Source organism: Idiomarina solivarensis, assembly GCF_033052755.1.
Taxonomy (GTDB): Bacteria; Pseudomonadota; Gammaproteobacteria; order Enterobacterales; family Alteromonadaceae; genus Idiomarina.
Genome location: NZ_JAVFHZ010000004.1, coordinates 1 through 57671, shown reverse-complemented (window position 1 = coordinate 57671; position 57671 = coordinate 1). Strand labels below are relative to the sequence as shown.

56 protein-coding genes and 2 pseudogenes (1 of these 58 running past the window's edge) are annotated in these 57671 nt (G+C 42.7%); 40 read left to right on the top strand and 18 right to left on the bottom strand.

The features are described from left to right. A protein-coding gene (locus RBK99_RS07860) for a VOC family protein (protein WP_317504049.1) crosses the window boundary here: on the top strand, positions 1 to 304 show its 3' portion. It extends 128 nt beyond the left edge of the window; the window shows 304 of its 432 coding nt (coding positions 129-432); its start codon lies beyond the left edge, outside the window; its stop codon occupies positions 302 to 304. Here the strand turns inward: RBK99_RS07860 and RBK99_RS07855 are convergent. Next, positions 301 to 1269 carry a threonine/serine dehydratase family protein gene (locus tag RBK99_RS07855; protein WP_317504048.1) on the bottom strand — a complete coding sequence of 323 codons (969 nt, stop codon included), beginning with the start codon at positions 1267 to 1269 and terminating at the stop codon, positions 301 to 303. The genes RBK99_RS07860 and RBK99_RS07855 overlap by 4 nt on opposite strands. Positions 1270 to 1330: 61 nt before the next feature. Between RBK99_RS07855 and RBK99_RS07850 the strand changes: the two genes are divergently transcribed. After that, positions 1331 to 1939, top strand: coding sequence for a YjaG family protein (locus tag RBK99_RS07850; protein ID WP_317504047.1), 609 nt, complete (start codon positions 1331 to 1333; stop codon positions 1937 to 1939). Here the strand turns inward: RBK99_RS07850 and RBK99_RS07845 are convergent. Further along, positions 1887 to 2189 (bottom strand): DUF1145 domain-containing protein, encoded by a 303-nt coding sequence (locus tag RBK99_RS07845; protein WP_317504046.1) that lies wholly within the window; start codon positions 2187 to 2189, stop codon positions 1887 to 1889. The two genes, RBK99_RS07850 and RBK99_RS07845, sit on opposite strands and share 53 nt — an antisense overlap. Further along, a complete protein-coding gene (rsmD, locus tag RBK99_RS07840) occupies positions 2186 to 2767 on the bottom strand; it encodes a 16S rRNA (guanine(966)-N(2))-methyltransferase RsmD (protein ID WP_317504045.1) in 582 nt (193 codons plus the stop codon). Before rsmD ends, RBK99_RS07845 begins: the two co-directional genes overlap by 4 nt. 103 nt (positions 2768 to 2870) lie before the next feature. Here rsmD and ftsY point away from each other — a divergent pair, with 103 nt between their 5' ends. From ftsY to RBK99_RS07815, 5 genes are all read left to right on the top strand, one after another. Next, positions 2871 to 4118: a signal recognition particle-docking protein FtsY gene (ftsY, locus tag RBK99_RS07835; RefSeq protein WP_317504044.1), complete on the top strand. Its 1248-nt coding sequence runs from the start codon at positions 2871 to 2873 to the stop codon at positions 4116 to 4118. Between the two features lie 2 nt (positions 4119 to 4120). After that, positions 4121 to 4798, top strand: coding sequence for a cell division ATP-binding protein FtsE (gene ftsE / locus RBK99_RS07830; RefSeq protein ID WP_317504043.1), 678 nt, complete (start codon positions 4121 to 4123; stop codon positions 4796 to 4798). Next, positions 4795 to 5784: a permease-like cell division protein FtsX gene (gene ftsX, locus RBK99_RS07825; RefSeq protein ID WP_317504042.1), complete on the top strand. Its 990-nt coding sequence runs from the start codon at positions 4795 to 4797 to the stop codon at positions 5782 to 5784. Before ftsE ends, ftsX begins: the two co-directional genes overlap by 4 nt. A 144-nt stretch (positions 5785 to 5928) precedes the next feature. Beyond that, a complete protein-coding gene (gene rpoH / locus RBK99_RS07820) occupies positions 5929 to 6789 on the top strand; it encodes an RNA polymerase sigma factor RpoH (protein WP_317504041.1) in 861 nt (286 codons plus the stop codon). Beyond that, positions 6790 to 7041, top strand: a complete 252-nt coding sequence (locus tag RBK99_RS07815; RefSeq protein ID WP_317504040.1) for a YkgJ family cysteine cluster protein — start codon at positions 6790 to 6792, stop codon at positions 7039 to 7041. Here RBK99_RS07815 and RBK99_RS07810 read toward each other — a convergent pair. The 3 genes from RBK99_RS07810 to gpmI are packed head-to-tail and all read right to left on the bottom strand — an operon-like array spanning position 7004 to position 10449. Next, complete coding sequence (locus tag RBK99_RS07810; protein ID WP_317504039.1) at positions 7004 to 7759, bottom strand: divergent polysaccharide deacetylase family protein; 756 nt, start codon at positions 7757 to 7759, stop codon at positions 7004 to 7006. The genes RBK99_RS07815 and RBK99_RS07810 overlap by 38 nt on opposite strands. Continuing rightward, positions 7759 to 8904: a murein hydrolase activator EnvC family protein gene (locus RBK99_RS07805; RefSeq protein ID WP_317504038.1), complete on the bottom strand. Its 1146-nt coding sequence runs from the start codon at positions 8902 to 8904 to the stop codon at positions 7759 to 7761. Before RBK99_RS07805 ends, RBK99_RS07810 begins: the two co-directional genes overlap by 1 nt. A 3-nt stretch (positions 8905 to 8907) precedes the next feature. Continuing rightward, the gene (gene gpmI / locus RBK99_RS07800; RefSeq protein ID WP_317504037.1) at positions 8908 to 10449 is read right to left on the bottom strand and encodes a 2,3-bisphosphoglycerate-independent phosphoglycerate mutase; all 1542 of its coding nucleotides are present in this window, start codon (positions 10447 to 10449) and stop codon (positions 8908 to 8910) included. A gap of 164 nt (positions 10450 to 10613) precedes the next feature. Here gpmI and RBK99_RS07795 point away from each other — a divergent pair, with 164 nt between their 5' ends. From RBK99_RS07795 to gpsA, 3 genes are read left to right on the top strand one after another with little or no spacing between them, the layout of a single operon-like run. Next, entirely contained in the window at positions 10614 to 11045 is a 432-nt protein-coding gene (locus RBK99_RS07795; protein ID WP_317504036.1) for a rhodanese-like domain-containing protein, read from the top strand. Positions 11046 to 11086: 41 nt separating this feature from the next. After that, on the top strand, positions 11087 to 11590 hold the full coding sequence (secB, locus tag RBK99_RS07790; protein WP_317504035.1) for a protein-export chaperone SecB: 504 nt from the start codon (positions 11087 to 11089) through the stop codon (positions 11588 to 11590). 12 nt (positions 11591 to 11602) lie between these two features. Continuing rightward, the gene (gene gpsA, locus RBK99_RS07785; protein WP_317504034.1) at positions 11603 to 12604 is read left to right on the top strand and encodes an NAD(P)H-dependent glycerol-3-phosphate dehydrogenase; all 1002 of its coding nucleotides are present in this window, start codon (positions 11603 to 11605) and stop codon (positions 12602 to 12604) included. Positions 12605 to 12642: 38 nt separating this feature from the next. Here the strand turns inward: gpsA and slmA are convergent, their stop codons facing one another. The 3 genes from slmA to coaBC are packed head-to-tail and all read right to left on the bottom strand — an operon-like array spanning position 12643 to position 14973. After that, a complete protein-coding gene (slmA, locus tag RBK99_RS07780; RefSeq protein WP_317504033.1) occupies positions 12643 to 13233 on the bottom strand; it encodes a nucleoid occlusion factor SlmA in 591 nt (196 codons plus the stop codon). 48 nt (positions 13234 to 13281) lie between these two features. Further along, entirely contained in the window at positions 13282 to 13737 is a 456-nt protein-coding gene (dut, locus tag RBK99_RS07775) for a dUTP diphosphatase (protein ID WP_317504032.1), read from the bottom strand. 18 nt (positions 13738 to 13755) lie between these two features. After that, complete coding sequence (coaBC, locus tag RBK99_RS07770) at positions 13756 to 14973, bottom strand: bifunctional phosphopantothenoylcysteine decarboxylase/phosphopantothenate--cysteine ligase CoaBC (RefSeq protein ID WP_317504031.1); 1218 nt, start codon at positions 14971 to 14973, stop codon at positions 13756 to 13758. A 97-nt stretch (positions 14974 to 15070) separates the two neighbouring features. On the opposite strand from coaBC, the pseudogene RBK99_RS07765 reads away from it, so the two are divergent. From RBK99_RS07765 to RBK99_RS07695, 15 genes and pseudogenes are all read left to right on the top strand, one after another. Further along, positions 15071 to 15361: pseudogene (locus RBK99_RS07765) on the top strand (UPF0758 domain-containing protein); the annotation flags it as partial. 169 nt (positions 15362 to 15530) lie between these two features. Continuing rightward, entirely contained in the window at positions 15531 to 16076 is a 546-nt protein-coding gene (locus tag RBK99_RS07760) for a TnsA endonuclease N-terminal domain-containing protein (protein ID WP_317504030.1), read from the top strand. Continuing rightward, the gene (locus RBK99_RS07755; protein ID WP_317504029.1) at positions 16073 to 17980 is read left to right on the top strand and encodes a TnsB C-terminal domain-containing protein; all 1908 of its coding nucleotides are present in this window, start codon (positions 16073 to 16075) and stop codon (positions 17978 to 17980) included. The genes RBK99_RS07760 and RBK99_RS07755 overlap by 4 nt, the downstream gene beginning before the upstream one ends. 9 nt (positions 17981 to 17989) lie before the next feature. Next, positions 17990 to 18883: a TniB family NTP-binding protein gene (locus RBK99_RS07750; protein WP_317504028.1), complete on the top strand. Its 894-nt coding sequence runs from the start codon at positions 17990 to 17992 to the stop codon at positions 18881 to 18883. Then, the gene (locus RBK99_RS07745) at positions 18883 to 20028 is read left to right on the top strand and encodes a TniQ family protein (RefSeq protein ID WP_317504027.1); all 1146 of its coding nucleotides are present in this window, start codon (positions 18883 to 18885) and stop codon (positions 20026 to 20028) included. The genes RBK99_RS07750 and RBK99_RS07745 overlap by 1 nt, the downstream gene beginning before the upstream one ends. Before the next feature lie 121 nt (positions 20029 to 20149). Beyond that, positions 20150 to 21994 (top strand): hypothetical protein, encoded by a 1845-nt coding sequence (locus tag RBK99_RS07740; RefSeq protein ID WP_317504026.1) that lies wholly within the window; start codon positions 20150 to 20152, stop codon positions 21992 to 21994. A gap of 200 nt (positions 21995 to 22194) precedes the next feature. Continuing rightward, positions 22195 to 26757 carry an NACHT domain-containing protein gene (locus RBK99_RS07735; protein ID WP_317504025.1) on the top strand — a complete coding sequence of 1521 codons (4563 nt, stop codon included), beginning with the start codon at positions 22195 to 22197 and terminating at the stop codon, positions 26755 to 26757. An 827-nt stretch (positions 26758 to 27584) separates the two neighbouring features. After that, entirely contained in the window at positions 27585 to 27707 is a 123-nt protein-coding gene (locus RBK99_RS07730; protein WP_317504024.1) for a hypothetical protein, read from the top strand. A gap of 44 nt (positions 27708 to 27751) precedes the next feature. Beyond that, positions 27752 to 27877, top strand: a complete 126-nt coding sequence (locus RBK99_RS07725) for a hypothetical protein (protein WP_317504023.1) — start codon at positions 27752 to 27754, stop codon at positions 27875 to 27877. Between the two features lie 72 nt (positions 27878 to 27949). Next, the gene (locus RBK99_RS07720; RefSeq protein ID WP_317504022.1) at positions 27950 to 28897 is read left to right on the top strand and encodes a DUF6895 family protein; all 948 of its coding nucleotides are present in this window, start codon (positions 27950 to 27952) and stop codon (positions 28895 to 28897) included. Continuing rightward, the gene (locus RBK99_RS07715; protein ID WP_317504021.1) at positions 28894 to 29718 is read left to right on the top strand and encodes a hypothetical protein; all 825 of its coding nucleotides are present in this window, start codon (positions 28894 to 28896) and stop codon (positions 29716 to 29718) included. Before RBK99_RS07720 ends, RBK99_RS07715 begins: the two co-directional genes overlap by 4 nt. 11 nt (positions 29719 to 29729) lie before the next feature. Next, on the top strand, positions 29730 to 30584 hold the full coding sequence (locus RBK99_RS07710; RefSeq protein WP_317504020.1) for a hypothetical protein: 855 nt from the start codon (positions 29730 to 29732) through the stop codon (positions 30582 to 30584). Next, positions 30568 to 32322, top strand: coding sequence for an ABC transporter ATP-binding protein (locus RBK99_RS07705; RefSeq protein WP_317504019.1), 1755 nt, complete (start codon positions 30568 to 30570; stop codon positions 32320 to 32322). Before RBK99_RS07710 ends, RBK99_RS07705 begins: the two co-directional genes overlap by 17 nt. Next, a complete protein-coding gene (locus RBK99_RS07700; protein WP_317504018.1) occupies positions 32319 to 32975 on the top strand; it encodes an ATP-binding cassette domain-containing protein in 657 nt (218 codons plus the stop codon). Before RBK99_RS07705 ends, RBK99_RS07700 begins: the two co-directional genes overlap by 4 nt. Next, positions 32959 to 34503: a hypothetical protein gene (locus RBK99_RS07695; protein WP_317504017.1), complete on the top strand. Its 1545-nt coding sequence runs from the start codon at positions 32959 to 32961 to the stop codon at positions 34501 to 34503. Before RBK99_RS07700 ends, RBK99_RS07695 begins: the two co-directional genes overlap by 17 nt. A 501-nt stretch (positions 34504 to 35004) precedes the next feature. Here RBK99_RS07695 and RBK99_RS07690 read toward each other — a convergent pair. From RBK99_RS07690 to RBK99_RS07680, 4 genes are all read right to left on the bottom strand, one after another. Then, positions 35005 to 35571, bottom strand: coding sequence for a hypothetical protein (locus tag RBK99_RS07690; protein WP_317504016.1), 567 nt, complete (start codon positions 35569 to 35571; stop codon positions 35005 to 35007). A 28-nt stretch (positions 35572 to 35599) separates the two neighbouring features. Next, positions 35600 to 35983 carry a hypothetical protein gene (locus RBK99_RS07685; protein WP_317504015.1) on the bottom strand — a complete coding sequence of 128 codons (384 nt, stop codon included), beginning with the start codon at positions 35981 to 35983 and terminating at the stop codon, positions 35600 to 35602. A 675-nt stretch (positions 35984 to 36658) separates the two neighbouring features. Next, positions 36659 to 36778, bottom strand: a complete 120-nt coding sequence (locus tag RBK99_RS13545; RefSeq protein ID WP_491015852.1) for a carbon storage regulator — start codon at positions 36776 to 36778, stop codon at positions 36659 to 36661. Between the two features lie 29 nt (positions 36779 to 36807). Further along, the gene (locus RBK99_RS07680; protein ID WP_317504014.1) at positions 36808 to 37023 is read right to left on the bottom strand and encodes a hypothetical protein; all 216 of its coding nucleotides are present in this window, start codon (positions 37021 to 37023) and stop codon (positions 36808 to 36810) included. A gap of 337 nt (positions 37024 to 37360) precedes the next feature. Between RBK99_RS07680 and RBK99_RS07675 the strand changes: the two genes are divergently transcribed. After that, positions 37361 to 38215: a hypothetical protein gene (locus RBK99_RS07675; RefSeq protein WP_317504013.1), complete on the top strand. Its 855-nt coding sequence runs from the start codon at positions 37361 to 37363 to the stop codon at positions 38213 to 38215. Between the two features lie 97 nt (positions 38216 to 38312). Here the strand turns inward: RBK99_RS07675 and csrA are convergent, their stop codons facing one another. From csrA to RBK99_RS07660, 3 genes are all read right to left on the bottom strand, one after another. Next, positions 38313 to 38510 carry a carbon storage regulator CsrA gene (gene csrA / locus RBK99_RS07670; protein WP_317504012.1) on the bottom strand — a complete coding sequence of 66 codons (198 nt, stop codon included), beginning with the start codon at positions 38508 to 38510 and terminating at the stop codon, positions 38313 to 38315. A gap of 193 nt (positions 38511 to 38703) precedes the next feature. Next, positions 38704 to 39042: a YegP family protein gene (locus tag RBK99_RS07665; RefSeq protein ID WP_317504011.1), complete on the bottom strand. Its 339-nt coding sequence runs from the start codon at positions 39040 to 39042 to the stop codon at positions 38704 to 38706. A 1-nt stretch (position 39043) separates the two neighbouring features. Further along, complete coding sequence (locus RBK99_RS07660; RefSeq protein WP_317504010.1) at positions 39044 to 39214, bottom strand: hypothetical protein; 171 nt, start codon at positions 39212 to 39214, stop codon at positions 39044 to 39046. Between the two features lie 243 nt (positions 39215 to 39457). On the opposite strand from RBK99_RS07660, the gene RBK99_RS07655 reads away from it, so the two are divergent. From RBK99_RS07655 to RBK99_RS07645, 3 genes are all read left to right on the top strand, one after another. Beyond that, a complete protein-coding gene (locus RBK99_RS07655) occupies positions 39458 to 40321 on the top strand; it encodes a WYL domain-containing protein (protein ID WP_317504009.1) in 864 nt (287 codons plus the stop codon). A gap of 269 nt (positions 40322 to 40590) precedes the next feature. Further along, positions 40591 to 42126: an anti-phage dCTP deaminase gene (locus tag RBK99_RS07650; protein ID WP_317504008.1), complete on the top strand. Its 1536-nt coding sequence runs from the start codon at positions 40591 to 40593 to the stop codon at positions 42124 to 42126. 3 nt (positions 42127 to 42129) lie between these two features. Continuing rightward, the gene (locus RBK99_RS07645; protein WP_317504007.1) at positions 42130 to 42342 is read left to right on the top strand and encodes a hypothetical protein; all 213 of its coding nucleotides are present in this window, start codon (positions 42130 to 42132) and stop codon (positions 42340 to 42342) included. 7 nt (positions 42343 to 42349) lie between these two features. Here the strand turns inward: RBK99_RS07645 and RBK99_RS07640 are convergent, their stop codons facing one another. Next, the gene (locus tag RBK99_RS07640) at positions 42350 to 43291 is read right to left on the bottom strand and encodes a BrxR family helix-turn-helix transcriptional regulator (protein ID WP_317504006.1); all 942 of its coding nucleotides are present in this window, start codon (positions 43289 to 43291) and stop codon (positions 42350 to 42352) included. Between the two features lie 118 nt (positions 43292 to 43409). On the opposite strand from RBK99_RS07640, the gene RBK99_RS07635 reads away from it, so the two are divergent. The 3 genes and pseudogenes from RBK99_RS07635 (at position 43410) to RBK99_RS07625 (ending at position 47987) form a co-directional block, all read left to right on the top strand. Next, positions 43410 to 46472, top strand: a complete 3063-nt coding sequence (locus RBK99_RS07635; RefSeq protein ID WP_317504005.1) for an N-6 DNA methylase — start codon at positions 43410 to 43412, stop codon at positions 46470 to 46472. After that, a complete protein-coding gene (locus RBK99_RS07630; RefSeq protein WP_317504004.1) occupies positions 46469 to 47143 on the top strand; it encodes a hypothetical protein in 675 nt (224 codons plus the stop codon). Before RBK99_RS07635 ends, RBK99_RS07630 begins: the two co-directional genes overlap by 4 nt. Positions 47144 to 47204: 61 nt before the next feature. Continuing rightward, positions 47205 to 47987: pseudogene (locus tag RBK99_RS07625) on the top strand (DUF6710 family protein). A 109-nt stretch (positions 47988 to 48096) separates the two neighbouring features. Here the strand turns inward: RBK99_RS07625 and RBK99_RS07620 are convergent. After that, positions 48097 to 48786 (bottom strand): hypothetical protein, encoded by a 690-nt coding sequence (locus tag RBK99_RS07620; RefSeq protein ID WP_317504003.1) that lies wholly within the window; start codon positions 48784 to 48786, stop codon positions 48097 to 48099. Positions 48787 to 49325: 539 nt separating this feature from the next. Between RBK99_RS07620 and RBK99_RS07615 the strand changes: the two genes are divergently transcribed. The 8 genes from RBK99_RS07615 (at position 49326) to RBK99_RS13530 (ending at position 57146) form a co-directional block, all read left to right on the top strand. Further along, complete coding sequence (locus RBK99_RS07615; protein WP_317504002.1) at positions 49326 to 50321, top strand: Abi family protein; 996 nt, start codon at positions 49326 to 49328, stop codon at positions 50319 to 50321. A gap of 437 nt (positions 50322 to 50758) precedes the next feature. Next, a complete protein-coding gene (locus RBK99_RS07610; RefSeq protein WP_317504001.1) occupies positions 50759 to 51022 on the top strand; it encodes a hypothetical protein in 264 nt (87 codons plus the stop codon). A 193-nt stretch (positions 51023 to 51215) separates the two neighbouring features. After that, the gene (locus RBK99_RS07605) at positions 51216 to 51503 is read left to right on the top strand and encodes a hypothetical protein (RefSeq protein ID WP_317504000.1); all 288 of its coding nucleotides are present in this window, start codon (positions 51216 to 51218) and stop codon (positions 51501 to 51503) included. Positions 51504 to 52059: 556 nt separating this feature from the next. Next, complete coding sequence (panB, locus tag RBK99_RS07600; RefSeq protein ID WP_317503999.1) at positions 52060 to 52854, top strand: 3-methyl-2-oxobutanoate hydroxymethyltransferase; 795 nt, start codon at positions 52060 to 52062, stop codon at positions 52852 to 52854. Beyond that, positions 52851 to 54206 carry an aminotransferase class III-fold pyridoxal phosphate-dependent enzyme gene (locus RBK99_RS07595; RefSeq protein WP_317503998.1) on the top strand — a complete coding sequence of 452 codons (1356 nt, stop codon included), beginning with the start codon at positions 52851 to 52853 and terminating at the stop codon, positions 54204 to 54206. The genes panB and RBK99_RS07595 overlap by 4 nt, the downstream gene beginning before the upstream one ends. After that, complete coding sequence (locus tag RBK99_RS07590; RefSeq protein ID WP_317503997.1) at positions 54193 to 54942, top strand: glucose 1-dehydrogenase; 750 nt, start codon at positions 54193 to 54195, stop codon at positions 54940 to 54942. Before RBK99_RS07595 ends, RBK99_RS07590 begins: the two co-directional genes overlap by 14 nt. A gap of 31 nt (positions 54943 to 54973) precedes the next feature. Further along, positions 54974 to 55891 carry an ATP-grasp domain-containing protein gene (locus RBK99_RS07585; RefSeq protein ID WP_317503996.1) on the top strand — a complete coding sequence of 306 codons (918 nt, stop codon included), beginning with the start codon at positions 54974 to 54976 and terminating at the stop codon, positions 55889 to 55891. A 331-nt stretch (positions 55892 to 56222) separates the two neighbouring features. Further along, complete coding sequence (locus tag RBK99_RS13530) at positions 56223 to 57146, top strand: DMT family transporter (RefSeq protein ID WP_411161973.1); 924 nt, start codon at positions 56223 to 56225, stop codon at positions 57144 to 57146. Positions 57147 to 57671: the final 525 nt, after the last annotated feature.

The following is a 57671-nucleotide window of genomic DNA, read 5'->3' as shown; positions in this document are numbered from 1 at the left end:
CTGGAACTTTTTTGGTCATCAGTTCGTTACCCATGTAGCCCCCGATGTCGCCGGTTTAAAAAACCATAGTGGTGTTGATGGCCACTCGGTTCCGGTTCCTCACTTTGGTGTCGTTCTTTTGCGTGACGACTGGGAAGCACTGGCGGAGCGTGTAAAGTCAGCCGGTGTCGAATTTGTAATAGAGCCCTACATTCGTTTTAAAGGCAAACCGGGTGAGCAGGGCACCATGTTTTTCTACGATTACTGTGGCAACGCACTAGAATTTAAAACCTTTAACGACGACAGTCATATTTTTGCGACCTAAACGCATGACCAGCGTAGCGTTTCGCTTTCTGGTTGTGCTGCAACGTTACCTCCGCTCAGAACCAAGCCCACGCGTTTTCCGTGAAATACGTCTAGATTTTGCATAACAGCTGCTAAAGCAATAGCCGAAGACGGTTCAACAACTATCTTCAGGTGACGCCAAATCAGTTCCATAGCTTTTAAAGTATCTTCATCTTTTAGTACCAAAATATCGCTGATGCGCTGTTGGATAATGGCAAACGGCAGTTCGCCAACTTGAGTCAGTAAGCCGTCGCAAAGACTTTTAGCGGGTAACGCTGGCTGCCGTTCTCCGGCCTTTAAGGATAACCAGGCGTCGTTAGCCAGCTCGGGTTCCGCTCCGAATATCTGTACCTCGGTATCATCACAGGCAAGACAAGCGCCCGACAATAAACCACCGCCGCCCAGAGGTGTTATCACTGCATCCAGACCATCGGTTTGCTCCAGTAATTCAAGCGTTGCTGTTCCCTGTCCGGCAATAATATCGGCGTGATCATACGGGGGGATAAAATGGCTTTCGCCTTCTTTCAGCCACTGGGCAATAATGGCTTCGCGTGCTTCCATTCCGGGTTCGATATCAGTAATGTCTGCGTCACCGGCTTCCATGTTCTGTCGTTTTATGGCCGGTGCGTTGGTGGGTACGCCAACCTTAACGTTAATACCCAGCGCTTTGCCTGCATGGGCTAGTGCTGCCCCGTGGTTGCCGGACGACACCGTAATAACACCTTGCTGACGCTGCTTCTGCGTGAGCTTAAGTAAAGCGTTCGTCGCACCGCGAAATTTAAAGGCACCGGTGCGTTGCAAATTTTCACATTTGAAAAATAATTCACAGCCGAGCTGCTGATTTAGCGCAAGGTTGGTGAGCACGGGCGTTTTAACGATATAGCTATTGATTCTCTGTTGTGCCTGCACAACATCGGCATGGCAGGGAAGCGATAACTTCGGCATAATACGGCCCTCAATGAATAAAACGACACAGTGATAAGCATACACTGTCTGGAGCCCGAACGTGAGTCAACTCGATACCTTTCAGCGCATTCGCGAGCTGCCGCAGCAACAGCAAATTGTCATGGCGTTATACCTGTGCGAACGCATGGTGCCTAACTACGACTTCTTCCATCAGTTGACGGGGTTCGGCGACAGCAAGCCGTTGCACGGCACGTTAAATGCCTGTTGGGATTGGATCGCGAATCCGAAAAAAACCAAGGTTAACTTTGCCCGTTGGCAGGAAAAAGTCGATGAGCAAACGCCCAGCGAATATGGGCACGATATGTTGGGTGTTTACCCGGCGATGGATGCCTGCACCGCTCTGAGTACCTTGTTACAAGGGCTGATGGATGATAACGGAACCAATTTTCTGGATGTTGCGAAGATATCACAGGCCAGTGTGGCGAAATTTATTGAACTGAATGACGCGGAAGAAGTGGGCACTGACCAGCTAAAAGAGCATGTTCATAATCACGAATTAATGGAATACGAAATCGCGATTCAGCAGGCCATGATCAACTTCCTTGAACAACAGCCCGCAGTAAACAGTGCGCTAGTCAATCAGCTTAAGTTGATGCTCAGCGACGAGGGGGTGTCGAATCTTGGTCTGGCTTTGGACGCTGAAGAATAGACAGCCAGGCAAAAATGCCAAACGCCAGAATTTGCCAGCTGTCGCCTTTGCGCCAAGGGTATACCGCTTTCATGGTGGCAACAAAAACACCCAGCAATAATAAATGAGTGATAACCATAATGGCCAATAAGAGGCTCAGTAAACCAACGGATTGAGAGCTGAGCTCGCCGTTTGCGCCGGCAAGAAGCGCGAAAAGGCCTAACCAAATAACGGCAAAAACGACTTTGCCCGCAATAATGATAACTTTCATGTGATGTCCTTAGTCAGTAAACGGAAGCAAACCTGCCCATGCACCTTTTCTTTGGTGACACGCCAGTTAGGCGGAAGCTTTAATAGCCATTCTTTCTCTGTTTCCAGATAAACAGTATTGTCTGTTGCCAGCCAGTTTCCCTCATCCAGTAGTTGCAATGCTTTATCGGCCAGCCCCTCACGAAACGGTGGATCGATAAAGATAACATCGTAGGCTTTGCCGGACTCTGTTTGTAGCCAATCGAGCGCATTTTGAGTAACAACATTAATGGCTGGACTGTTTAACAACTCAATATTTTTTTGCAGTTGTTGGCTGACCGCTTTTACCGCTTCTATCAGGGTAACCTGAGTCGCCCCGCGCGAAGCCGCTTCAAAGCCTAAACTGCCGCTGCCAGCGAATAAATCTAACACACAGGCACCGTTGATATCCCATTGTAGCCAGTTGAATACAGTTTCCCGAACCCGGTCTGTGGTGGGTCGTAAACCCGGGCTGTCGGCAACGGGTAAACGTCGGCCGCGCCACCGTCCGCCAATAATCCGATAGTCGCCGCTGGCGCTTGTCTGGCGTTTTTTTCTCACTCGCAGGCTTCCTTTGTTCAGACCGTCGTCAGTTTGTTAACAGCATGGTAAACTAAAGCCTATAGTTTAACGATTCCTGCGTGTCAGTTCCAAGGAAACCAATATGTCGATGTTTTCGCTGTTTAAGAAAAAGCGTAATGAAGAGAAGGCGCCTGAGGCCGAAGAAAAGAAAGAAGATGCAGTAGTAGAAGAGGAAGAACAGCTAACGCCTGAACCCGAACAAGACCTTGAATCGGAGCCTGAGCAAGAACCTGAAGCAGAGCAAGAGCCGCCTGCGTCATACGAAGAACTGCCCAGTGCAGCAGATGACTGTGCACAAGTTACAGCAGAATCACAGGGACTAAAAGACACGGCTGAGGCCGAATCAACAGTAGCTGAGCCAAATGAAAAAGGTGAGAAGAAGGGCTTCTGGGCACGCCTGACACAAGGCCTACGCAGAACCTCGGGTTCTATTGGTTCGGGGCTTATTAGTGTTTTTCGTGGTAAAAAAATTGATGATGATCTATTCGAGGAGCTCGAAACTCAGTTGTTAATGGCGGATTTGGGCGTCGCCACCACCACTAAAATCATCGATAACCTGACAAAGCAGGCTGACCGCAAACAGTTAAAAGATGCCGAAGCATTGTATGAATTGTTACAAGAGCAGTTAGCCGAGATTCTGCAGCCGGTTGATAAACGTCTGGAAATACCAGAATCCGAGTCACCTTTCGTTATTCTAATGACCGGGGTCAATGGTGTGGGCAAAACCACGACAATTGGCAAACTGGCTAAGCAATTCAAAGCGGAAGGGAAGTCGGTGATGTTGGCGGCGGGTGACACGTTCCGCGCTGCAGCGGTTGAGCAGTTGCAAGTCTGGGGCGAGCGAAATGATATTCCGGTTGTTGCGCAGCATACCGGCGCCGACAGTGCTTCTGTTTTGTATGATGCGTTGCAGGCTGCAAAAGCCCGGAATGTGGATGTGTTAATTGCAGACACTGCTGGCCGCTTGCAAAATAAAGCCAATTTAATGGAAGAGTTGAAAAAACTGGTGCGGGTAATGAAAAAGCTGGACCCGGAAGCGCCGCACGAGGTTATGCTGACTTTGGATGCCGGTACTGGACAAAATGCCATTAGTCAGGCCAAGCTCTTTACCGAAGCCGTTGGGGTTTCGGGTATTGTTATGACGAAACTCGATGGTACCGCTAAAGGTGGCGTTATTTTCGCCGTTGCAGACCAATTCGCTATTCCTATTCGCTATATTGGTGTGGGCGAGAGTTTGGACGATTTGCGACCTTTTGTGGCAAAAGACTTTATTGCAGCGCTATTTGACCGTAACGTAGACGACGAATCAGAACCGACAACAGCGAGTTAACCATGATCCGCTTTGAGCAAGTCAGTAAAACGTACCGTGGGGGCCATCAGGCATTAAGCCATGTGGACTTCCATGTACAGCCCGGCGAAATGGCCTTCTTAACCGGTCACTCGGGTGCGGGTAAAAGTACGTTGCTCAAATTGATCAGCTTAATGGAAAGACCAACCGCAGGGCGCGTGCTGATTAACGGACACGACTTGCGCAAAATTAAGCCGTCGCAAGTGCCGTATGTGCGCCGTGATATTGGCATGATTTTTCAGGACCACCGTTTATTAATGGATAAAACGGTATTTGATAACGTCGCGCTACCATTGATTATTGAGGGGTACAGTGTTCAGGAAGCGCGCAAGCGTGTTGTTGCTGCACTGGAAAAAGTCGGTATAGCCGATAAAGTGAAACATTATCCACAAATGCTATCCGGTGGTGAGCAGCAACGTGTTGGCATTGCCCGCGCTATCGTGACTAAGCCGCCTCTGCTATTGGCGGATGAGCCAACGGGTAACTTGGATCCGAAGCTGTCGATGGAAATTATTCGTTTGTTCGAAGAGTTTAATAAGGTGGGCGTTGCCGTACTCATTGCGACCCACGATTTAGGTCTTATTGCGCGTTTGCGGTACAGGACTCTGACGTTAAAAGACGGGCGTATGATTAACGATGGCCTGGAGGACAGTGAACTATGAGTTTATTGTTCCGTAACCGTTCTGTTGAAAAAGGCGCAAGCAACCGCGGGCGTTTACCCTGGTGGCGCCGTTTGCTTATGGTGCCGGTGCATCACGTTCAGCAGGCCATAGCCAGCTTGGGCGAACTGTGGCGAAATCCTTTTGCTTCTTTTATGACGATGGCGGTACTGGGCTTAAGTCTGACATTGCCGTCATCACTTTACGTTCTAGTAAAAAATACGAGTAATATTGCTGACAATTGGCAGCAAGCGTCTGAAGTTACTTTGTTTTTGAAGAAGAACCTGCAGCAGTCTGAAGTTGATACTCTAAAAACGCAAACAGAACTGTCGGAAGGCGTAGCGTCGGTGCGGCTTATCCCAAAAGAGCAAGGCCTCGAACAATTTAAAAAGCAGTCAGGTTTCGGTGAAACACTCGATTACCTCTCGTCAAATCCGTTACCCGATGTGCTGGTCGTGATTCCTGCTGAGTCTTATCGTTCGCCACAGCGTGCAAAAGAGCTGCTTAACCGGCTGGAAAAGCAACGTGAAGTGGCCTACGCAAAAATGGACTTAGAGTGGCTTAATCGGTTGCAGGGTATTCTTAATCTCATTGAAGACATTCTGGGTGCGTTAGCCGTGGTGCTGTGCTTGTCGGTAGTGCTTATTGTCGGGAACACAATTCGATTGAATATTTTGTCTAAGCGCGATGAAATCATGGTGATGAAGCTAGTGGGGGCGACCAATGCTTTTATTCAGCGACCTTTTTTATACACCGGCGTCTGGTATGGCATCATCGGAGGGCTTGTAGCCTGGTTAGCAACAGCGTTATTGATCTGGTGGGTTGAGAGTGCCGTAGTGGATTTAACCGAACTTTACGAAACCCCATTTAAATTAAATGGTCTGACGTTTGGCGAGCTACTCATCATTTGGTTGGTCGCCGTTGGGTTAGGTTTAGCGGGTTCTTACCTGGCTGTAAGGCGTCATATACAAAGTATTGAACCTGAATAAAATGGGGTTGCGAAAGCCATAGGCTTAGTTATACTAAATTACCTGATCGACAACGATCATAATGGAACTTTTAGACTCAAAAGGGGTCTTAGAAGCTGACTGAAACGCAGTAATTAAGTCGGTATTTTAAGTAGAGGTTGTTAAATGAGCACTGAATTAAACACCATGGCATTATCGGTTCCCCAAGGGGGAGGACTGGACGGGTATATTCAGTCAGTCAACCGTATTCCAATGCTCACCGCCGAAAAAGAAAAGGCGTTGGCGACAAGACTATACGAAAACAGCGACTTGGATGCAGCGAAAGAACTGATCATGTCGCACCTCCGCTTCGTTGTGCATGTAGCTCGCAGTTATTCGGGTTATGGCCTGCCGCAAGCGGATTTAATTCAAGAAGGCAATATTGGCCTGATGAAAGCAGTCAAACGTTTTGACCCATCCGTTGGAGTGCGTCTGGTTTCGTTTGCTGTTCACTGGATTAAAGCCGAAATTCACGAATACGTGCTGCGTAACTGGCGCGTTGTTAAAGTGGCAACCACAAAAGCACAGCGTAAGTTGTTCTTTAACCTGCGTAAAATGAAAAAACGTTTAGGTTGGTTTAGCCAGAAAGAAGTTGAAACCGTTGCGAATGAGCTGGGTGTCAGTACCAAAGAGGTACTGGAAATGGAAACCCGCATGAGTGCTCATGATCAGGCGTTTGAACTTAGCTCCGACGACGATGACTCGAAAGAAGGCAGTGCCTATTCGCCCGCCATGTATTTGGAAGATAAGCGCTCAGACCTTGCATCCGAAATTGAAGCCGAAGATTACGAAAACCATACGCAGCAGAAATTGTTCAGTGCTATGGGTCATTTGGATGAACGTAGCCAGGATATCGTTCAGGCGCGTTGGTTATCTGAAGATAAAACGACGCTGCATGATTTAGCAGCAAAATACGAAGTATCAGCAGAGCGTGTTCGTCAATTAGAACAAAACGCAATGAAGAAACTTCGTCTCGCAATGAGCTAAATGAAGTGCCGCGTTGGTTGCGGCGCTTGCTGCATAGCACCCTCTATTAGTTCCCCCATCCCCGGAATGCCTAATGGCAAGCCGGCGGGTGTGCGTTGTGTTCAACTCAATGAAGATAATTTGTGCCGTTTATTCGGTCGACCGGAACGGCCAAAAGTCTGCGGTGAGTTTTCGGCTGATGAAGAGGTTTGCGGCGAGAACCGTGAAGAAGCGATTATTTTGCTGACGTCGCTTGAAGAAGCGACCCATTAAGCTCTGTCATCGCAGCTAATTCAGACACAAACACTAATTCAATACCTTGCTGCTTTAGTTGTGGCAATTTTTTCTTAAGGAAACTCAATGTTTCTGGATAAGGATGCCCAATTCCAATGGCCTGACCATTGCGCTTTGCTAAACGCAACAACTGATCAAATTGCTGTTGAAGGTAAACTTCATTTACCTCATTATCCAAAAACACATGACGGCGCGATACTTTCACCCCAAACTGACCCGCAATGTGTTCCGCTACGCTAAACTCTGAAGTGCGGCTATCAATAAAGAAAAGTTCGCGTGCGGCGAGTGTTTCCATAACCGCCTGCATGGGCAAAGGTAACTGAGTCAGTTTGCTGCCCATGTGATTATTGACTCCCGCTACGTATGGGATAGAGTCCAGTGCATTGACCAGTTGCAACTTTATTTGTGCACTGCTCATATCCGCAGTCACAACGCCCGGACCCGGGTGGTTATTTTCCACAGCTTCCATTGGCATATGCAGCAATATCTGCTTTTTCTGATGATGTGCACGCAATGCAAAGGCCCGAGCGTAAGGAGTATAAGGAAGTACCGCGAAACTGATATTGCCGGGTAAGAGGGCGGCTTGTAAGTCGCTTCTATGATTACCAATGTCATCGATGACAATGGCAATTTTGGCGGCAACGGCTGTATTAATTAAAAGTGCAGATAAGAATAAAGTGGCGAAAAAACGGCGCATTAGCGTATCCAGTTGCTTGGGTTTTGAGGTCGCCCTTGATGACGAATTTCAAAGTACAGTGCTGGGTTATTACGAGAACCAGACTGCCCCATCAGTGCAATTTCTTCATTCTGACGAACTTTATCACCAACGGCTTTGATGAGTGTCTGATTGTGCCCATAAAGACTCATGTAGCTTTCACCGTGGTCAACCACGATGACCAGCCCAAAGCCTCTTAGCCAATCTGCGTAGACAACGCGACCATCGGCAATAGAGCGTACAGATTGTCCGTTTTGGCCTTTTATAAGCACCCCTTTCCAGTCAACTGGCCCCTCGCGACGTTGACCAAATAGACGTTCAACTTCACCATCACTCGGCCATTGCAGTTGACCTTTTATCGGTTTCAGCCCAACCAGACGAACATCTTTCTGACGAGCTAACGCTGTCTCTATGGCTGCCAATACCTGTTCCAGTTGCTCCCGGCTTTGTTCCAGTTGATTCACCCGAGAGCGGTCCTTGCGTTGTTGCTGTTGCAGCTCTGCTAATTTTTCTTCCTGCCGGTGCTGTTGCTGTTCGAGTTGATCGCGCTGCTGCTGTTGCCGCTGCTGCAATTGAGCCAATGTGTTCTTTTGTTGTAGTAACTCTTCCGTGAGCTCAGTGATTTTTTGCTGGGTGGCGCGAATAGCCTCTATCTCTTCTACCCGGGCTGCATTGAGATATTGGTAATAACTCAACATTCTTTCGAACTGCCCGGGGCTTTGCTGGTTTAAGAGCATTTTAAGGAAGTCGTGCTGGCCGTTCATGTAGGCTGATACCAGTTGGTCTTCCAGCAATGTCATCTGCTGTTTTTGTTTTTTCTGCAATTGGTCGCGCTGTTGTTCTGACTCAGCAATATTACTGTTAACTTGCTCCAAGTCGGTTTCCGTTTTACGCAACGCGCCGGCTATCTCTGCTGTTTTTATCTCCAGGTTGCGAAGCTCACGCTCGGTTGAGTTAAGGGCGCTGCTGCGCTCCCTAATTGCTTGCAGACGTTTTTCCAGCTCTGCATTTACCGCCGCAATTTCGGCCTCAGTTGAGGCTTTGTCGTCTTCGCTATAGTCCTGTGCTACCAACGGGCTGGTAAAAATCAGCCCGGCAATTACCAGCAAGATGGCCACTAATGGCATGGTTTAGTCTTGCTCCTGCTCTAAAACCATTAATGGAGTTCCCGTCATTTCTTCAGGTTGCTCCATGCCCATTAAGTGCAGTATCGTCGGGGATACATCGGATAAGCGCCCGTTTTGAGCTTTAGCCGGACGGCCGACATAGATGAAAGGCACCAGCTCGTTGGTATGAGCGGTATGTGCCTGCCCCGTTGCGGCGTCACTCATTTGCTCGGCGTTACCGTGATCAGCCGTTATCAGGCATTCTCCGCCAACGGCCTCCAATGCTGACACGACTCGACCAACACTATGGTCCACGGCTTCACAGGCTTTAACAGCGGCATCAAAGTTTCCGGTATGGCCCACCATGTCGCCGTTAGGGTAGTTGCAAATCACCACGTCAAACGCTTGGGATTCAATCGCTTCAACTAATTCATCAGTAAGCTGCTCTGAACTCATTTCTGGTTGTAAATCGTATGTCTTCACTTTAGGAGACGGAATTAATACCCGTTTTTCTCCTTCAAATTCCTGCTCGCGACCACCACTAAAAAAGAAAGTCACGTGTGCATACTTCTCAGTCTCAGAGATGCGTAACTGAGTTTTATTGTGCTTTGCCAACCACTCACCCAGTACATTGTTTAAAGGCTCCGGCGGGAAGGCACTCGGTGCTTTTAACGTGTCAGCGTATTGGGTAAGCATGACAAAATCGCTGATATCGGCGCGCGTTCCACGGTCAAAACCGTCAAAATCCTTCTCGGTGAACGCTTGTGTCATTTCGCGGGCGCGATCCGCCCGGAAGTTCATAAAGAAAACGGCATCGCCATCGGCGACAGGCGCAGATTTACCGATAATAACGGGTGTCACAAATTCATCAGTCTCACCGCGTTCATAAGCGTCTTCCAATGCATCGGTAGCGTTCGGCGAGGTTACGCCGGAAAGCCCGTGATAAATGGCTTTGTAGGATTGTTCAATGCGGTCCCAGCGTTTATCGCGGTCCATGGCATAGAAACGGCCACTCAATGTGGCGAAGCGGCCTTTACCCAATCGGGCAAATAAGGCTTCAAAACGTTCGATAGAGGCAAGCGCTGATTTCGGTGGGGTATCGCGGCCATCTAAAAAGGCGTGCAGATAAACGTCTTCAGCGCCTTGTTCAACCGCCATTTCGATCATCGCAACCAAGTGGTCTTCGTGACTGTGTACACCACCCGCTGAGAGTAGGCCCATAATGTGGATAGCACCTTTGGCGGCCCGCGCCTTTTTTAACGCATCGCACAATACGGTATTACTATAAAAACTGCGATCAGAAACGGCTTTGCTAATACGAGTAAAGTCCTGATAGACGATTCGGCCAGCGCCCAAATTAACATGCCCGACCTCGGAATTGCCCATCTGACCATCGGGTAAACCGACTGCGCCTCCAGAGCCATCAACCAGGCAATGTGGGTAGTTTTTCCATAAGCGATCCATAACCGGTGTATTGGCTTTTGAGATTGCGTTATCCGGCGCATCTTCACGGTAACCCCAGCCGTCCAGAATCAACAGTACCAAAGGTTTTATCGTACGAGTCATAGTGGGCCTCATTGCTCGGTTTTTCGATGATGAAATTGAATAACATTCTACTCGATTTCCTGAGCTTACGCATCCATCCAAGATTTTTCTGGAAACTGCGATTTGTACAGGTATACTCTTGACCCGCGACTCTTTTCTGTTACCCACGACTACTGGTAGGTCTTATGCAAGAAATTTTGGAATTTGTCAAAAGCAACCCCATGATGAGTGGTGTATGGGTGGTCCTGTTACTGGCGCTTATTGTGACTTCTGTTCGTGCAGCAATGTCACCGGTGAAAAGCCTGGAACCACAAGAATCAACCGTGTGGGTCAATCGCGGTAATGGGGTTTTTGTGGACATTCGGAGTAAGGATGAATTCAATAAAGGACACATCCATGGTTCGATGTCGTTACCCGCTGAAAAAATAAAACAAAAAGAGCTTTCAACTATTGAAAAGTTCAAAGAAGCCCCCATTGTGTTAGTCTGTGCAACAGGAATGACGGCAAGATCGGCTGCCAGCCAGTTGAACGCTGAAGGCTTTAATCAAGTTGCTGTGTTGCAAGGTGGAATTAATGCTTGGCGCAGTGCAAAATTGCCGGTTTCGCAGAAAAAATAATAAAATTCGTCTAAAACTTAAAATGAATAGGAAGTAAAACCATGGCTGAAGAACAGCAAGCAAACGGCGCGGCCGCTGAGAACGAACAGCAGCAAGTACAATTCGCTATTCAGCGTATTTACGCTAAAGACATTTCTTTTGAAACTCCAAGCTCTCCGGCTATTTTCCGTGAAGAATGGAAACCCGATCTTAAGTTAGACCTGAACGTTAAACACGAAAAGATTGAAGACGGTGTTTATGAAGTAGTACTGACGCTTACGGCAACCAATAAAGTTGGAGACGATGTGGCTTTCCTTTGTGAAGTACATCAGGCCGGTATCTTTACTATTGGTGCAGAAGTTCAGGAAGGCCAGTTGGCGCATATGCTGGGTTCTTTCTGCCCTAATATTTTGTTCCCTTACGCTCGTGAGTGTGTTTCAAATCTTGTTAACCGTGCGACATTCCCACAGTTAAACCTGGCTCCTGTTAACTTTGATGCGATTTTCCAGCGTCATATGCAGCAGCAAGCTGAGCAGGCGCAGGGTCAGCAAACAGCAGACGCGTAAGCGACGACAATAATGCAGACACCTCAGGTGACAGTATTAGGGGCGGGCTCTTATGGGACCGCCCTTGCTATATGCTTTGCGCGTAAAGGTATTCCGACCACTTTGTGGGGACGGGACGCTGATAAAGTTGCGATCATGCAAACCGCTCATGAAAATGAAGAGTATTTGCCAGCCTGCCCCTTTCCTCAGTCGTTAACGGTGACGGCCGATTTAAGTGAAGCGCTGCGCGAGGTTAAAAATGTTGTGGTCGTTGTGCCCAGCCATTCATTTTCGTCCATGCTAAAGCAAGCCAAGCCTTTGTTGGCTGAACACGCTCGCGTGGCCTGGGCCACAAAAGGGCTTGAACCCGACAGCGGACGCCTTTTGTATGAAGTGGCAGAAGAAATTCTGGGGGAAGAGCATCCGTTAGCGGTATTATCGGGCCCTACCTTTGCTATTGAAATGGCAAAAGGACTGCCCACCGCAATTTCTATGTCGTCGACTGACCAGGCGTTTGTCGATGAGCTTTCTGAACTCTTGCATTGTGACCGTTCTTTCCGGGTCTACACCAATAACGATTTCATCGGTGTGCAGCTGGGCGGGGTCGTAAAAAATGTCATTGCGATTGGTGCCGGTATGGCCGATGGTATTGGTTTCGGCGCGAATGCACGTACCGCGTTAATTACCCGGGGATTGGCTGAACTGACCCGGCTGGGTCTGACTTTGGGCGCTAAAAGCGATACTTTCACGGGTATGGCAGGCTTGGGCGATTTAATCCTCACTTGTACTGACAATCAGTCGCGCAACCGGCGTTTTGGCCTGGCGTTAGGTCAGGGTAAAGGCGTTGAGCAGGCGCTGAAGTCAATAGGGCAATCAGTTGAAGGCTACCGTAACACTCGCGAAGTGGTTGCGCTGGCTAAACGCTACAAGGTTGAAATGCCAATTTGTGAACAAATCTATGCGGTCCTTTACGAAGGCAAAGAACCACAACAGGCCGCTATTGATTTATTGAGCCGTGAACGTAAAACAGAGTGATTTGCTCTATACACTGACCCGTTTCACGTTCCACCCACTTAGGCACTGATTAACTGCTGTTCCATTACTTGCCATTGAGCCGATAGATGCTCGGTTGGCAAACGCTTAAAGTTAGATCGTACAAACTGACTGATTTTGCCATCGGCATAGCTCAATAGCAGATTCGCTAACACCGCTTCATCGACGATAAAACGTTGCTGCTCGCGCATGGCTTTTTCGCGCAGTACCTGCTTAATTGAGCTTTCTATACGGTTGAATAGATCTTCCATACGGCCGCGCAATCGGTCGTTTTCTCCCATTAACGCATCACCAGTCATGACTCGTGTAATACCGGGATTACGCTCTGCAAAGGTCAACAATAGCTGCAAAATAGCATAGCAACGGGAGAGCGTATTTTTCTCTTCGTTCATAATCATATTAATACGGGTGAGCAAGGTATCTTCCACAAACTCAATAAGCCCCTCAAACATCCGGGCTTTGGATGGGAAGTGGCGGTATAAAGCCGCTTCTGATACACCTAAATTAGCCGCCAGTTTTGCGGTCGTAATGCGCTGTCCGGGGCTGGTTTCCAACATTGCTGCCAGCGCCTGTAGAATTTCCTCGCGACGGTTACGTTTTTGTTCTGCCATGAAAGTCACTTTCCTTCTGTGATCGACCAGAATTATTGGTGCTCAGAGTTATGAGCGACCAGAATGCCCAAAGCCACCTTCGCCACGCTCACTCTCGTGGAACTCATCAACAATTGACATTTTCGCCTGTACAACGGGTAACACAACCAACTGCGCTATGCGATCGCCTGGTTCAATGGTGTAAGCTTTGTCGCTACGGTTCCAGCAGGACACTTTAAGCTCACCTTGATAATCGGAGTCGATTAGTCCAACCAAATTACCCAGCACCAAACCGTGTTTATGACCTAAACCGGAGCGTGGCAAAATGGTCGCCGCGTAATTTGGGTCGCCAATGTACATCGCAATACCGGTGCCAATTAACTGGGTTTGTCCTGGCTCAATAGTCAATGGCTGCTCCAGGCACGCGCGCAAATCCATTCCAGCTGAGCCTTGAGTGGCGTATTCAGGCAGGGGAATAGACTGACCAATACGGTCATCTAAAATCTTTACTTCGACTTGCGTCATGGCGTTCTCACTTTCTTATTAATTAGCTGTATTATCAAAATAGCGTTTAGCAATAGCATCAATAATGGCCACCGCCATATCATGCTTGCTCATGGTCGGAAGTGATTGCTCACTGTCCTTACTTAAAATTAGCGCGTTATTATTGTCGCTGTTAAAGCCAACTCCTTGTTGACTGACATCGTTGGCAACAATCATTTGCAGTTGTTTTCGCTCCAGTTTACTTAGCGCATTGGCTTTCAAATTTTCGGTTTCGGCTGCAAACCCGACCGTAAATGGGGGTGTTTTTGAGCTGGCTACGTGCTGCAGAATATCCGGATTTTGCACCAGTTTCAGTTGTGGTGTCTGGTCGTTCTGTTCTTTTTTGATTTTCTGCGAGGAGACCTCGGCAACGCGGTAATCTGACACGGCGGCGCAGCCAATAAACACATCGCAATGCCCCAACTGCTGCTGCACGGCATTGAGCATTTGCTCAGTGGTTGCTACGTCAATTCGTTTTACACCGTTGGGTGTCGGCAGTTGGGTTGGGCCGGAAACCAAAATCACATCGGCACCAGCACGGGCGGCGGCTTCAGCCAGCGCATAACCCATTTTACCGGAACTGTGGTTACTGATATAACGAACCGGGTCGATGGCCTCGCGGGTTGGGCCTGCGGTAATCACAAAGGTTTTACCTTGCCACTGTCGTTTGGTCGCTGGTGCGTCAATTAACGCCTGTACAATCTCCGTAGGGTCGCTCATGCGGCCATAGCCGACATCGCCACAGGCCTGCTCTCCGCTTCCTGGACCAATCATTTGCACACCGCGGCTTAGCAGAGTTTCTATGTTGGTCTGAACCGCTGTCGCGGCCCACATTTGCTGATTCATGGCCGGTGCAATGGCAACAGGTGCTTTGCTGGCTAAAACCAGTGTGCTCAACAAGTCATCGGCAAAACCGTGGGCGATACGTGCGATGGTATTAGCGGTTGCTGGTGCAATAATAATTTGGTCAGCCCAGCGAGCCAGTTCAATATGGCCCATAGCGGCTTCTGCTGTCGGATCCAACAAGTCATCACTGACCGTAAAGCCTGACACAGCTTGTAAGCTAAGTGGGGTTACAAAGGCCTTGGCACTGTCGGTCATCACCACACGAACTTCCGCGCCTTGCTCACGCAAACGACGCACCAGATCAGGTGCCTTATAGGCGGCAATACCACCAGTAATACCTAAAAGTATGTGTTTGTTCTGCAATTGTGCCATGCGAACCCCTTTTGTTAATTCGTGTAAAGATAACATGAGACCCTTTAACAGGGTAGATGGTCGTTATACTTCTCTCTTTAGAATTGAGGAGAGAGCAATGAGCATCAAGGAATGGCCCGTTTCCGAGCGACCCAGAGAAAAACTGCAAAACCAGGGAGCCGAATACCTGAGTGATGCTGAACTATTAGCCATTTTACTCGGTAGTGGCAGTCAGGGACAGGACGTTGTCAGCTTCTCTCGGCACTTATTAAGTCAGTTTGGCGGTATTGGTGCCTTATTAACGGCCACTCAGGAGAAGCTACTCGCTTGCAGTGGTATTGGGCCTGCGCGGGTGAATCAGCTGCAAGTGGTGATGGAGTTGTCGCGACGCTACCTGAAATGGCAGCTGGTGTAAGTTCTATCGCTAACTGATAGTATCCAATCAGTTTCCATTAATAAATAGAAGCGCAATGAATTTCTACTCCTCAAAAGTGAGAAAGATTGGTGTTACTACACGAAGTGTATCTGGTGTTGTTCCGGACATAGGTTCTTTTGAGTCTTCACTTGAAAGAGACTTTATGGAATTGACTCGCTTTGATTCAAATATCGAAGAAATAATTCCACAGCCAATGACCATCGGTTATTTCGATACACAAGGCGGTTCTCGACACTACACTCCTGATGGCCTTTTAACGTATAAGCTGGAGTTAAACACTCCTCCTATTCTCTATGAGATAAAGTACCGATCTGACTTCAAAGACCAATGGAGAAACTTGATTCCTAAGCTTCGCGCAGCAAAACAGTTTGCTAAAAGTCGGGGCTGGATGTTTAAGGTGTTTACAGAAAAGGAAATAAGAACAACTTATTTAGATAATGTGAAGTTTCTTTGGTCATTCAAGCAACGAGAAGCTGATGAAGAAATGACGTCTTATATCCTTTCAGTTATGAGTGACCTTCAAGAAGCAGATCCGGCATTACTGATCGCTGCTCTATTCAACTCTAAAAAGAACCAGGCAGCTGTCATTCCACTACTATGGAATTTAATCGCGAACTTACGTATTGGCTGCGATTTAAATGAACCGTTAACAATGCACAGTAAAATTTGGACAAGAGAAGACTTATGAACTCAGTAACCCCAGGCAAAGTCGCCTACTGGAATGATCAATCTGTTCTTATATTGGAGCTAAAAGGGTTCTCTAAAGCAATTGTCCGAGTCATTGAAACTGACTCTACGGATATTGTTCCGGTTCGTGATCTAGCATTAAATCCAGCTGAAGCAGCTAAAAACCATCAAAGCAAACACCTAGTCGCCGAAGATAAGGAGTGGGAATTGGCATTAGAGCGCTTCGAGGTAATAAAATCTTTACTGGATAACCCTGGCAGAACCGAGAATGACGTTAAGGAAGTTGCTCGAAAAGAAGGAAAAGGAACAACTACAATTTATCGGTGGTTAAAACGCTTTGAAGAAACCGGCTTGGTCTCTTCTCTGTTGAGACAAGCTCGAACTGACAAGGGCGATCATAAATTAGTTGATGAGGTTGAAGAACTAATACAGGCTCAGATAGAGAAAGAATATCTGAGAAAAGAACGACCTTCAGTATTGAAGCTCTATAGAATAATAAAAGCTGAATGTATAAAAGCTGACCTCCCAGTCCCACACAAAAATACGGTATACGCTCGGGTGCGTAAAATCGACGATAAAGAATCTATTAGAAGGCGCATAAGCCCAAAGGCTGCAAAACAACAGTTTCAGCCTATAACTGGCCGATTCCCGGGTGGGAATTACCCAAATTCCGTCGTCCAAATTGATCATACAAAAGTCGACTTAATCATCGTGGATGAGGCGCACCGTCTGCCAATCGGGCGACCTTATCTTACTATCGCAATCGATGTGGCGACCAAAATGATATCAGGATTCAAAATAACATTAGACCCTCCGAGTGCCTCGACTGTCGGACTGTGTGTTGCTCATGCAATCATGTCCAAAGACAACTGGCTTGCTAAACGAGACATAGATGCTGAGTGGCCCATATATGGGAAAATGGAAAAAATACATGTTGATAACGGGAAAGACTTTCGCAGCAATATGCTTAAAAGAGCCTGTCAGCAACACGGCATCATTCTAGAGTTTCGCCCTAAGGGGCAGCCTAATTACGGCCCTCATGTAGAAAGAGCATTTAGAACTTTCATGCAGGAAGTACAAACGATACCGGGAACTACTTTCTCATCTGTGAAAGATAAGCTCGATTATGACTCGGAAGGTAATGCGTGTATGACATTGGCGGAGCTTGAGCTTTGGTTTACCAATTTCATTGTTTATTACTATCATCATAAGTCACACAAAGGCATTAATAAAATGGCGCCGATCAAGCTTTATACGGAAGCTGTTTTTGGTGATAAATATAAACCAGGTATTGGACTGCCTGCTCCTGTCGAAGATGAGGAATCCCTTCGTTTGGACTTTACGCCTTATGTAGAGCGTACTGTACAGAGACAAGGCGTTATCATAGACAATATCCACTATTATTCAGATGTCCTGAGAAAGTGGATCGGTGCAAAGGAAGTTAACGACCGAACGAAGAAACGCAAATTCATATTTGCACGAGATCCTAGGGATATAAGCGTTATTCACTTCTTTGATCCTGATACTCACAGGTATGTATCGATCCCATACCTTAATCCTTCTCGTCCAACGATAAGCTTATGGGAATTAAAAGCTGTCGCCAAATCCTTAAAAGACGATGAGCAGCCGCTTATTGATGAAGATGCAATTTTTAAGGGTATCCAGCGGATGCGTGAAATTGAAGCTGAAGCCGTTGAAAGAACGCGGTTGGCTAAGCAACAGCGCGCGACAGAAAAACGAAAACGGAGAATGGCCGAAAGACGAAATAATTGGACGGTAGAGGATAATAAGCCAGATAAACATGATGAGCCGAAGATACTTGGACCGAATGTTGATGACGCCGAAGACTTCGATGAGACCGATTTTGATGATATCCAACCGTTTTCTGATGTTGAACTGAACTAAGGGCTAAATATGAATTCATACCCTCACTTACATAAAAACTGCATTGAAAAGTTAGAGTGGGATGCAGAAGCTCGAGTTAAAGATATAGCACAACCTAGGTGGATTGGTTATCCTCGAGCTCATGAAGTTCTTCAGCGGTTTGACGATATTTTAGTCCATCCCCGGGTATCCCGAATGCCAAACCTTATGTTGATAGGTAGAACAAACAATGGGAAAACAGAGTTACTGAGAAAATTTTGTCAACAACACCTTCCAGATCCGAATAGCTCAGGAGATAGCTTTATAGCTCCAGTCATGTATATGCAGGCGCCTCCTTCTCCTAATGAGTCCGATTTATATGTGCAGATACTTAATAGTCTCTATGAGCGGGTCCCGGCTTCTTCTATATCGGCCAAAAGAAGTCGGGTAATCGATGTTTTGAGGACAATTGAGCTTAAGGTGTTGTGCATTGATGAACTACACAACTCGCTAGCAGGCTCCTCCGTGAAGCAACAGAATTTCTTAAATACTCTGAAGTATTTAGGTAATGAGTTAAAAATCTCATTTATTGCTTCTGGCACCGAAGATTTATTAAGAGCCACAAGTATTGATACCCAAATTCAAAATCGATTTGAGCCGATCCTGTTAAAAAAATGGACGTTAACTAAAGAGTTTCGCCAACTACTACGCACTTTTGAATCGATATTACCTTTAAAGCGGCCCTCGAAATTGTATAGTGGGTTATTGAGTAAAAAAATACTTGCTCTTTCTGAAGGAACAATCGGAGAGTTATCATCCCTATTGAATAAGGCGACAGTTTACGCCATTAGGAGTGGGTCAGAGTGTATAGATATTGAAGTGCTTTCAAATTGCGGTTATATCTCACCAAGTGATCGAATCAGAGATTCCGCTCTCGGTATCTAATGATGCTCCCAGTTCATCCCAGGCCGAAGAATAATGAGTTATTGTCTTCGTGGCTAACGCGGTTGGCAACAGAGAACGGTTGTTACTCGCACTCCTTTTTCACAAATGTAATTGGCTTAAAAGAAGATATCGTTAGGACAGATGTTGATCGAAGTAATTCCACCGAACTTATTGGAAAGTTATCGCAGGTTAGTGGAGTAAGTACAGATGAACTATCAAAGCTACGTCTGAGTTCATTACAAGGTGAAGTTTTTTCGCATGACAGTCTCGGTACTTGCGTTCGTTGGGTTCTGCCACTTGGCTTTTATCACAGAATAAAAAGAAAAAGAGGGATAGTCTATTGTCCACTTTGCTTGAAAGAAGATGAAGTAAGGCACTTTCGAAAAAGCTGGCGATTGGCTTTTATTAATTTATGTGAAAAACATGGGTGTGTCCTTTGGGATCACTGTTATCACTGTAAAGCCAATGTTGATTACCAAAGAGTAGGAATAGGGAGCGCAGTTTATGATCTTCCAAATAAAGACTTAGGATTCTGCTTTAATTGCCATAAGCCGCTTTGGGATTCTCCTACAAAAGAGCTTTCACTAGATCTCGACAGATTTTCTGCACCCTACAAAGACTTTATATCGGTATATGAGTCGGGAGGCTCTGTTTTGCCTACCTTAAACCAGCCACTAAACTTACAAGTGTTTAATGGACTTTGGATTTTGGCTGGAAGGGTGACTTCAGAACGAGGCGGAGAAGTGAGAGAGCGAATTCTTCGGGAGACAGGAATAGAAATTTTACCTTTAAGGAAGAACTACAGTTTCGAAGGATTTCCGCTTCAGCAAAGACTTAATATTTTTATCGCTGTCTTATACTACTTGCAAAATTGGCCCCATAAGTTCATCAACTTGGTAAAGAAAACGCCTTTCACAGTTACTGCATTTGGAAATGATATTGAGCAGCTCCCATTTTGGTTAAGCTCAGTCATTTTTGAGCACATGAATTCGACTCCTTACGCTACGACTGAGCGAGAAGTAATAAATGCAATGAAGTACCTACAAGCGGTAAATCCAGGCTTCAAAAAAGTAGAATTGGCTAAACTGCTAGGGATTGACATTTGCACTCTGAATAAACGTTTGAAGGGCATGAAGAAGCTGTAAGCTAAGGCGCGCGCTCCTTTACTATCCCTCGAGGTAAATACCACAAAGCTTGACTGATTGAATATAAGCAATATACATTAATATTTGATAGTGAACCCCTCTACCTTGGTAAGAACTTAATTTGTCAAAGCCTTTAAAGAAGTTACTAAAGCACCCAGGCATTTGGCGTGTTGACGGCTATAATAATTTAAAACTGCACGCCAACAGAGTGCCACGAGTCTTTGTGTCTTTATCACGGATCGAAGAAAAGGGACTCGATGCCGCCTTATATAATGAGCAAACTACGGATGACAAGTTGTGGACAAATCAGCCGTTAAGTCGAATTTCTGATTTACTGATAGGCTCATGTTGGCGAGGCGGCAAGGATGGTGGTGGAAAGCGTATTAACCGTCCGGCAGCAATGAAGAAAAAATTTTTGGTTGATACGTCTAAGGTTCAAATTGTAGAGCTTGGTCAACCAGTTACCCTTAATGGAGTAACTTATAAATCTGTACTTCCATCTGGGGCGATTAAGTTGAGTAATAAACAATCGGAACGGATGGAACGCTCACTTTATGCGGTGGTGCCTGTTCTACGAGACCACTACACTGAGTTCTTGGTTATTTCATGTTACGAGCTATATCGTGCTTATTTGGGCGTAAGTGACAGGTTCACGAACAGTCTTGTTTATGGAGATTTGAGCCGATATTTCAAATGGAACGATCCTAAGTTAAAAGTTAATAAACGCTTAAATAAATTGGAGCAATTTGTTGCTTACCGTGGCCATTATAATCAGGAAGGACGTGACTGGTTCAATATGCCTTCAAACCATCTGAAAGCAATAGCTGTGCCAAATCAAACTTCGTCGGCTGAAAGGCAAGAACCTCTGATATTGAAATCAACCTTCCCGTTCAAGGGATTAACAAAACTCACTGTTGCAGGAAAGAAGTTTCAAAATACTTGCGGTGAGCAATCAGTTTGGTGTGTGTTCGCTGCGAATCTTCTTCATTGCAATAAGAGTGTTGATTTTGATGAAGTGCTTGTAGAAAGTGATCATTTCTCCATAAATCCATTACCCTGGGGTAATGATACCGGAGGAACATCTTCAGATGACGACGATCCATTTGATGATGAAGATACACCGGGAACCGAGGATCCGCCAAATACTGCAGGCCCTAGAATAGCTCTATTAGAACCTAGTAACTTTTTTGGTGCTATGCAGCAGATTCGATTCAAACACACTGCTACAGGAGAATCGAAAGATCCAGTCTACGAAAATGACTTGGGAGAGCCGGTAGACACTTCTTCAGGAGAAGAGCTTGAACCAAAATCAGAGAATGATCCCTATATCTCGCCGTTAAACCGATTTGATTCTCATGTTGATATCGTCGATCGAAAACTCTCAGATTTTATTAAAACAATTATCCTTCTAAGAGAACTCGTAGCTAAGCGTAAGTGGGTCGTGAGGACCAGATGTCGTGGTTCTTCTGTTATCACGGTCGAAAATGAAATTGTGACTACGTTTTTAGACACTCGGAAACCTCGCCGAAGGTGGCACCGCATCGGAGAAGGAAATGATGCCAGACTGAGACAGATAGCTTGGGTTGAAATCGCGATTAGCGATAGCGAGTTTATTTATCTAATGGAAATGGAATTAAATAATAGTGCTAAAGGTCGGAGTACTCTTTGCGTAGTCGCCAAGGATCGTGGTTATATGGATGAGGCGGATTTTAGAATATTTTTGTCAATGACTGCTGCAAAAAACATGTGGCCACGAGCTCACGATAATTGGGAAAAGCTAAAAGCCGAAGCCAAAGAGACCGCTATAAAATATTTCGATATCTATAAACACACAAGCATAAATCATCCTTGGACTCATTACACTGAGAATGGAGAAAAAAAAGCAATTGATGAAGAGGTTTTAAAAACTAAGTGGGCTTCAGATTTAGAGACACACCTAGTTAACATTCTGGGCCTGGAACGTTGATCTGGTTTGGGATTTCAACTTTTCTTTTTTTGCTAATAGTCAGAAACTATTAAGTATTTTAGCAACCGTGCTCGGCCTGATGTCTTTCATTGAAAGTAAAGCTACAACTAAGCCATTAATGGTTGTGACTATCACGTACCAAGTGGTTCCTTTTGAGCCTTACTGGTATCCTTACAGAAAGTCTAACTGAAGGATTAGAAATGAGTCGAGCAGGAATTCAGTCGAATAGAGGTGATGGTTACCAAACACTGGTTGCGTTTGATCTAGCACTGACTGTTCTGTCTGATCCGGCTTACGAGTGGCTCGAAGTTGATTCGGTGCGATGGCTCGTTGACGACGTCGTAATCGGGAAAGAAAATGGAGTCGTCATTTGTTGTCAGTGCAAGAAAAATCAGCCACAACATAGGGCGTGGACAGTTTCGGATTTAGAAGATGAGCTTGTCAAAGCTATCAAGCTGACAAACCGAGATTCAAAAGCACTTATTCGCTTTTACTCACGCAGTAACTTTGGTCATATCTCAGCGCTCAAAGAATTCAGCATAAACTACCCTGACGAACATCTTTATAAGAAAAATTTAACACAAGCTCATAAAAAAATAGATGGAAGCTTAGGTGTTTTGCTTAAGGAAAACTCTTCCTCTCTCTCTACATTTCAATTCCTTCAATGCCTTTCCTTTCAAGTCAGTCCGCCACTGGAACGTATGAGGGAGTTGATTAAAGAGCGTTTGAGAAGTTTAGTGAGCAACTCATTATCTGCATTTGATATTTTATTGTCCAGATTAAGCCATTTAGCAATGCGTGAGGAAAAGGGGGAGACAGGCGTTGCTTGTCAGCACCGGCTCACAAAGGAAGATATAGTTACTGAGCTTGAGGCTTGTGGCTCTCTCATAACTCCACCGATACATGAGCAAGAGATTCGTTCCTTTATTAAGGATATTTCTGCAATTGGTCGATCATGGAAGCGAGATATCGCTGGGCAAAAAATTTCCAGTGATACTGTAACTGACTTAGCTCAGGCTATAGACGCACAGCACCAATCCATCCTATTGACGGGGACTCCAGGAGCAGGAAAAACTTGCGTGATGCTGAGTTTACAAGACGAGATGGAAAAGCAAAGTAGTAAGCGGAACAATCCAGTTCCAGTATTCATTCAGGCCCGGGAATTTTCGGATACATCTACGATCGAAGAAAGAGAGTCAATTGGCTTAGCTTCCAACTGGGTAGAAAAGCTATCCCGAATATCCGAAGAACGTCGCGTTGTTGTTTTGATTGATTCGCTTGATGTATTGTCGATATCTCGAGAGCACAAAGTATTAGATTACTTTATGGTTCAAGTTGATCGCTTGCTACAGCTGCCAAATGTAACCGTCGTTACTGCCTGTCGAGACTTTGATAGGGAGTACGATAAAAGAATAGCCCAACGTTCTTGGGATAAAGTAATATCATGCTCGCCGTTAAACTGGGAACAGGACGTAAAACCTCTACTTGAGAAGTTAGAGATAGACGCGACTATTATCGATGATGCAACTCGACAATTAATCAGTAATCCGCGTGAACTTGAGCTGTATGTTGAGTTGGCCGCCCGCGGTGGTAGCTTTGATGTGATTAATAGTCAGTCACTAGCTAAAAAGTATCTAAGCACAGTTGTCGAGGCCGATAATGAGTTGGGTTCTCCTGCTATGGAGGCTCTTGAATCTATGGCTGATAAGATGTTAAAGGAGCGACGTTTAACGATTCCTGCTCAACAGTTTACTGGCACCAAAAATATTCAAAGAAAGCTGCTTTCCAACCATGTATTGCGCGGAACCCAATACGGCCACCTCACTTTTGGGCATCAAACGTTGCTAGATGTTCTAGTAAATAATAGTGCCATTCGTCGCGACCTGACACTCTACCAATTTATTAAAGAGTTGCCGGCTGTTCCATTTGTCCGGCCTAGTATAAGAAGCTTTACTTCCCTAATTGCTTCTGGCTGCAGGAAGGAATTTCGTAAGCAAATACGTAAGGTGTTAACGAGTGACTTGCCGTTTCATATTCGTCGATTAGTTGCAGAAAGCTTTGCGGGCTTGAGTCCAGAAAAGGATGACTGGCCATTACTTCGAAGCTTAAGAGACGAGTATCGAAATATCTTTCTCATCATTTACTCAAAAGCTCACAAAGGGAAATGGTGCGAATTTTGGTTTGAATATTTAGTGCTATATTTACGGGATGTCGACGATAAAGAAGCTTTGAGAGCTCATGCTGAACGAGCATCAATATGGGTGAATACGAAGCCACAAAAAGTTAGCAGCTATTGGGACGAACTATTTGTACAAGATGAGTTAGATCCAGAGCGCTTTACGTTCTTAGTCACCAGCGCAGTAACTAAAGTTAAAGAGTCTAATGTCTCTGCTTTTATTCCTTTGTTAAAAAAAGCCATAAAGCTCTCTAATTTGCAGTATGACTTTTTGGGCGAAGCTATAGCTCGCAGCGTCAACTTGAACTATTTAAGTGATGATGAACTATGGTCTTATATTGTACGAGACATTAGCAGTAAAGACGTCTTAGATTATCGGCTTAATGGCAAGCTAAAGTGCGGGCCCAGTGAGTTTGGTGTCAGGTCCGACGGCTTTCTAGGAAACCGGATGGTCGAGTCGCCCAAGCTACTAGAACTAGCTATTAGAGCGGTGGAGAGGTGGAGTTTCGAGCAGCAAGCTAGCTATTCTTCTGAGGTCACCTTAAGAGAAGGATTTCTTCGTTGTACTTCTTATGAGAAAAAGCATTCCCAGCAAGATATACGCGGTTACGAAAGTATTAATGTTTTATTTGATGCGATTGAGAGTGCGATAAAGAGTAATGCTGAATTAAATACCAACTGGTGGATATCAAACTCCGAGAAGTTGTCGCAAAGTTTGGATGGCTCACTGAGATACTTTACGGTTTTAGCGTTTACCCTATACCCGACTAAAAACCTTAAAGTGCTCAGTCAGGCGGTATGTCGCGAAGACATCTTGCATTCAAGTTTGGACTACGAACTGGGCAATTTGATTAAGTCTTCTTTCGTTGCTTTAGAGCCTGAAATACAAGATAAATTGCAGTCACAAATTTTAAATTTATATGAAGAGCGCTTTTGCGAGAACAACTTAGATTACTGGATTTTAGAAAAAAGAGTCCAGTTACTCTTAGCTATACCTTGTCACCTTCGCTCTGAAAATGCTGTTCAGCTCATACAAAGATATGAAAAAGAAACCTGGCCCCTATTGAGAGAACCAAGCATACAATCAAGAGGCGGGACAGTTAGAGCGCCATTCTCGTTTAAAGAGTTCTTAGAACTCAGTGATAAGGCAGTTATTAGGCTGCTTGAACACTATGAAGTTGAGCCGACTACCCACCATTGGGATGAATTTCTGGTAGGTGGTAAGAGAGAGGTTGGTCATCAATTTGAAGAAGCGACTTCACGAGCTCCCATTAGGTTTTTCAATTTACTGGATAATAATTGGACTCAGGTTCCTGAAGCATTTCGCGACAACATAATGAGAGGTTTGGCTAATCACATTAGCGGACTTTACGGAGACATGAATTTAAGCGATAGCTGGGAGCCTCTTGAGACGCCAAAGCCTGAGCGGCTGGCTTCTAAAATAATAAACGAGCTAAAGCATCACTTGGATTATTGGTATCATAACCGTTCAGCTTCAGAAGCAATAAGAAGCTGCTCTCATGTGATTGAAAGTAAAACTGATGTTTTACTTTTTTCGTCGTTGCTAAATGACTACATAACCTATGAAGAAGAGTTCGAACAATCAGATTTAATTTTTGCCGGCCTTAATATGAAAAAAGGGAAAGTCGCAGAGGCTGCTGTGATTTTGGTGATAAAACTTTCTGATAAAGGAACCTCAATTCCAAACGAATTAATAAGTGCACTAACTAAATTTTCTAAAGCCAAAGAGCCCGGCGTTAGGGCTATTATTCTGAGACGACTGCCTCACTTGCAAGCGATTAACCAAAAGCTCGGGTGGGAACTGTTCGGTTACATTATGGATAATTCAGAAGAAGAGTTTTGGGCTATAGCTGAAAAATGCTTATATCACTCTTACTACCAAAATTTCCAGTTGGTCGCGCCGTGGCTTGAATTTATAGTTGATAGATACGATGGTAAGGCCCTGGAGACTTGGGCCAGAATTTCGGCTTTAGCCGCATTATCTAACAAAGTTGAATTTCCGGTATTTCTTGAAAAATTGACGGAACTTGACCATACCGATGCCTGGTTGGGGGCTCTTAGCGTTTGGACTCATCCGGAGAATGCCAAGAAAAGTAGCGTTCAATGTTTTAAAGGGATTTCAGAAAGTACGATAGACGAAACAGAGTGCGCCAAAATGAATGCTCGGCAGCTTCAAAATCTATTCCAAGCTGATAAGCCTATAATAGAGGTTCCTCTCAAACTGCTCGAACGATGTTTTCATCTACTTGAATATCAGGATAGTGAGCAACGACCCAATATATTTGGTGTTGAAGAGTGGTTAAATGCTGTATCAATGAACAACGCCCATTATTGCATTAATGCGCTAAATATATTCATTGAGTTTGTAAACCGTACTAATTACCCGTTATATGGGCACCGCAAAAACTTCCCTCAACTTCTCACTCGATTGTTTGGTGAAGCTGAAGAATACGAAGAGTCAGATAACGGGGATATGCTAGAGAAGGTGATCGCTATACAAGACTTGCTTCTAAAACACGGCGTCAATGGAGTTTATGAATGGCTTGAAGCAGCGGAGAGACCTTGATCAGTGAAATAACATTTGTCATTTGTTAAAAGTATTTGGTAAAGCTTGGGAGCCCAATTTTTCGAGCATTCTAACTCAAACATAGACAGCTTCTTGGAATAAGTTGTGGATAGCTTAGTGAGCTGAGTCGAATATTTGAGAGGTGGAGGAAACCGCCGAAAATATGTTTCGGCGGTTCTTAGTGCTCAAGCGAGAGGTGATTCCACTCAAGACCGTAACGCTTCATACCTACACCAACCCGTTTTACCAAACTGTCAGAAATACTCAAGTATTAACTTCACTGCGGATCACTATGGCTGCCAACTTTGAGCTGGTTTCGACTCAGCAGTCTAATTCCTGATAAAGTTTTCTTGCTAAATTGATCGGGTTAAAGCTGCTTATAGCAGAAGTACCGAGATTAACCATGCCAAAATACTTGCTTGCATTGTAGCGGGTTGCCTTCCGACTAAAGTGCAAAACTTTAAGTTTAATGAAAGATCTTGCTGGCACAATTTAATCGATAAAGTCGATTGATGTGTATCACAATTAAACTTTTAAAGTTTGTTACTTAAAAACATCAGCTTCGCAACATTTTCTTACACTTTATTTACCTTAACGTTTTTGCAGCTAGTTTTGGCGAAAACTAGCGGTAGCTCAGGTCTAGTATGCCTTTCTGTTTAATTAAGAAATATTTTTTATTCTTAACTTACGTATGTCGGTCTAATATGTTGTTGAATTTATGTGTTTAGTTGTTACTTTTTTGTTTCGGGCCGCTCTGGCTCGGAAACAATTGGAGCTCGTAACTACAGAGAGTTTCAATATTTTAAATAGTAAAGAAGGAGACAGAAATGTTTAATTTTATGGCTAATCAAGAACGCTTGTCAGTTGCAGAAAGTTCAGGAACAGATCAAGCAACTCCACAATGGAAAGCTCTTTTCGGCAGTTGGTACGCTTTAGCCGTGCCAGAGTAAGTGGCAACCATTTAATAGTAATATAACAAAATAAGGAAATTATAATGTTTAACTTTAAGACTGACAGCGCAGCCATCTCTCAAGGAGATACTGTTACTGTAAATGCAAGTTCTGCCGATTGGACTGTTTTTGTAGACTCAAAAAATTGGGCGTTAGTAGTTGCTGATTAATTAGTCGCGGAAATTTGTATGAAAAAGGAGCCATATATTTGGCTCCTTTTATTCCTTGTTAAGGAGAACATTGTGAACTCTATAAAGAAGAAAGTCCTGGCCTTTTATATAGGGTCAAAGAAAAGGGGACTAAGAAGATGCCTAGTTTGGCTTTTCACTAACATGAGCAAGTTTTCAATAGAAAAAGATATAAAATCTGATGTTCCTTGGCAGGTAAAACCGGTTGGTGAACTAGTTTTTTTACTATCGGCGTTGCACAAGGCAGGATTCTCGAGTAAAGAAACAGAAAGACTGAGTTCATTTTGTATTGACGAGACTAAAACTTTCGACTGGCATGAATTATCGGCTTATGACCCGTCAATTGTGACCGTAATTTTCTCACTTCATGAGTTTTATAACATTAAGGGCTGCCAAATCCCTTGGGAAAGCGACTATATCAAAATGCTACGCCAAATTAGCTTTTTCGAAGCAATGGATAGAGTACCGTATCGAGAAATGGATCATATCCACTCTCTTTCTTTGATTGACAAAGATGTAGATCTTACAGAACTTATTCAGTGGTTTGACGATACCTCATTTGGACAAAATCAGAACATTGCCCGCTATACCATTGACGACATGTACTCTCTCACTCACGCGCTTTTTTATATTACTAATATGGGAACCAGACCAGTAACAGCTCTTTTGAAGGAGGAAGTGATATCCCGGATCCACCAGGTGTTAATCTCACTTGCCGTATCGATTGCTAGAGCTGATAACACTGATGTTCTGGGAGAGGTGTTGCTCTGTTGGATTTACACGGATGTTGCTAAAAATGAAAGAAACGCAATGATTTTTGATTCATTACTTAGACACATCCTTAAATTTCAAACAAAGAGAGGTGCAATTGCACCAAACTTGCGAACTTTCAATAGAAATCAAGGGCATGAGGAAAATTTCTTCGATCTTTACCATACGACGTTGGTTTCTACACTGCTCCTGGTTAATGTCCATAAGTGGGATAAGCGAGTGACTTTATGACATTAGAAAATACCAGCTTTTGTAGAGAAAGCATTATAAAAATAATAAAAGACTTTGAAACGCTTCCGTCTAGTGAAACATTCTTCGATTTGGGTACTGTGCTCGAGGTCTTAATTCTATCTAAGCGTAAAGCGTCTATTCCAGAAATAACAGACTTAGCCACGAATGCAGCATTAAAGTGCTTAAGAAATGGCCTTATAGAAAACGCGTTATATTCCAGTATGGATAATACTTATCATTGTGCATTATTTTGCCACTTCGCTTCTATGGACGCTGAATTTACAGCGATTGATATGCAGGTGATAGATTCCCTCTTATCAAAAGGACTAATAGCGAGAAATGAGTTACCAGTCATTAGCCAATATTCAATCAAGTTCCACTTTAGCTGTGCTGGCTCAAAGTCCTCGACTACAGCTCTAGAAAGACGGAATTTGTTGACAATGATTGATAAGCGGCTTTTGAGAACCCGAACTGATGAATATGACTTGGTCGTCTTAATCATGTTAGCGCAATGTTCTGAGCTTCTTGTAGATACTTTACCTGATGGTTTTGGAAAGCTTAATCAAGTTTTACTTGCTCAAGCCATCCGGTCTTCTGATATTAACCGTGTTTCGGTGTTGCTTTTAGTTGGGTGTTTTTTAGGGGTACTACCAAGCTACTTAAGGAAAAGTTCAGAGTCTTTCTTAACACTTAATAATCCTAATAATAAATTAATGCCTCTACCGACTAGTGGAAAAATAGATAACGAGTATATCAAAAGAGCCAGCAAGGGACTCAAGCTACGCGGAGCCGTAGCTCAAGCGATATATTTCTCTCTTTAAGGAAAAACTATATGTCTTATTTACAACTGTTATCAATAAACCAAGCTGAAACTACACTGAGCGAATTAGATCGACTCCGAGAAAAGTACCAGGATACGCAACCTTTACTTCAGACATCGTTTGCTATCAGTTGTATTTTAAAGCTATACCCAGAACTCTACTCTAATAATGAATTGAGAAAGGAGTTCGAAACTTTAATCAAGGAAATCGGTAACCGAGCGGAAACAGAAGCTGCAGATCCCCTTTTACTTCTGCTAACTCTAGTCAATTACCAAGCTTTGAACATAGAAATAAATGAAGCATTACCAATCTTAGAAACGATGAAAAAAGAGCTGCTTAGCCAACCTGATGAGGTGTTAGAGCTCGGGAGATTGCATTTAACCAAGCACCTTCTAAACGAGTTAGGCATAAAGTTACCCAAATTACCGATCGGGAAAGATATGAGTGACTTCCTACAGTCACCCGAGGATTGGCTGACGGCCTCTGACGAGCAACTTAGTAACCTAATTGACATTATGCTGGCTAATCAAAGTACAATTTCAACTGCTGATAGCGATATTCTATCCCTGATTGCTATAGCAGAGCTACGAAATTATAAGGTTGATTTGGGTAGCAAAATATTACGTTTTGTTATTCACCATGGAAAGGCCAACGCTATGGTTCAAGAGGCAATACAGTTTGCAGCTGTTCAGCGTCGCCAAGACGGCTTATACGGTTTCTTGAATCCTTTCAAGGAAGAGAATATGGATGATGAAATGTCACTTAAAGGCTTCCATCTTCCGATGACCTTAAACGTCCTGTGGTTGATAAGCTGCTTACAGAGTGCCGACAGTGAGAATGGAGTTGAATATGTCAAATACGCTTAAACTACTGGTTCTTCTCAAGCCTTACTGGCGCTCCTATTCACTTGCAATCTTAGCTCTTAGCGTAGGCACCATGAGTTTTTTGTTTGTTCCTCCTCAAATCGGAAAGCTTGTAGGAGCCATCGGAGAGATCACTAAGGGAACTATAAGTAACGAGATATGGTTTACTATTTTAAGTGTAGCTGGTCTTTTGATCTTACAAGCTATTTGTTCGGCTTTCCATGCGTTTTTGGTATCAAATGCGTCTGAAAAAATCACTAATGATTTACGTGTGTCTTTTTTCTCAAGTATAGTTGGTCGTCGATTACATACAGCTCAGAGAGAGCCTAGTGGACAGATCGCATCAGAGTTTGCCTCTGACTTAGTTATGATTCAAGCCGGATTAGCCGATAACCTAATAAACTTTCTCAGAAATGCGTTATTTTCAGTAGCGGCTTTTATAGCTCTCTTATTTATCAGCCCTAAAATAACAGTCGTTACCTTAGGAGGCGTGTTCATAATATTTTTAGTAATAATGACCTTCGTAAAAATGGCAAATAAGTCAATATTAGCTGTACAAAAACATAGGGCGAAAACAGTATCTCTTCTTTTAGAAGCAAGTAATAACAATTATATAATCCAAGCGTATCAACGTGTCGACTATATGAACGAAAGGTTTGCCAATACAATTAACCTCTCATTTGAGAAGGTTAAGCGACACCTGCTTCTAATGGCTTCCATTAGTCCCATTAGTCTAATTGTTTTCTCACTTGTTATGGCATTGTCGTTAGCATATGGGGCCGGACAGGTTTCTCAAGCCAATATCACTTTAGAAGAGTTCATTACCTATATAACTTACGCCGTAATCATGGTCGCCTCAGTCAGCCAGGTTGGGTTACTATTTGGAAAGCTAAAACAGGCTGCTACTTTATATATTAAGCATGAAGAGCGGTTTAACTGTGAAGTTTCCACTAAAGAATTATTAGATAGAAAAAGAGGAGAAGAGGAAAATTCATCCTCTCTTCTAGGTGTTAAACTAGAAAACGTATCATTTTCCTATTTTAACCAAGATAAACCTGCTGTTGATCATATCAGCTTCGTCACTCAACCGGGAGAAATAACTGCATTGGTCGGGAAAAGTGGAGCTGGGAAAAGTACTTTGGCTGCGTTAATAGGTGGGCTTTTTAATCCTTCATCGGGCCAAGTAACTTTTTACTCTGAGTCAAGCCACTCAATTCCTTCCTTCCCGCCCAAACCCGAACAGGTTGCTATCGTTCCCCAGGAACCTTTTCTGATGTCGGGTTCCTTTTTAGAAAATATCACATTTGGTAGGCGTGATATTTCATATGAACAAGCGAAATCAGCCGCAAAACTGGCTCGTATAGATGCTTATATAGAGTCTCAACCGGAAGGTTATAATACTTGTATAGAAGAGTCTGGAGCTAACCTATCTAGAGGCCAGAAACAAAGAATTGCATTAGCTAGGGCCTTAGTCTTGAATCCAAAAATACTGTTACTGGATGAAGCAACAGCATCAGTAGATGTAATTACTGAAAAAGCTATTCGAAATATGATTGAAGAGCTGGAAGGAATGATGACTGTGGTCATTATTGCGCATCAGGGACAGTTGCTTAGCGTCGCTGATAATGTGGTTGTATTGGAGCAAGGAAGTATAGTATTCGACGGAAAAGCGGAAGAGTTTAGGAAGCAACTCCATCAGGACTCTTTCTCCAGAGAGTTCAAAGAGGCAGCATACATATGAAGAATAAAGGTGAGCCTCTGCTAAAAATAAAAGACACAGTGATCACCTCCTTAGATGGAGAGCATTTATTTAAGATCGACGATAGTACGTTCAAAAGTGGTGTAACAGCGTTGTCTGGAGCCAATGGTTCCGGCAAATCGACACTATTAAAGGTACTTTCGACACTTCACCCTGCGAGGTATAGTAATATTACATTTGGTAGTTTTGACATAAAAAAAAGAAAATCATCTTACCTACAACAACTGACTTACATGCCGCAAAACTTTTCAGCTTATCCTGAACTATCTGGTAACGAGTTTCTTGTTTATTTACTACGTTTAAATGGATGCTCTAAAAAGCAGGCTATTTCAATTGCTAGTTACTGGATGACTGTTCTAGGATTAGAGAGTAGCGCTCATAAACGTACTGAAACATATAGTCAGGGAATGCTTCAAAAGTTAGGGTTCGCCTTTGCTGTAAGTTTGAATCGGCCACTTTGTTTAATGGATGAGCCTTTTGCAGGGGTTGATCCGGATTCAAGGCAAGCAATGATGGATATTCTATTTAGCAAGTCTATGTCAGGCCGAATCTTTATTATCTGTACTCATCATGTGAATGAAATGAGAGATAAGGGTGCTATGGTCAGGAGTATCGAAAGTGGGCGGCTATATTAATATGTCATTTCTATCGGCTTTCCTTGGAACTGTTACTTGCGAGCTTAAAATCTTTATCAGAAGCTCCTCGACACCAGCGCTGGTTGCACTAATACTCGGGTTATGTATGATTGTTTTGCCAGGGCCGGATGCTAATTATACGATAGTCAGTTTTGCGTCTGCTAAACCAATAATGACAGTTGATGTGTATCTGGTCACTGCAGGAGTTATTCTTTCCACGATTTTATTCCCATACTACTTACTTAACTTAGGGACTCTTCAAACACGAGATCGCACTCTTTGTGTAGATGAAATATTAATGAGACTCGAGCACCTTAAGTTAATAATTGCTATGGGTCGGATTGCAGCTAGTAGCGTAAAGGTTTTGGTATTTTCCCTTTTACTAAGTTTATTCCTAAGCTTTACCTTTCTGGCTAAACTAGGCCAGTTTCCTAGTGTACACGCACAAATCATCTTTTTTCTTCTACTTGTTCCTTCTGGTCTTCTTGCAATTGCTCCAGCGATGTTACTAGAGCAATGCTTTCTTGGAAGCCGAAACATGAAGATAATTGTAGCATTGGTTCTATGGTTACTAAGCTTACTGGTGTATAACTTTGTAAATCTAGACTTCTATGGGTTCTCTGCATTAGCCTCCTCACTACCATTAGAGTACACGGGTCGCGACATGGCTTTTGGGATCATCGCCGGGAATAACTTAAGTAAATTCGAATGGTTTACACTGCCCGAGCTATCAAAAGTGCTAGAATTAAGTATGACGAATCTTCTTTACTCCTTTATTAGTCTTTTACTCCCTATTTTATTAGTGAAACATAAAACTTCAGCCCAAAATAATAGAAAAAACTCTATAAAATCAAAAGCTTTTAAAGTTAATGGTGCTCGTATTTTAAGCGAGGACTTAGCAAGCCGAGAAAGCAAAAGCAATTTTTTATCCTCTATTTTTATCGAACTAAGTAGGTTAATTTCCAGTAACGCGCTATACAATTTGATTGCAGTAATCGTATTTATTCTTTGTCTCGCAGCTCCTAACGCCACTCAGGTAATAATCCCATTAATTCTTTCTGCGCTGTTCTTTATATTCAGAAGTCATAAAATGACTTTAGATAAGTCGGTTAAGGCAATGGAGCTCGCGTTTTCTGCACTTCAATTTCCGAACCCTCAGTTGATGCGGGTTTTAGCAATTGTAATTTTACTCACAGCACCACTTTTACCACTTTTTTTCAATATAGGTTTAGAACGCACTATAGTGCTCATGAGCGCGATTATACTTTGCTCTAGTTGGTTGATTCTTACTTTTCAAAAGTGGGGACGACCTCTTTTAGGGGTGGTTATATTTACTTTGTATTGGTACGTATTTGGACTCACAAGTACTCACGATAGCTTTGATTTACTTGCCATCCATTATTTCTCTTTATCCGCTCTGATATGTAATAGTCTATTAGCAATTATTGTGTTACTTAATTTATTCAATCTCACCGGAGCTATGAGTGCCACTAAAATTAAGATTAAAGGTTACCTAGTTAGGGCTTGAGAGAAGCTGTAGATATTATGCAGTGAATGTGCCTTACGTGTTCTATCTTGACTTTGCGGAGACATCCTTTGCTAGGGAGTTACCACTAAAATGTAGTGGCAGGCTAAGTAAAACACTATTTTTAAGTTCATAAACTCAGCTGTAGTCTAAACCTCGTCGATATACCGAAAGACGAAGGTGTAGTGTGAGGCATATTTAAAGTTAATTGCTTAACGGAAAGAATGGAACTTTAAGAATAAGCCGACTTGTCCTCATAGCTAGTTTTGATACGAATAAGCCCAGCGGAGAGTGTGATGTTGAAGTTCAGAATCGAGCTTATTGATGTGGTGTAGCGTATATCTGGATTGGCTCCGAATGAATCATTGCAGCAGGGCAAAGCATCAACTTAATTGGTGGACTGCAACCGAAAAAATTAGAGAGTTGTTCGCTCATTGTTAACCGTTACAACTGAGCTTAAAGGCCCAGTCGTATGGCATTTTTTTTAAATTATAGCTTTTAAGTTCAGGTGTTAATCAGACTTTTTGACCTCGTATTCTGTCCATTACTCATAATCGCTTTCAACAAGTCGTCTGAAACTTGGTAACATTTATTTGTGACTGCTTTAACTAATTTAGATGCAAGAACTACCAATAGAAAGATTGGAGTTATATAAATTAGTAGTAGTAAAGAATTCGAGCAAACCGATTTTTCAATTGTTTTCAGCGTCTTAGTATAAATCTCTTTTGCGGACTCTTCTTCACTATTGATTAAAGCCTGAATAAAATCACTACGATTTCCAGACTCTTCTAACTCTTTACTTTGCACAAGCATTTTTGTGAAGTTGTAAATGTTAAAAAAGTGGACATTATCAGCTGCAAATTTTATACGTTCATCAACACCGGAAAAAACTTTTTTGATGTCTTTAGTCAAACGTCCTTCTACTGACAGCTGATTTTGCTTATCTCGAAGGGTATCTCTCAGTTCAAAAAAGTCAGAACGTAGCTTCTGCCTGATACTAGGCAAAAGTATTTGCTCGTATATAAAGTGGATACAAGCAAACGATAATAAAATTAAAAATAGTGTACTCATAATAATATCTCCGCTCCATCGAATGTTACTACTTGGTGTGTTGCCCTAGTAACTTTTCTTGAGCACGATTCTTTTCCTTTCCAATACGATCCATCTCTTGGCTTGATTCTTTTCTGATTACTTTAACGTGTCTTCGCCAACAGAGAAGGGCAATAACAAACAGTCCCCAACCTATATAGCTACCGCTTCGAAAGCTACCTAGCACTTCGCCAACAAAAGTGACTAGTTCATCTTGTGGCATCCTTATAACCGCAATGATAAGTATTACCGAAATAGCGAGGGGGATAAGCTGACCCCTAGCCATGGCTTTGCCTAAAATGCTTTCAATAGCCCAAGCCCAAGTATAGTTGTTAGCCTTGGGTCGTCCACCACCTTTACGTTTAGCTTTCTTCTTTGGAGTGCTCCCTGCCACAGTAAGTTCCTTTATAAAACAATATTCTAATAACAAAGAAAATAACCTAGCAGTATATGTGAAAAAAATCTTTAATTCAAAAGAACATATAAGCAGCCGCAAATATGGTCGTCATATACTTGGATGGCTAAGCAATAAATTTTTATGGGAGAAGAATAAAAGTTAATTTCCTATAGAATCTGGGAGTGTATCTAACAGTGATTAGGTCAAAGCATCGACCCGGTCAAACCAAATTGCTGTTGTGAAAAGCGTTAGCTTCTTGGAAAAAGCTGTGGATAGCCGAATGAGCTAAGTCAGAATATTTGATAGGTGTGGAGGAAACCGCCGAAAATACGTTTCGGCGGTTCTTAGTGCTCAAGCGAGAGGTGAATTCGCTCAAGACAGTAACGCTTCATACCTACACTGAACATTTTTACAGAACTAGCAGAAATGCTCAAGCATTAATTTTTTACCGTCGAGCACCATATACTACCATTTCCGAGTTGATCCGTTTAACCACGTTCCACAACCAAATCTCAATACTGCCGCCCAACTTTACCGTTACTATCCGCCAGTTTTTTTAGAGCATCTCTATTACTGCGAAACATGTACCACCTTTCACTTTGTATATCACTTAATGAAAGAGTTGGTTCTCATGGCTACTTTAGTGAGTCTATGTTAATTAATCATAAGAGCTCAGTCTGTCTGCGACTCTGATTCAGCTTGAATACGAAGGAAAATTTCTTCACGCTGAACATCAACATCATGAGGCTCATCAACCCCTAAGCGAACCTGGCTTCGAGGAGACGTTGTTATGAAGTTTTCGGCTCAGTCAGGTGCGGTAGTTACTCTGGATCTTCCAGATTACCTCTATCCGCATTTACAAATGGTTTAAACTCAGCATGAGTAATAACGTCTTTCTTTAGCGCATTTTTCGCTGTCCATTGAGTGTTATTTCTTAAAAACTCTCTATTGACTTCAGACTTAGATTTATTTACCAATTCTAAGTGATTATTCATCTCGTAATCTTCGCCAAAATTTACATATTTCCAATCGTTCATTATTTTCTCCTTTCGAGTGCACGGTGCACAAAATATATACTAGAGACGTTTAGGAGATGTTTCAAGAAGTCGACTTATGAACACTATTTAGCACAATTGCCGGTAAGCTTTACCGTGGGTCAGGTAACTGGCACCAATAAATGCGCAAACCACAGCAGATCTGAATGGCACTTCGCACCGAGGAAAGCCAAAGTACTCCGTATTGAGCCAGGCTTGCCAAAAAGTGTTTTTTATATACCCTATACACCTTTTCAACCAAGCCTAAGAACTCCATAAACAGAACCTCAACTGCAATAATGGAACCTTTTGCTTGCTCAGAAAGAGCTTACGGCTTTATATGAATTTAATTAAAAATAACATTAAAAACTTCGGCTTATTGAGGGGGCGGATTAGCGGCATAGTAATGTCACTCATATCTATATCTCTTGCCCATTATGCCGGTTTTCTATCTAACGCTCCTATTCCTGTAGTCACAGCAGCCGGTGGTGATCTGATAATCGGAGTGACTGGTACTTTTATTTTTTATATAAGCTTTTGTGCAGTCATTTCCATGGTTGTTGTTAACTTTGCTCTGCCACCTATCGCAGTTTTTGGTGTTTTCGCAAGTCGTGCGGTGCATGGCTTAAAGTTTAAAAACATCTCAGGAAAAAAGAAGTTCATAAAAGAGTATAACTCGGCCATGGAAAAGGAGAGGCCTTTTTGTACTGTGGCTCAGGCTCTATTCCTCTTAATTTTAATACCGGGATTATACCTCGACTTTGAGTTTTCAGTGTTGTCAGCCAGCGTATTGGCTTTAGCTATTGTATTGATTGTTCTGTCTTGGCTATTCCGTGCAAAGTTTCTTTTGGTGCTCAATGTTAAAAATTTTGTAAAGCGAGTAAAATCTCGCCCATCAGAGAAGGTAAACATGGCTTCTGCGACACTCTTCACTGTCGTTTCAGTATCAGTTTTAGCTGCTTTCGTGCTGGGAGCCATGAGAATAGATATGTTGATGAACTCTCCTTCTCAACAAATTACAACCCCCTATTTTAAAGGATACGCCAATTTACTCGCTAGTTCTGGTTCTTCGGTATTGATTTTGGAAAAACATGAAGGCCAAGCTCGTTTTATGTACCTAACCCCCGACTATGCACTATCTATAGAGTCTGAGGCGGGTGCGTTTCCTTTACTTGGAAATGATTCAACTGACTGAAACCCTGAACCTCTAGTTAGGTGGCCAAATTTAGTTTGCCACTACAATGAAAGGCTTGGTTGTCTCGGTCGTAAGTATTTAGGCGGTCAGCCAGTAACTACTTAACTGTAATCACTTTTTTTTCTAAGTCAGACTCAGACTTAATGCGTAAGAAAATCTCTTCACGGTGAACGTCAACATCTTTCGGCGCATCAACACCCAGACGTACCTGGTTCCCTTTAATACCGAGAACGGTAACGCTGATATCGTCACCTATTTTTAACGTTTCACCATTTCGGCGAGTGAGAATTAACATATCGACTATCCCTGTTCAAAAATTAAAGCTTAACGAAAGCTTTAAAAAATGGAAAGGCAGTTGCGGAGCTTTAAATGAGAGCCTACAAAACAAAAAGCTATTATCTCACAACAGAGGTTCGTCACCACATTAAGAGAATAAGACACCCAAGCCGCTTTGATAAAAGGGCTGGAGTAAACCAGCCCTCCGGTAATTACTCTCCAGTTAAGTCGTGGACCGGAGCGTCCGGACCGTTGGCCTTAACCGAAGCTATACCTTTATCCCGGCCTTGTGTCGTCGTATACATTTGGCTGGCTCCAATAACTTTCTCGTTACTGGCTTTTAGTACAAAATAGTATTTAAAACTTATAGAGGTTTTGCTTTCATAGCGTTCATCAAGTGGGCTGTTCACTCTTACAGAACTAATTCCCGTTTCGGCGCCTTGTTTGGCTTGATACCCCTCACTTTGAAGGATAATTTCACCGTTAGCGGCCTTTAGGCGGAAATAATACTGATCATCAGTTCCCTGGAACAATTCATAACGTGCTGACATATTACTTCTCCTTTCTCACGCCCTTGAAAGGGGTCTTGTCTGCCTTTACATTCATGAATTGCCCAGTTTCGGCATTTCGCTTCACCCAGTGACCACTGAGTGTCTGAGTTTGTGAGCGCTGTCGAACAGCACCTTTGCGTTGGTTATCACCAACAGGGGGGTTAGTCGCCATAATATGACTCCTGTTTAATTGTAAATAATTTGACACTAAACAGGAGTTAGTAGAAACTATTGTCGCGAAACGGAAGGTTCCACTAATCCTGTATTAGTAACCTCAAAAAGAAGCTGCCATTATTTAATGGTAGCTTTTTTTTGTAACTACGATGATACTAGTCAAATTGATTACGTCAAGCATTTTGATCTATTTATTCGATCTTTTTGATCGTCCTGATCGATCTAGTTGATTGGAGTACAAATGATGAGTGAATTAAGCGGTTACCAGAGAGAACTGTTAGCTCATATAGAGTTTATGGGGCGTTTTTATGGCGTCGTATCCAGAGCAGATTTAACGATACGTTTCCAGATTAGTGACGCTAGTGCAACGAGAACTTTTCAACTTTACAATTCATTAGCTCCACATAACCTTATTTATCGACCGGATATTAGACGCTATGAGTGGCAAGATGATGCTAACCCTATAGTCGAAGTATCAGTTGAAAAGTGTGTAAATACCCTGACTGACGGTTTTGGTGATAGTTTTGCACATATAGATGTCCCGACTATTGCAGTAAAAAATACATTATTTCACGTTGATTTAGACATTCTTTCTAAAATAACACGGGCGATCAATCGAAAACGTGTTATTTCGATTTCATATCTTTCCAAGTCGTCACCTAATGGTTCAACGCGAGACATTATTCCGCACTCAATCGCAGATAGCGGTTTAAGATGGCACGTGAGAGCCTTTGATCGGGAAAGTGGTGAATTTAGAGACTTCGTGATTAACCGAATAAAATCAGTGAAAACAAACAGAATTGAAAGTGCACTGCCGGCTGAAATGCCATCTGCTGATCATGAATGGAATCAATATATAGAGCTTGAGCTGCAACCTCACCCTAAGTTAACTGAGATATCCAGCATGATTGCATACGAATACAGAATGATTTCAGGGGTATTGAGGAAACGAGTTCGAAAGGCTCTAGCCGGTTATCTCCTTGATAGCTGGAATATTGATGCTTCTTCAGATGCGCATTTAAGTGGGGAGCATATAATGCTTCATTTAAAAAACACGGATACGCTGGATTTTTCTAACAAGCGCTTAGCTCCAGGTGTTACATAACAATATTCTTAGAGCATTTCAGGCCGAAAATGCCGAAGCAAATAACCCTGCGTATAATGCACCTTGTGCTATTTGCAGACATGATTTATTTTTCAGTATAGATATATTGACTATCCATTTGTGTACCTTCTTTTTATACTAACCAAATAACTAACCTATTTGGTTCTCTCTACAGCCAAGTAGAAATTTGAAAGTTATTTTGCAATATACAGTCGTTAAAACATACTATGTTAACAACTTAGTATAATTTATTGTAAGTTGAGATTCGTATGCAGCAAACACTTGAAATGGCAAGTAACCAAGAATATAAGAATAAACTTCCTGAGTTTGAAGACCGGTTATCGGAAGAGTTAGTTATAGCGTTGGTAGGGCCCATCTCATCAGGTTGCACTACCACTGCAGAGGAAATTGAAAGGATTTTAGAGAACGAGTTTGGCTATACAGCATACAGGTATAAGTTAAGTGACATCATTCGAAGTGATTCAAATAGGACCAATACAAAAACAGCTGGTAACTTAAGCTTTTCCGATGGCGTGTCTGCTCTTCAAAAGGCAGGGGATGAATTAAGAGAAAAGTTTGGAAATGGATATTTGGCCAGTAAAGTTGTCGAAAAAATATCAAAAACGCGGCATGAAAAAGATGGCTTTCAAGATTCAGGAGAAAAAGGTTCTCAGGGCGATAGAGTAGCTAAAAAACACCGGTGGGTTCACATCATTGATTCGATCAAGCATCCGGATGAACTTAAAATATTAAAACAAACCTATGGTGAGATTTTTTGGTTATTTGGCGTATTTGCACCGATGCAAATACGGAAAGAAAGACTGAAAGACGTCGAGGTATCAGATGTTGATGCGGCGCAAATTATTACTCGTGATTATTCCGAAGCTGATAAGTATGGTCAAAAAGTAAAGGATGTATTTCATCAGTCTGACTTTTTCATTAGAAATGATAGTCAGAGCAAAGAAATCCTGTCAGCTGATATCCAACGTTTTCTGGCAGTTATGTTTGGTTCCCCTTCCAGAACTCCTACGAAAGACGAGTCATCGATGTATTCTGCATATGCAGAAGCTTGTCGTTCAGCCTGTTTATCTCGACAAGTTGGTGCAGCGGTAGTAAATTCAAGCGGTGATTTAATAGGGCTGGGTCGAAACGATGTTCCTCGTGTTGATGGAGGCCTTTATGAAGCTACGGACAAAAAAGATTCCAGATGCTATGCATGGAAAAATGGACAATGTCACAATGACTCTCGCAAAGATAAACTGTATGGCGACATATATAAACAACTAGAAAGTCGTGGGCTATTAAAAAGCAATAGTGAGCAGAATCAAGTGATTGAGGCCGTAAAATCGACAGATGTCAAAGCGCTGATTGAGTATTCTAGGGCTGTTCATGCGGAGATGGATGCAATCATATCAATCGCGAGAACTAACAAACCGGGGCTTATGGGTGCTGTATTGTATTGCACAACATACCCCTGTCACTCGTGCGCGAGACACATTGTTGCAAGCGGCATAAAGAAAGTATTTTTCATTGAACCATACCCAAAAAGTTTAGCTCTTGAATTACACTCAGACTCTATCGACTCTTCTAATGACAAAGGCAAAGTTCAATTCTTGCAGTACATGGGCGTTGCACCCAAGAATATGCTTAAACTTTTTAAAGTAGAGAAAGGAAGAAAAGCATCAGGAAAGATTGAACCTTTCGATAAGAAAAAATCTAAACCAGTTGTTAGAGTCTCTCTTGATGACTATACTATGCATGAAAAGCTTGTAGTGGCTCGGTTGCAACAAGAACTTGATGGGTGAGTAATGAAAAAATTTTCATCAGAACAACAGCTTAACCTGTTTCTTGAGTTCGAGAATAACTCTCGACCGTTGGAGCAAATGTGCGCACAAGGCAATAAATCAAAGCAAAACAATGTTGTTGATTTTCGCTCTGAAGTCAATAAGAAAGACAATTCTGAAATGTCCATTTTCCGAAAAAGAGTTCTTGATAACGTAACCAGCTATTTTAATCTTTGAGTCATCTTTATGATTCAGAGGTATTACTCTGCTTATAAGCAAACGCAAAGCGGCGTACTAAATCTTTGTTTTTAAGGACTATACGGTTCTGAGTAGTGTCATTAAGTTGGTCTAGTCGGTATCGAAATAAAAAGTAAGGTATTAAACAGCGTCGCAAATTAACTCTCCAAGTTAACTGTTTTCCAATTTCTTCCATGCCATATTCTTGGCCTATCATTGCCTGCTGTTTTTTTGAGAAATTCGGGTTTGGAATAACACTGAGCTGTTCTGACTCAATCCAGTCGTGATCCTCTGTCGCACTAGTTGGAAGTTGCCTGTTTAATGCGGCTACCTTCGTGATTCTTTGGGGGACTATATCTATGTATTCGTGACGTAATTTGTCAAAAGCTCTAACGTGCCATCGGTCGCCATTCCAGATAAAGGTATGGGGCCAGATATCGCGCTCAATCTCTCTAGCTTGCGAAAAGGACAAATAGGCAATCCTCAACCCTGTATGGGAATGAACCGCTCTAATTAATAACTGCAACACATGTTGTTGAAGCTTGCCCATGGGTTCCGCCAGAACTTCAGCTGCAATGGGGCTAGCTAATTCAGATAATATAGTTGAACTTTCGTCAGTCGCATAAAGTTTCAAAAGCGAAAGATACTCGCCTGGTTCATACTTAAAAAAGTAAGGCTCAAATTTTTCGGTAGCTTGATAGGCTCTCGCAGTCACATCATATGAAAGGTTTTGGGGAAAGTAGTTTCGATAGTCCGAAATTTCCCTCGTAATATGGTTAGGCGTAAGGTCAAATTGTTCACATATAGCTTTTCGGTTTATTTTCCCTTCCCATACCAACTTCGCTTCTAAAAAGCGTAATCGCTGCTGTTGTGCGGGGCTCAATTGGTTTAGCCAGCTTTCTAAAGCAGTCTGTTGAATTTGTTTACTTTTCTTATCAGTCTTACTCACAGCGACTTTCAGCCCAATCAAGACGAGTACCATAATTACTACTATAACATCAATTTAATTGAGTATCCTGTGAATTATGATAAACTCAAACTAAATAACAATAGTAAAGGATTTAAATGTGACTGTACAAGTCGTCAAAAAATGGTTGGATGCTTGGGGCTACTCAGCGGCCGCCGACGCCTTGTACTGTGATGGAGAAGAAGTTAGACCAGAGCAACCTTACCGACCAGAAATATTAGAATTACTCGATGGTCCAATTCAGGCTAAAGCTGTTTTCAGCATTGATGACATGCCTACAATTTGTTTTCTTGATGGAACTGGTGAGAATGTTCAATCCACAGAAAATATAAATAGCATACGAGAACGAGTCTGGAACCAAAATCTCATTTCAATTGTTTTAGTCGTAGACCATGAAAAAGCCACTGCAATTCCGGTCAATGAACGGTCTGATGACTTTGAAGTGTTGCCTTTTGATAAGGCTAATCATAGTGGAGCTTACTCTCGCAGAGATTTTGAGGCCGGTGAATTATTTTTGCGACATCCCGACTGGTTTCGGCCTGAAATGCGGGTGGATCAACTCCTGCTGCGTAATTTGTCTAGAATTGTAAAAGACTTTCAAGCCGCTGGACTTGAGAAAATAGATTCGCAGTATTTAGTTTCGCAAGTCTTATTCGTCGCGTATTTAGAACACCGCGATATTATTAATGATAGCTATCGAAGACTTCATGGCCTAGAACGACTAGACCTCCTGGTCGCCAATAACCATCGCAAAGGCATTGTTCGTTTAATTGAGCAATTGAAAGTGGATTTTAATGGTGACTTTTTAGAGCCCGGGACGGGAGCTAAAAAATTATGGATGGGTCTACCAGAGCCCGCTCTACAAAGACTCAATGAATTTTTAGAGAATAGCGACCTTGATAGTGGCCAGCAGAGTCTATGGAAATTCGATTTCCGTTATATCCCTGTTGAGCTAATCTCAGGAATTTACGAATCATTCCTTACCGATGATAGACGCAACGTTGGAGCTTATTATACGCCGCGTCACCTAGCCGTTCTGGCTGTTGACCAAGCGTTGTCTCTTTCCAGCGATATACTCTCTGAACGTATTTTCGATGGAGCCTGTGGCTCTGGCATTTTATTGACAACCGCTTATAGGAGAATGCTGGCGGTTAAAGAAGCTAAAGAAGAGCGTCGAATTTCTTTTTCTGAACGAAAAAAGCTTCTAGAAAAACATATCTTCGGAGCGGACCTCAGTGTACCTGCTTGTCGAGTTACGGCTTTTAGCCTCTACCTTTCTATGTTGGAAGGGATGCAACCGGAAGATATTTCATTACTGACAAGTAATGCTGAAGTAAAACTGCCTACATTACGAGGCCAGAATTTATTTGCTGGTGAGATAGAGGGCGACTTTTTCTCAGATAGTAATGGGCATTTACTAGCAGATTCAAAGTTCACAATTGCTCTATCGAATCCTCCATGGATTGAACCCGATAAAGAGGAGTGGTTACAAAGCGACGAATGGGCGAAAAAGATTGGTATACATTTACCTAGACGGCAAACCGCAGCTGCTTTCATGTATCGCGTGAAAGATTTTCTTGAGGAGCATGGAAAGGTTTGCTTAATCTTACCAGTGAGTGTGATGGCAGCTGCAACTAGTCAGAAGTTTCTCTCGAGTTGGCTCCAACAATATCGCTTATTATCACTTACTAACTTTGGGGATTTAAGAAAGTTACTGTTTGAAGATGCAAAGCAACCGTGTGTTATAGCTTGCGCGGAAACCCGTCAGACTGATGAATGCTGGGTCGATGGTAGTGAATCATTTGAATACTGGGTGCCAAAAGCGGATATTAGCTACGCTTTTGGTCGACTTACCTTACACGCATCTGATAGACATAGAATCAGTACCCGGTATGTTGTTAGTGACAACAGCATTCTTACCACCCTATTCTGGGGCACACGCTTAGATTTGTCGCTAATTACCAAACTTCAGTTGAAAGGCTCTTTAGGAACCCTATTACAAAAGGATGCCCGCTGGATAACTCGTAAGGGCTTTCACGCAAAAGACAGTGGAGTAAAAAATCCGGAGCCAGCTGAACCATTACGTGCAATGCCTTTTCTTGATGCAAAACGCTTCGACGCATCCTTACCTGTTTTGGATAGGGAAACGTTGAGTACCTTTCCAGAAAGAATTCAAACGGTAGCTAAAATCCCAGCAGTTCCTATTTTTGAAGGTCCGCGAATCCTGTTCGTAGATGGTCTATCGTCAATGCGAGGCATCCGAGCAATATTTTCTGATGAGTCTTTTTCCTTTAAAAGTAGTATAGGAGTTATTAAGGGCTCAGACTCTGATGCCAATATTTTGCGGTTTATCTCAGCTTTCTTGAACTCGAGTTTAGCCACTTACATACTAATGCTTACTGCTTATCAAATAAATTTTGAAAGAGAACGCATTACCTTAACAGACATGAAAAAGCTTCCTTTTGTTCCCCCTGAAAAACATGACAATCCATTGAGAGCAAGAGAAATCATTCAGGAAGTTTCTGACTACTTAAAACATTTGGAACAAGAACCAAGGTTGCTGCAAGCTGAATACAATAGAGGACATGTAGACTCACAAATTTTCGAGTATTTTGGGTTGAACATAAATGAACAAAATCGTGTACGGGAGGTTGCTGATAGAATAGCGCCAAATATTCAGCCAGGCAGTTATCAGCAACTGTCGTCGCCACTTACGGTAAAACCGACTCGAGCTGCTCTGGTTGACTATGTAGAAGCGTTAGTGGCGGAGTTGGAGCGTCGGAGAGATGTCAGGAATGGCCGTGGAATGTTTAATGTTGAGATCCATAAAAACAGGGAATCAACATGCGGCCCTCTCGGAATTATCCGTGTCTCTGTAAGTGAGACAACTGAAAATACAGATAGCGACGTTGTATTGGAAGATGATTTAGCCGTTGATGCTTTAGTTAGAGCATTTTCTGAGCATGGACTCTTACCATTGGCTATTCACCAGAATTTTTATCTGGCAACTGATGCAGTGATTCGATTTAAAGATGCTTTTTATCTAGTTAAGCCTTTAGTCTCAAGGCTGTGGATGACAGGAGAAGCTCATAAGGACGTTGACCGTGTAGTAGATCTGGTGGATGAGGTCTTACGGCAAGAAGTAAATGGGGCTGATTTATGAAAATGAGTGATGCTTGGCGACTGGCGTTTCCATCTGAATCTCGAACAGAAGTGGTTCAAGAAATATTAAGCACTTGGGCTCTTGGCTGTGATAAGCAACCGCAAAAATATTCACCGAGGCTTAGAGAAGAGATTCTTACTGAAGAGCTCTGGATATTGCTGGAGAAGTTTAAAGCGGCGTCTGGACTTAATGGAAAATGGACCTACGAAGATAGAGATGCTCGAGTTATAAAAAACGGACAAGTTAACAGAATTCGTAAAGATATCACTTACTTTTCTAACCGCTTGGAAGACGCCAACCCAGGGCCTCTTTACTTGATTTTTGAGTTTAAGAAAATAGCTCAAAGAAACCTTAGTCCGTATAAAAATGAACACGGCATACGTCGCTTTGTCGACGGTTATTACGCTACTAATTTACCGGTAGCATTTATGGTGGGTATGGTACTTGATGACAAGCAAGAAACTGTTACAAGCTTGATAAAATCTCTTGATAAACCAACCACTAGAAAAAGGTTGTGTATGGTACCAGATGAAAAAAGTAATTATATAAGGCAGTCGCCTGATATGGATGAAGTAGTTGAGTTCGAGACAGAGCATAATCGACCCATAGACTTGGCTCCTGCGGGCGGAACAATAGTTTTGGGCCACTGCTTTATAAATTTTCCGAAATGAAAATCTATGAACTTACTAATTCCTCCAAACTATTTAAATTGAGTCCTAGCGAAACGATTTTATGGAGATCATGAATGATTTCACCCGAGAGGGCTCAATTACTGAACATACAGTCTATTACCAGAGAATGAACAAACTTTTTAGGGTCCCAAAAAATAGTCCGTTCTTAAACCTTCTTAGGCGAGCCGATAAGCTTGCCGAAGTTGGGAATGTCGAAGGATTAAAGGATTTAATAAAGTTAATTCTGAGACCTATCCAGTCAGAGCACTTAAGAGACACCTACTTAATGCCTGATCATAAAACTAGGGAGTCCCTGAGTTGGACAAATGACCTTGGGTTCAAAAGCTATTTACAATTCAGCCTAAACAATACGTTTTATGGTCATAGAACTTTTATAGACTGGTGCACCTCCGAAGAGTGCGCGGTTAAGAATACTGAACTGTATCCGCGTTTAAAACTATCTTCAGATATTGTGTTGCCGACTCCTTGGCACCCTTTGAGGATTTTGAGAAACATAGGCTCTATAGGAGAGTTTCGCGCTCAGGGTACTTTCAAGTAAGACCCCTCAAATCATATTGTGATATACCATTACCCATTAATGATTGGCTGGGTTGGTGGAGGGAACCACTCGATTATGCAAGGTATTATTACCGGAGAGGGAAGCCTTGTGCCTGAAGAAGTTCACGATATCTCCCCTTTAATTGACGAAGTGTATTTTGATGGGGTTAATTGGCGAGATAATAAAGACCGTAAGATAGGTCAGCCTAGATACCAGGAATTCGGTTGGTGCTGGGAGATCGCACGAAGAATCAAAGCCTTGGAAGACTCCCCCTTTAAGGGTTAATCAGCAATTTTTATAGTATGGGTTTAAGATCTGAAGCGATAACCAAGCCGATAGCTAATGGAAACTGTAACTGAACCTTTAACGCTTGTTTATCTGGACTTCCCAACGTTCACTTAAAATCGATATAGCGCTCTAGTTCCTTAATTAATCGGCTATATGCTGTAAGTGTTTTATGTAAATCGGCAACATAGATATCTTCAAGCGACTCAAAGTCAGCCAACTCGTGTATTTTCAACTCTGTTAAAAGAGAAGAGGATGGCCATAACCCATTTGCCTCGTTCAGGCTGTGGAGCTCAAACCTGAAGTCTTTAAGTACCCTGATCTTTTCTACCATTATTCCTTGTGCTTTTTCACACTTAGCATAATAATCGCTCCCTAACACTCGGGCTTTTGCCATTAATTCGGCATCTAACAGCTCAATTTCGTTATAAAAACGATTTACCTGTGCGTTTAAATGGTCAAACTTCCAGTTGCGAAAAGTATCCTCGTTCATTTCCTGCTCTACCGCCTCTCGGAGGCTAGGTCGATTAGTTAGTAAGGTCTTAGCGCTTTTTACTCCAGTCACTAGAAGGTTATATATCTCGGCTGCATTGTTTGCCCTGAACGTCGTAAGCTCCTGCTCTCTCCAATGCTCTAGACTTTTCAGCGCAACCACAGCAAGCAAAAGTGTGCCAATTGCAGATATCCCACTCGCAGTGCCCTGAAACGTATCTGAGTCCGAGCCAACCAATATACCTAGAAATATAAGAGCCAAGACAGCCATTATTGTTACAAACCAGTCTTGTAAAGTATTCTTCATTGAACGCTACCGTCTTATTCTGATTACCTCATCTCAGCCTACATACTATTACTGTTAATGTAACCATATCCATTTACTACATTTTCCGACCACACGGAGTAATTAATCGGGGATTTCAAGCTTCGAGAGCACTTATAAACCGAGGGTAAATTGTTATGGGCATATTATGCTTCGTTTTGGATGTGTCCGTAAAATCTGGGTAGAACCCGTCTTACAGAACAGTCGATAGCGCGTAAGTTACCTTATAAGGTAGAAAGAGGAATGCCCCAGGAACGGCCTATGGTTCTCGGTTCCTTCCAATCTATGGCTATGGGGCACCTATCAAATCAGTGGCGTTCCAGTCTGAATGAGATTTATCAAGCGAGAGAAGAGTTTCACGGAAAAAGCTGAGGCTCCCTGAATCGACAGTAGAGTATAATTTTATTTGACAATTTTTCTTTAATCCTTATAATCTCCGACCAATCGCGCCTAGGCCTCTGTTACTCGTAGCAATATGAGTAATAAGTCTAGGCCTTCTTGTTTTCAGGGGATGAGAAAACTTGCCGTTATCAGCAGTTAAGCCATTCATGGATTATGAGGAGCTCATTAAGCTTCTTGACTCTCGTGGAATGACTGTAGAAGATACAACTCGTGCTGTGCGAAAAGTGTCGCAAGTCGGTTACTACAGATTAAGTGGCTTTTGGTATCCTTGTCGAGTTATAGAGCGCGATGAAGATGGTCAAGTAGTCAAAGTCAACGGTAAACCGAAGCGTAAAAGCCAGTTCTTACCTAATTCTAGCTTCAACAATACATTCCTTCTCTATAAGTTTGATAAACGTCTTCGGTTATTGCTGTTAGATGCAATAGAACGCATTGAAATTCATTTAAGAACAATAATAGCCCACGAACTAGGGCGACAAGATCCTTTAGCATACCAAAAGCAGAAATTTATAAATCCTTCTGAATTGAAGAATTACTATAAGGGTGGAAGAGTAAGAAACTCTTGGATTGAGTGGTCTACTCGACAACAGTCAGAACTATCACGCAGCAAAGAAGATTGCATCCTGTGGCACACGAGGAATGAAAAAAACCTACCGATTTGGGTGGCTGTTGAAGCTTGGTCTTTTGGTACAGTGTCAAAATACTTCGAATTATTAAAAGGCTCCTATCAAAACAAGGTCGCAGCAAAGTTGGGCGTTAGTAATTCATCTCTACTGGTTAGATGGCTTCAAGATCTAAATACTCTTCGGAATAGGTGCGCTCACCACACTAGAGTCTGGAACCAGTCGCAAAACAACCCTATACGCATACCAACTGAGCAAGGTAAAGCGGATACTGAATACTTTACAAGTCTCAACCTCGACAACAAGCATAAAAAAAAGATTTATGGCCTCATAACTATAATTTGGTACTTAGTGAGAAATATAGGTCCAAATTCAGACTGGATCCAACACGTACTCGAGGAAATAGAATCTATACCCGATCTACCATTTGATGTCATGGGAGCAATGGGAATCCCTGCAAATGGTCTATCAATCGACCTTTTCATAGACTAAAAAGTTAGATTCGGTAATTCATCAAGCTATTCAGTAGCTCTAACTTTTGTTTTTTAGAAAGCGTGGACGCTAAATAGTTAATGTTTTCAAACTGACCATCACCTTCCAAAGTACTTCCCATCTTTAAAATAGCCGCAAGATAAATGGAAAGCTAAAGGCGTTACACCAATTCTATATAACCTCAGCTCCGGTAAGAACCATCGCTATTCAGGAAAATGCCTTTAACCGATATTGATAAAATTAGTTGCGTACTACGGATAGCTTTGGAATAATCAGAAGGCAACGTTAAAACTGCCACATATTAGGTGGATTTATCACCCACCTAAAAACCGTCAGATGATTCATTGGGACTGGCGGCATTCCAAAATTTTTAGCAACTTCTGAGAGGTTTAGTTGGCCTATATTGAGATTCATTATTGGCGTTAAGGTAACCACCTATGAGAAGAAAAGCCCACCAATCTGTAAGCGTTATTACTGATATTAGCTGTGACGCTTGTGGAGCTAGTGTTGTTCCTGAGTTTCAAAAAAAGCATCGCGAGAACCTTAACGGCTTTAATGAGTTTGGCGTATTACATGCCTCTTATGGTTACGGTTCAAACCAAGATGGCGCTTCGTTTCATTTTGACTTATGCGAGACATGTTTTAAAGAGCTGTTCGATAGAATCAAGGACTTTCAGACTTTTCATGGTTTGAATAGTTGACGACTGGAAATACAACTAGGCCAGCTGAATGCTTAGTTAGAAAATCATGTTAAAAATTGAATTTCTTCGGACAGGACGAACCGCAACAGAAGCTGAAATATTGGAACCGCAACGTAAAAGCTTGCGCTAATGGAAAGTGGGGCTAATACTTATCTCGCCAATCGGCGGTCAACCATAATAAGGATAAAGCTTCATGAAATACCTACTTGTCTCGTTAATGTTTTTATTAACTTTAAGTTTTGCTGAAGCCAGTGATAGCCTAAGTGGAGCTAAAAGCGTATCAGATATAGAAAGCTCAATTGCTATAGCAGAGCAAGAAGATTGCGTTTCTCCTGACGGTGGGTCATCTGCAGATACGTTACTAAGTGAAGCTAAGAAGTGTTGTAAAGTCTGCAAGAAAGGAAAGGCATGTGGCGATTCTTGTATAGCTAAAAGCAAGACATGCACTAAAGACCCCGGATGCGCATGTGACAGCAATTAGACCAAAGCGCAGTCTTCGCCCGAACCATACAAAAAGACAGAGGAGCCATATCTTTTTTGGCTCCCCGTCTAATAATTGAAATTAGCAGCCCAACTCTGAGGTAAGCCCGCCAGTTTGCCCAAGAACAGCGCCCTCTTTATAGCTAGGTAAGTCAGGCATGATGTCCAGGCCCGAGCGATATTCCACGGTAAAACCAGTTACTTTATAGCTACAGTAGTCAGCACTCCGCGCCGTATTCTGACTGAATATATACGCTGACGATTCCACCCATCCATTATTATCAGTAATAATAACCTTGTAAGTTTTAAAGCTAATTGAAAGTGTACATATATAAATTAAAGTGCCTATTGATAAATCTTAGATTCAACTAATAACTGGAAATTCAGCTTGAGGCTCTACATCAGCAGGCCCGAAGATCTGACGTAATAATTCGGATTTTACAATAGACTTTACTTTTTAAATGGTTGTAAAGACAATGTTATAATTGCTATTTTAATAATAGCTGAGGCATTTTCTATTCATCTATTTTATAAACAATAATTTAAAAGGATTCAAAATGAGTAACAAGGTAACTCTTCCACGTCTTGCGGAAATGAAGAGAAATAATGAAAAATTCTCATGCATTACTTGCTATGACGCCACGTTCTCGGCGGCTATAAACGAAGCTAATTCTGAAACTATCCTAGTTGGTGATGCACTAGGGATGGTGCTACAAGGCCATGACTCAACTGTTCCGGTTACGATGGAACATATGATTTACCACACTGAAAGCGTTGTTAAAGCCAACTCTAAATGCTTGATATTATCTGACTTGCCTTTCATGAGCTACACCAATGAAGAAGAAGCAATCAACAATGCAAAGAAACTGCTTCAAGCAGGTGCCAACGTAATCAAAATTGAAGGTGATGGAACACTTGCTCCTATCGTTGAGTCTCTGACAAAAGTAGGTGCTCCAGTTTGCGCCCACCTTGGGCTTACTCCGCAATACATTAACGCTATCGGCAATTACCGGGTGTTCGGAAAATCCGAAGAAGAGTCAAATTCAATTTTCCAAGCTGCCGTGGCTCTGGAGGATGCCGGCGCCGTTATACTTGTCTTGGAATGTGTGCCAGAGCAGCTGGCGAAAAGAATAACTGAAGCCGTTAGTATTCCAGTAATCGGTATTGGCTCAGGGAAACACACTGATGGCCAAGTGCTGGTGTTACATGACCTCATCGGTCTAACAAGGCGACCTCCCAAATTTGTTAAAAACTTTATGGAGGGCCAACCCTCAATCCAAAGTGCTATATCGAGCTTCGTTGACTCCGTGAAAGAAGGTTCTTTTCCCGAAAAAGAGCACACATACACATGATTAATCCAGATGCAGTAATTTATCCAGGTACCAACCTATCAAGCCAAGCTAACATGAAAATTGTCGAATCGAAGGGGATTTACGTGTTCGACGATAAAGGTAAACGGTACATAGAAGGTGTTGCGGGACTATGGTGTGCAGCTTTGGGCTTTGGCAATGAGGAACTCATTGAAGCGGCAACCACGCAGATGAGAAAGAATTCATTCTCCCACCTTTTCAGTGGAACCTCACACGAGCCAGCAATTGAGTTAGCGCAAAAGCTCCGCGACATGGTTCCGATGGCTAATGCTAAAATATTTTTCGGCTGTTCAGGCTCTGATGCAAATGATTCAGTATTGAAGCTTATTCAATATCGCGCTAACAGTACAGACGGAGTTAAGCGTAAAGTCATAGCTAGGGAGAAGGCTTATCATGGCGTAACATACGGAACATCCGCTTTAACGCATCTCCCATCAAGCCGAAATTACTTTAATCCGCCAGTCGACCCTTTGGGGGTTTTGAGAACTGACCACCCCCATTATCTCCGAGGAAGGGAAATTGCAGAGACTGAAGCTGACTTCGTTGCAAGAATTATGGCTAATCTTGAAAAGCTAATCGAAAGAGAGGGGGCTGACTCTATATCCACTTTCGTTGCTGAGCCGATTGTTGGCGCAGGAGGAGTTATCGTTCCCCCATCATCCTACTATCCCGCATTACAAAAGGTTTTATCTAAACATAATATTCACTTTTGGGCTGATGAAGTCATATGTGGCTTTGGAAGGACGGGGGCGGATTTCGGATGTACTACGGTGGGTATTGAGTCCCCCTCCGTAATGACATTTGCGAAACAACTGTCCGCCGGGTTCGCTCCTATTAGCGCAATCGCCGTAAGCGAGGAGTTCTTTGAGCCCATTCAGTCATTTGCGCAAAACAAAAGCTTCGGGCACGGATTCACCTATACAGGCCATCCGGTAAGTTGTGCCGTAACCCTCAAAGCATTAGAAATTTACGAAAGAGATGACCTATTCAATAATTCACTCCGCAAAGGTCAACTTCTGTTTTCAGGGCTTACCGCATTTAAAGAAAGTCCTTTCGTTGGTGAAATTCGAGGTAAGGGACTTCTGGCTGCAGTGGAGTTTGTTCAATCAAAAGACACAATGACACCGTTTCCTTCAAATACTGTCGGGCAGTTCTTTTATGAAAGAGCAAAAGATAAAGGGCTGATCACTAGATTATTGGCCAACAACACTATTGTTCTGTGCCCGCCTCTCATCATCAATGAAGCTGAGATATATGACATTTTGGAGATTTTCAACGGTACGTTGAAAGAAACTGAAGAATTTGCTCAGAAGGTTATCAATGAAATTGTATAATAAACTCGCTATAGTTACCGGGGGGGCTTCCGGATTCGGCGAAGCTATTTGCCGTTTATTTGCTGAAGAAGGCGCTGAAGTAATTATTCTGGACAATCACGTAGAAAACGGCCAAAAAGTCGCGGACTCGATTGGCGATGCCGCCCATTTTATCCAATGTGACCTTCAAGCTTCAGCTGAAATCACCCGAGCGTTTGACTCTTTAGCAAGCAAGTACGGGAAGGTCGATATTCTTGTTAATAATGCAGGATACACGCATGCGCGGGCTCCATTAGATGAGGTCGGGGAAGACGAATTTGATAAAGTTTTCAATATCAATGTCAAAGCCATATTTTGGACATCCAAATTGGCTCTTCCTCTGATGGCAGGTGATTCCCAATCTGTTATTTTAAACATGGCATCCACTGCTGCAATAAGGCCTCGACCTGAACTTACTTGGTATAATGCATCAAAGGGAGCTGTCGTTGCTGCTACTAAATCAATGGCAATTGAATTGGCAGACAGAAATATACGTGTTTGTGCAATCAACCCCGTCATGGGTGAAACCGGCCTTCTTGAAAAATTTATGGGGATGGATGATACACCTGAGAATCGTTCAAGATTCACATCGACGATACCGCTAGGCCGATTGTCCACTCCTAATGATATCGCCAACGCAGCCCTGTACCTTGCGTCAGACGATGCAAGTATGGTTACGGGTATTGCACTAGAAGTTGATGGTGGTCGCTGCATTTAAAACGGCCCAAAACTTATTAAAAGGATGCGATATGTCAGATTGTACTGATGGTATTCTAATCATTCAGCGTTACAATTTTCTTACCGAACCGACGTTTCGAATTGGTGAGTGGTTTAAAGATAATAGTGATGTTTCTCCCCTCTACCTAATGACTTCCTGCCGACCAGAGCACGTTGATGAGAAACTTTATAAAGAAGTTCATTATCTGGACACGGATCCTGACTCGCTAATACCTGTAGCCACCCAACTGTTAGCCAACCATGGGATAACGAGTATAGTCACACACTATGAGACTGACTTTATCGCCGCGGCAAAAATCAGAGAGAGTTTTAACGTACCCGGACAAAGTGTACAGTCTGCGGAAGCTTTCCGTGACAAGTCCATTATGAAAAGGTTGTGTCAGGACGCTCAGATTCGTGTTCCAAAATTCAAAACTTTTACAACATTGGGTAGCTTGGAAGCAACAGCGACAAGTATTTTAGAATATTTTAATTTACCAGTTGTCGTAAAACCTATAGATGGTTTAGGTTCATCTGCAACGTTTCTAGTTTATACAGAGTCTGAATTAAAAGAGGGAATAAGGCAGAGTGACGATACTTTTCTCGTTGAAGAGCTAATCGAAGGAGATTTATTCCACGTCGATGGTATAGTCGAAAATAATGAGGTGTTATTCATTTGCGCCAGTAAGTATTTTGGTACCACCTTAAACTTTTTGGAAGGAAAAGCTGTCGGCAGCCACACCCTAGAACAAACGTCCGAGCTAGCGAAGCGTTTGAAGCAATTTACTTACAAGGTTTTAAGTGCCCTCCCTAAACCCGAAAAACTCACTTTCCATTGCGAAATGTTTCTCACGCCCGCGAATGAAATGGTATTTGGAGAAATTGCTTCGCGCCCCCCCCGGTGCTTTGGTTCCACAAGTTCTCAGGCACGTTTATCTATTCAATATTAATGAAGTTCATATTGGTCAACAGGTCGGCATTCCGTTCGATAGTACATCAAACAATATTGAGCTACAGTCAGCATATGCAGCATGGCTCACATTCCCACCATTGGAAGGAACTCTTTCTGTTTTAGATTCCAAAACCCCTGAGTATTTGGGTGTTAAAGAAGTATATGAAAATTTCTGTGACGGTAAACGCTACTCAGGCGGTACATCAGTTGGTGACTATATACTGGGTGTAGTAATAAAAGCAGATTGCTACCAACAGATGCTAGAGAACGTCGCCGAACTTGAGAGGTGGTATTCGAAGTCGTTTATTTTCGAGGCTTAGAAAATTTTCATGAGGATGAATTATCAAAATACAATAGTGGGTTTGCTATACCTTTTCACGGTATTTTCGTGGGGCTCCGCATGGGTAGCTATTGACGTACAGCTAGACTATGTATCTACCCAACTCTCACTATTTCTGCGGTTCATCATAGCCGCTGTAATAATGGTTTTCTGTTATCAGCTCCTTAAACCAGATGAAAGAAAACTTACAGGTTTAGATCACCTGTTCGTAATAGCTCTTGGCGCCACGAACTTTAGCCTCAATTATTTATTAGTCTACGAAGGTATCCAATATCTGGGAGGCTCGTTATCTTCCGTAATCTTCACCACATTGGTGATTTGGAACATACTTAACGCAAGGATTTTCTATAAAGTTAAGATAACCATGAGTGTAATTTTTGGATGTATCCTCGGTATTGGGGGGGTAGCTATAGCTCTTCAATCGCCCCTACCTTCAAGTATCACCATTCCAACCCTTATCAAAGGTAGTTTGCTAGTGATTTGCGCGGCCTATATTGTATCTATAGGTAATATGATTGCTTTAAGAAATTCCAAAAAAGGTATATCTGTGCTTACCGCAAATACTTATGGAATGTGCTGGGGGGCGTTGATTATAACGGCCACAATCTTCTTAGAGAGTGAACAAGATTTAGTAATTCCTTATAATTTTAGTTTCACCACTTCGACACTGTACCTGTCTCTAGTATGCACTGTGTTAGGCTTCTTTAGCTATTACTTATTAATTGACAAGATTGCTCCGAGCCTTTTTAGTTACATCATAGCTCTTTTCCCCGTCGTCTCGGTTGGGCTCGACACGGTCGTTTTTAACAAAGATCTATCCGAACAAATAATTTGGGGGATAGTTATTATCTTTACTGGTTTATTTATACTCCTTCCCCGTTCTATTTCTAGCAATCGAAGAAAGACAGGATAATAGCATCACTGAGCTTCCCAAAATAGACTCCGAAAGCAATGGCGAATTTGTTTTGCAAAAATTTATGCAATCGCTGTCCATCCCGGTGGTCCCTCAAGCTTATTTCAAAGTTTGTGTTGACCACTATACGATAACTTGTACTTGGGTTCTACCGTTGCCCCACCTACAGTTAAAGTAAAGTTAACTCACCCTTAGCGGTTTACTCGTGACCATGGCGCCCGCTCTAAGTAATTCAGAATTATTTGTGTCTGAGCAGATTCCATCCTCAGTCAGCCAACAATCTTGCGTGACAAGACATAGGTTCCGAAGGCGACGTACACAAAGTTTGGTCAGGTAGCGACATCGGTGATTTTGACAACCCACTGTTGATTCGGCCGTTTGTACTGTAAATTCACGATTCACTAGGTTCAACAGTTTATCAGCACTGAATCAAACTGAATTTAGCCTGTGCGTATTTCGGGGTCATCCGGACATTGATTTCGGTCTGAGCCGGACAAGCATTTCGGTATCATCCGGACAGTGATT

Coding starts and splice junctions, on each gene's coding strand:
- panB (WP_317503999.1), top strand. CDS start 52,060: ATGAGTAACAAGGTAACTCTTCCACGTCTTGCGGAAATGAAGAGAAAT.
- ftsY (WP_317504044.1), top strand. CDS start 2,871: ATGTCGATGTTTTCGCTGTTTAAGAAAAAGCGTAATGAAGAGAAGGCG.
- RBK99_RS07650 (WP_317504008.1), top strand. CDS start 40,591: ATGCAGCAAACACTTGAAATGGCAAGTAACCAAGAATATAAGAATAAA.
- RBK99_RS07755 (WP_317504029.1), top strand. CDS start 16,073: ATGAACTCAGTAACCCCAGGCAAAGTCGCCTACTGGAATGATCAATCT.
- RBK99_RS07710 (WP_317504020.1), top strand. CDS start 29,730: ATGTCTTATTTACAACTGTTATCAATAAACCAAGCTGAAACTACACTG.
- RBK99_RS07645 (WP_317504007.1), top strand. CDS start 42,130: ATGAAAAAATTTTCATCAGAACAACAGCTTAACCTGTTTCTTGAGTTC.
- rpoH (WP_317504041.1), top strand. CDS start 5,929: ATGAGCACTGAATTAAACACCATGGCATTATCGGTTCCCCAAGGGGGA.
- RBK99_RS13530 (WP_411161973.1), top strand. CDS start 56,223: ATGAGGATGAATTATCAAAATACAATAGTGGGTTTGCTATACCTTTTC.
- RBK99_RS07815 (WP_317504040.1), top strand. CDS start 6,790: ATGAAGTGCCGCGTTGGTTGCGGCGCTTGCTGCATAGCACCCTCTATT.
- RBK99_RS07700 (WP_317504018.1), top strand. CDS start 32,319: ATGAAGAATAAAGGTGAGCCTCTGCTAAAAATAAAAGACACAGTGATC.
- RBK99_RS07760 (WP_317504030.1), top strand. CDS start 15,531: ATGGAATTGACTCGCTTTGATTCAAATATCGAAGAAATAATTCCACAG.
- RBK99_RS07665 (WP_317504011.1), bottom strand. CDS start 39,042: ATGTCAGCACGTTATGAATTGTTCCAGGGAACTGATGATCAGTATTAT.
- csrA (WP_317504012.1), bottom strand. CDS start 38,510: ATGTTAATTCTCACTCGCCGAAATGGTGAAACGTTAAAAATAGGTGAC.
- RBK99_RS07725 (WP_317504023.1), top strand. CDS start 27,752: ATGTTTAACTTTAAGACTGACAGCGCAGCCATCTCTCAAGGAGATACT.
- ftsX (WP_317504042.1), top strand. CDS start 4,795: ATGAGTTTATTGTTCCGTAACCGTTCTGTTGAAAAAGGCGCAAGCAAC.
- RBK99_RS07730 (WP_317504024.1), top strand. CDS start 27,585: ATGTTTAATTTTATGGCTAATCAAGAACGCTTGTCAGTTGCAGAAAGT.
- RBK99_RS07690 (WP_317504016.1), bottom strand. CDS start 35,571: ATGAGTACACTATTTTTAATTTTATTATCGTTTGCTTGTATCCACTTT.
- RBK99_RS07795 (WP_317504036.1), top strand. CDS start 10,614: ATGCAAGAAATTTTGGAATTTGTCAAAAGCAACCCCATGATGAGTGGT.
- RBK99_RS07855 (WP_317504048.1), bottom strand. CDS start 1,269: ATGCCGAAGTTATCGCTTCCCTGCCATGCCGATGTTGTGCAGGCACAA.
- RBK99_RS07630 (WP_317504004.1), top strand. CDS start 46,469: ATGAAAATGAGTGATGCTTGGCGACTGGCGTTTCCATCTGAATCTCGA.
- RBK99_RS07750 (WP_317504028.1), top strand. CDS start 17,990: ATGAATTCATACCCTCACTTACATAAAAACTGCATTGAAAAGTTAGAG.
- RBK99_RS07660 (WP_317504010.1), bottom strand. CDS start 39,214: ATGGCGACTAACCCCCCTGTTGGTGATAACCAACGCAAAGGTGCTGTT.
- secB (WP_317504035.1), top strand. CDS start 11,087: ATGGCTGAAGAACAGCAAGCAAACGGCGCGGCCGCTGAGAACGAACAG.
- RBK99_RS07585 (WP_317503996.1), top strand. CDS start 54,974: ATGTCAGATTGTACTGATGGTATTCTAATCATTCAGCGTTACAATTTT.
- RBK99_RS07675 (WP_317504013.1), top strand. CDS start 37,361: ATGAATTTAATTAAAAATAACATTAAAAACTTCGGCTTATTGAGGGGG.
- RBK99_RS07680 (WP_317504014.1), bottom strand. CDS start 37,023: ATGAACGATTGGAAATATGTAAATTTTGGCGAAGATTACGAGATGAAT.
- RBK99_RS07805 (WP_317504038.1), bottom strand. CDS start 8,904: ATGCCATTAGTGGCCATCTTGCTGGTAATTGCCGGGCTGATTTTTACC.
- gpsA (WP_317504034.1), top strand. CDS start 11,603: ATGCAGACACCTCAGGTGACAGTATTAGGGGCGGGCTCTTATGGGACC.
- RBK99_RS07620 (WP_317504003.1), bottom strand. CDS start 48,786: ATGAAGAATACTTTACAAGACTGGTTTGTAACAATAATGGCTGTCTTG.
- slmA (WP_317504033.1), bottom strand. CDS start 13,233: ATGGCAGAACAAAAACGTAACCGTCGCGAGGAAATTCTACAGGCGCTG.
- RBK99_RS07845 (WP_317504046.1), bottom strand. CDS start 2,189: ATGAAAGTTATCATTATTGCGGGCAAAGTCGTTTTTGCCGTTATTTGG.
- RBK99_RS07605 (WP_317504000.1), top strand. CDS start 51,216: ATGAAATACCTACTTGTCTCGTTAATGTTTTTATTAACTTTAAGTTTT.
- RBK99_RS07595 (WP_317503998.1), top strand. CDS start 52,851: ATGATTAATCCAGATGCAGTAATTTATCCAGGTACCAACCTATCAAGC.
- dut (WP_317504032.1), bottom strand. CDS start 13,737: ATGACGCAAGTCGAAGTAAAGATTTTAGATGACCGTATTGGTCAGTCT.
- RBK99_RS07810 (WP_317504039.1), bottom strand. CDS start 7,759: ATGCGCCGTTTTTTCGCCACTTTATTCTTATCTGCACTTTTAATTAAT.
- RBK99_RS07715 (WP_317504021.1), top strand. CDS start 28,894: ATGACATTAGAAAATACCAGCTTTTGTAGAGAAAGCATTATAAAAATA.
- RBK99_RS07735 (WP_317504025.1), top strand. CDS start 22,195: ATGAGTCGAGCAGGAATTCAGTCGAATAGAGGTGATGGTTACCAAACA.
- coaBC (WP_317504031.1), bottom strand. CDS start 14,973: ATGGCACAATTGCAGAACAAACACATACTTTTAGGTATTACTGGTGGT.
- RBK99_RS07610 (WP_317504001.1), top strand. CDS start 50,759: ATGAGAAGAAAAGCCCACCAATCTGTAAGCGTTATTACTGATATTAGC.
- RBK99_RS07655 (WP_317504009.1), top strand. CDS start 39,458: ATGATGAGTGAATTAAGCGGTTACCAGAGAGAACTGTTAGCTCATATA.
- RBK99_RS07745 (WP_317504027.1), top strand. CDS start 18,883: ATGATGCTCCCAGTTCATCCCAGGCCGAAGAATAATGAGTTATTGTCT.
- ftsE (WP_317504043.1), top strand. CDS start 4,121: ATGATCCGCTTTGAGCAAGTCAGTAAAACGTACCGTGGGGGCCATCAG.
- RBK99_RS07705 (WP_317504019.1), top strand. CDS start 30,568: ATGTCAAATACGCTTAAACTACTGGTTCTTCTCAAGCCTTACTGGCGC.
- RBK99_RS07590 (WP_317503997.1), top strand. CDS start 54,193: ATGAAATTGTATAATAAACTCGCTATAGTTACCGGGGGGGCTTCCGGA.
- gpmI (WP_317504037.1), bottom strand. CDS start 10,449: ATGACTCGTACGATAAAACCTTTGGTACTGTTGATTCTGGACGGCTGG.